Origin of the sequence: Paraburkholderia acidicola (assembly GCF_002362315.1) — a bacterium.
Taxonomy (GTDB): Bacteria; Pseudomonadota; Gammaproteobacteria; order Burkholderiales; family Burkholderiaceae; genus Paraburkholderia; species Paraburkholderia acidicola.
Window position 1 is genome coordinate 2,703,486 of the sequence record NZ_MTZV01000006.1, and the last position, 57,671, is coordinate 2,761,156.

Below are 57,671 nucleotides of genomic sequence, written 5' to 3' on the forward strand. Positions count from 1 at the left end.
CTCGTCACGAGCCTGCTGACCGCCACAGTGACGCGCGCCATCGACAGGCGGCGCGTGTTGCTTGCATTCACGGTGCTGTTGATCGCGTCGAACCTGCTCGTCGGTTTCGCCACCAGCCTGCCGGCTGTCCTGATCGGGCGTGTGCTGCTTGGCGTGGCGCTCGGTGGCTTCTGGACGATGTCGGCGGCGACGGCGATGCGACTCGTTCCCCCAGCGATGGTGCCGCGCGCGCTGTCGATTATCTTCAGTGGCGTGTCGGTCGCGACGATTGCTGCCGCGCCGCTCGGCAGCTACTTCGGCAATCTGATCGGCTGGCGCAGCGTGTTTCTGATCGCGGCCGCGCTGGGCCTGCTCGCGCTGGTCTGGCAGGCCGCCACTTTGCCGAAGATGGCGCCGAACGGAGCGACGCGTCTGCGCACGCTGATCGACGTGCTGATGCGACCGACGGTCGGGCTCGGCATGCTCGCCACGATCCTCGTGTTCACCGGGCATTTCGCGTTCTTCACCTACCTGCGGCCGTTTCTGGAGACCGTGTCGGGTGTCGGTGTGAACGGCCTGTCGGGGATCCTGCTGGGCTACGGCGTGGCGAATTTCGTTGGTACGTCGCTGGCTGGCCGACTGCTCGAACGCAACCTGCGAATGACGTTGATTGCGATGCCGGCGGCGATGATCTTGATCGGTGTGGCGCTCGTGAGCCTGGGGCGCGCACCGGTCGCCGATGCGGTGTTGATCGCGCTATGGGGCGTGGCGTTCGGCGGTGTGCCGGTGGCCTGGTCCACGTGGGTCACGCGGACCGTACCCGACGAGGCAGAAAGTGCGGGTGGTCTGATTGTCGCGGCCGTTCAGCTCGCGATTGCAACGGGCGCGGCAGTGGGCGGCGTCGTGTTCGACGCGAGCGGAGCGAAGGGTGTGTTCATGGGAAGCGCCGCGGTGCTGGTCGTGGCCGTGCTTGCGATACTGTCCGGTGTGCCGGCCAATGCGGCGGCACACCGGGGATAAGCTTCACTGCTAGCGTTGCGGCTAGTCGTCGGCGAGGTCTGGCGACCCTTGCGGGTAAGCACCTTTCGAAGACGTATCCATCGCGCCTGGCATCGCCGATGCAGCCACAAGCGCGCCGCGACAATCGCCGATGATTGTCGCGATGCGGTCGGCGACATCGCCTGGCACTGTGTCATTGCCGCAATCGCAGATGATCGTTGCGAGCTGGTCGGCGACGTCGCCCAGTACCGGATCGCCGCCCTTCGCGTGGGCCGTGTGGGCGTGTTCCCAGATCGACGTCAGTTCGTGTATCAATGCCGGCGAGATGCCGTGACAAGGTGCGCTTCGTCCGGCGCCACGCTGGCTGACCGACGCACGTATCGCGCCCTCGGCCCGCATCAGACTGGTAAAAGGATCCGCCAGCGCGGTGCTGCTGTGCGAGCGCGATGGTGCAGCCCGCAGGCCGCTTACTTTCCTGACCTTGCTCGCCATCGGCCGCGATTCAGCGCGACGGCTCGCAGCGGGCCAGCGTAGTTTCTCAACCATGATGACCTCCATGGGGAAGCCGGGTTTCCGGTACAGCCGGTTGGCAGGCCATAGCCGGAAATCGAGTCGGTGCTGAATCGATGTACCGCTGCGGCAGGCGGCTCGTCTGCTCTCTATGCACCGGCCGCAGACGCGCGACCCAACCCGAGCTGGACGTCACTCCGCGGTTCCGAGCTTGCCGTAGAACACGGGCAGCCATGGTGTAGCTCCTCAAAAATCATCCGTGGTGAGGTCGATGCGGGTGTTCGCAACACCTGCGTCGGTCGTTCTGGTTTCTCTGCTCTCGTGCTGTCTCAAGTCGTCGCGTCAGGTGTTTTCAGGCAGCGAGCCCAACGGACCCGCCGTGCGCTCACCGGTTGCAGGCCCGGTGTAGGGCTGACCCGAAATCCGCATGGCCACCGCGGTCGCAACGGTGCTTGCATACACGTTCAGTGCGGTACGTCCCATGTCGAAGAATGCGTCGATGCCGAGAATCAGCAGCACGGCTTCAGCCGGCAACCCGACCGCCGAGAGAATCGCGGTGATGGCAACGATGGCACCCGACGGAACGTTGGCTGCGCCGTCGATCGTAATGATGGTCAACACGACGATGGTGAACATCACCGGCCAGCTCCACACCAGGTGATAGGCGTCCGCCAGATAACCGACGGCGAGCGCGGTATACAGCACCGCGCCATCGCGATTGAAGATGTACGAAAGCGGCAGGATCGTCGACGCGACGGACTGCGGAACGCCCATTTCCGTCAAGCGCTTCAGATGCACGGGGAAGGTGATTTCCGAGGAGCGCGTGCTGAATGCGAGGATCAGCGGTTCGCTGACCTGCTTGATGACCGCGCGCGGCGACAGGCCGATCACCTTGAGGATCAGCGTGAGCACGATGGCGAGGACCGCCATGCCGAGATACGCGATACCGAGCAGCTTGATCAGCGGCGTGATCGCGGATACGCCTTTCGATGCCAGCAACCAGGCAATGCTGGCAAACACGGCGAACGGCGACAGCGCGATGATCCATTCGATCATCTTGAACAGCGCGGCCAGAAACGATTCGAGCACGGCCACGAGCGGCGCCGCGCGATCTTCGACCACCGAGAGCGCCGATCCCAGCAACACGCCGAAGACAAGCACCGGCAATGCATTACCTTCGACCAGCGCACCGACGATATTCGCCGGCACCATATCCACGAGGAACTTCGTCCAGTCGATACCGGCCGCGAGGTTCGCGGGCATCGCCGCGGTCTCTGCGAGGCTGGCGCCCAGACCGGGACGGAACAGCAGGTTGAGCCCGAGTCCCAGCGAGCTCGCCAGCAGCGTCATGATCACGAAAAAGACGATGCTCCAGAGGGCGGTCTTGCCGAGGTGCCCACGCTGCACGCCGGCCCGAAACGTCCCCAGCGTGACGGATAAGAGAATCAACGGCATGACGACCATCTTGATGCCATGCGCGAAAAGCGTGGAGATAAACGCGAGCTTCGTGCTGATCCCCGGCACAAAGAGTCCAAAGACGATGCCAAGCGCGAGCCCCGCCAGCATTTGCAACGGCATTGATATTCTTTTTTGTTTATTTGGTAGATTCATGTTGCGTCCGGATTAAATTAATTCGTGCATCAGTTGCATCGACGATGTGATTCCACATATGCCGGCGTGCTTCTTCCGCCTCTTTCGCCTTGATTGCTTTATAGATATTCAGATGCTCCAGCGTTCCGCGCCGCACCGTGGCCGCGTCGTGGTGCTGCAGTTCGTTGAGCGCCGGTCCCGTCTGCGCCCGCAGTACCTTGTACGTGGTGAACAGTCGTTCGTTTCGGCAGGCGGCGAACATCTCCTGATGGAATACCCAGCCGTGGCGCTGCTCGGCCATTACGTTGGTCGATTGCTGTTCGAGCAGCCGCAGCAGTTCTTCCACTGCGTGGTTCAGTCCTTCGGTTGGGCCGTTCGCTGCCGCGAGGTAGGCGGCTGTGCTCTCGAGAGCAAGGCGTACCTCGAAAATTTCGCGTAGATCGTTGGTAGTCGGCGCGGTGACGTAGGTTCCTTTTTTGGGGATGGCCTCGACCAGCCCTTCGACGATCAGGCGTTGTATCGCAGACCGGACGGGCGTGTGTCCTAGCATCAGGTTGTCGGCTATGCTGCGTGGCGACACGGGATCTCCCGGCGCCAGCCGCCCATCGAGTATCCGCGAGCGAATCTGGATGTAGGCAGACTGGGTATCGGATTGTGGCACGTCCATCTTCTGAGATCTCAGTGGAGTTTTTCACACGGATGGCAAAAGGATTTGCAGAGATGATTACGCTCTTGGGAACAACGTGCAACTGTTATTTGAGCCCGAAAAAGCCGTTCCAGGAATAACGGGCGTGTGTTGATTTAAAGCGCATAGCGTTGGGGTATCCGCCAGGTTTGTTAGCGATACCAGCACGTGCGTATTGAATACTGCGGGATACTGCGGCATGACGTACGCACGGTCGTCGACGCGAATTCTGTATGTGCGGATCACCTGAATCATCTTGCTGAATTGTTAAAATACGCGTAAAAGCGCGGTTAATTTTGTTTGATGGCAGGGACTCCCGTTATGTCATTTGATCGATCGCTTTTCTCTATCCGTTCCGTTTCCGCCGAACGGGTTTTTCCGCTTCGAAGCACGATCCTGCTGGACGGCAATACCGAGGCTAGCCATTTTCGCGGTGACCGCGAGACGTCGACCCTGCATCTGGCCGTGTATGAGGAGGATGCAATCGTTGCTGTTGCAACCGTATGTCAGGAAGCGTTTCCAGGTTCGCCAGGCGACACTGCCTGGCGATTGCGCGGCGTCGCCGTCGAGCCGAAGTGGCAGGGATACGGTCTCGGCCGGCTGATGATCAAACTGTGCATCGATCACGCACAACATAACGGTGGCCGGCTGGTCTGGTGCACCGCACGAGAAAGCGCGCGGGGATTCTACGATTCGATCGGGTTTGCTTCGTCGTCGCCGCCGTTCACGCTGCCGTCAAGAGCCGGTGTGTTGTTCTATGAAATGCATTACGTGCTTCCGGGCAAACCTGCACCGGACGTCGAGTGAGCTGCGTTTGCGTTGCAACCGCAGGTTAAAAAAATGTAAAAAAATATCGGTAGAAACGCTGTCTTCTGACGATTGAGTGCGGCAAAAGGACCCCAGGGCTTTCCTGCGATAAACAGACCGATCTGCTTACGGCGAAACCCACGCTTTACTTCCGGCTTTCAGCGAGAAAACGGCCGCCCTCATCATCGCTTTCATTCCGCGTATTTTACAATTCGCCACTACCTCGCGCTCCTCAAATTGACAATTGCATGCGTCGATTTACGCATTGCGCATGTCATGCCGCCGACACGGAGGCACTTGCTCTGGCCCGTCTCAGCCCTGCAATACGCGGCGCGCCTGCGATCCGACAGCAACCGCCGACAGTGACAAAAATTGCTGCGCCGCATTGCGCCGTTTACTGAATTGGCTAAATTCGGTAATTCTGAATTGTTTAGTAAATTGAATAAACAAATCACGGTAAAAGAGTCGCCGTTGACACGAACGATTTAATACGTCTAGACTCGCTTACGCCATCTTTCCGGCTGTCAGAACAGATAATGTTTAGGATGTCTACTAAACAATAATTGCAAAATAAGGAGACGATTGTGAAGAGATTCACCGAGGTCATCTTCGTTCTGCTTGCAACAGGCGTTCTGGCCGGATGCGGTGGCGACAGCCATCCCGGCAGCGGGCCGGTCGATGCAGCAGCGGTTGCGCGCCAGAATGCGAATGCGTCGGCGGGTGCCGGCGGCTCGGCGGGCGCGGCAGCGGCAGACAGTGCCGAGAATCTTGCGGCGTCCGGTTCCATGATGCGGGTGACGCAATACGTCAATCCGCTGATCGGCACGCTGGCGAGCAATTCGCCTAACCCCGTGCCCGCCGGTCAGGCGGGGAGCGTAGTGCCTGCGGCAGGTTTGCCGTCCGGCATGGTCCAGTGGGCCCCCGATACGAACACCACACCCGCCCCATCGAACAGTGCGGAGCCGGGCTCTCCGGCGGGCTACTACTACGACATCAACAGCATCCAGGGCTTTAGCCTGACGCACATGAGCGGCGCCGGATGCTCAGGCAACGATGGCGAATTCCCCGTCATGCCGACCACCGATGTCACGAAACTGGTCCCGACGTTCCAGCACAGCAACGAGCACGCGCAGGCCGGCGCCTATTCGGTGGTGCTCGACAGCCAGGTCAAGGTCGAGCTGACGGCGACCTTGCGCAGCGGTTTCGGCCGCTTCACCTATCCGGCCTCGCAACCGTCGATCCTCGTGCTCAACGCCACGCGAACCAACACGCGCTCGCAGGTCTCGGGCAGCATCATCAAGGTCGCGAGCAATGCGATCTCCGGCAGCACGATCGGCGGCGGATTCTGCGGCAATTCCACCAGCGTGCCGGTCTACTTCTACGCACAGTTCAGCAAGCCGTTCAACAGCACGTCGTCGTTCAGCAATGGCATTGCGACGATGAATTTCGATGCGGGCTCGACGGTGCTGATGAAAGTCGGTATCTCCTACGTGAGTGTCGACAATGCAAAGCGCAATCTGCTGAAGGAGAACCCGGGCTGGGACTTCGAAGGCATCAAGGCGCTCGCCGACCGGACCTGGAACGAGCGGTTGAATTCGATTCAGGTGTCAGGCGGCACGCCCGATGCGATGACCAAGTTCTATACAGCGCTGTATCACGCGTCGTGGGCACCGAGCGTTTTTAGCGACGTCAACGGGCAGTACATCGGCTTCGACAACGCCGTTCATACCGTGGCGCACGGACAGGCCGCGCAGTACACGAGCTTTTCGGGCTGGGATGTCTATCGCTCGCTGATTCCCTTGAAGGCCATCCTGAACCCGAATGAGACCAGCGACATGGCTCAGTCGCTCGTGAACGACGCCGATCAGTGCGGTGCGATTCCGCACTGGGTCAACGACAACGTCGAGGACGGTGTGATGCCGGGCGATGCGGGCTCGCTGATGGTTGCCGGCGCGTACGCGTTCGGCGCAAGGAACTTCGATCAGAAGGGCGCGCTCGCCCACATGGTCAAGATGGTGAACATTCCGGGTACCGCGTGTCAGAACCCAGGCATGACCACGTATGGCGGGCTGAACGATTTTCTCGGTGCCGGCCATCTGGTTCCCGGTGACGGCGTGTGGGCTGCGGGGTCGACGAATCTCGAGTACACGAGCAGCAACTTCGCGGTGTCGCAGTTTGCCGGCGCGCTCGGCAACACCACGATCCAGAAGATGGCGCTCAGCCACTCGGCTTACTGGCAGAACGTGCTGAATACGTCGCTGACGCCGCCGCTGCTCGCCGCGCGCAACGGTGACGGCAGCTGGGTTTCCGAAAGCCCCAACAGCACCGACAACTACGTTGAAGGCAATGCCGAGCAATACACGTGGATGGTGCCGTTCAATGCGGCAGGGCTGTTCTCGCAGCTGGGTGGAAACACCGCCGTGGTGTCGCGCCTGAATACGTTCTTCACGGTGCTCAATGCAGGGATGAGCTTGCCCAATTTCTACATGGGTAACGAGCCCACGTTCGAAGTACCGTGGATGTACAACTGGGCGGGCTCGCCGTCCGGCACGCAGAACGTCGTGCAGCAGATCATGAACACGGCGTTCAGCACGAAGCCGGATGGTCTGCCAGGCAACGACGACCTCGGCGCCGTGTCGGGCTGGTATGTCTGGGGCGCACTGGGTCTGTATCCGCAGATTCCGGCGGTGGGCGGTTTTGCGATCGGCAGCCCGCAATTTCCGTCGATCGTCGTGCATCTCGGCAATGGCAAAACGCTGCAGATCGCCGCGCGCGGCGCGCCCGATTCCAACTACGTACAGAGCCTGACGGTGAACGGCACGGCGCAGACCAGCAGCTGGTTGCCGCTCGCCGCGCTGGAGCACGGTGCGAAGATGGACTTCACGATGGGTGCATCGGCGTCCGACTGGGGCACCGCTGCATCCGATGCGCCGCCTTCGTTTGCCGTGCCGGTTGCCCAGAACGTGCTGGACGCGTTCAACAACCACGGTGCCGGTACCGATGGCAGCGCCAACACCGACGGCAACGGTGCGGACTTCGACGGCGGGTTGTACAGCTATTCGTCGAATGCGATGGCGGCGGCCGGATGGAGCGGGAGCCAGCCGTTCGTCTTCGATGGCGCGACTTTCGCGACCTCGGGCATGGGCGGGCTGAACAATGCGGTCGCGCTCGGTCAGACGATCACGTTGAGCAGTGCCCAGCCGGGCGGCAATCTGGTCGTGCTGGGTTCGTCCAACAACGGACCGAGCAGCGGTCAGGCGCGCGTCACGTATTCGGACGGCACATCCACGACCTTTACGCTTGCCTTCGATGACTGGACATTGAACGGCGGCTCGGCCAGCGTCAGTACGGGCGCACAGACCGCGCTGACGATGCCGTACCGCAACCAGGGCAACGGTCAGAAGGACAACACGAAGACGTATCTCTTCGCGATCAAGGTGCCGCTTGCCACAGGCAAGACGGTCGCGAGCGTGACGCTGCCGCGCACGGCCAGCACCGGCAAGCTGCATGTGTTCGGGATCGCAGTGGGGAGCTGAGCAGGGCAACACTTCGGTCCCACTGGACCGATGGTCGATCGAACGAAACAGTGCGCGCCACGTGTCGTTACGCGCGCACTGTTTCCCGTTCGACCAGGTAGGACATCCGCGGTGTGACCTGGGCGTTCGCAACGAACGCCCCCGGTCGTCAAGCCGCAACGAGAGCGGTAATCCGCCGCATCGAAGAGTTCGACCACTTCCGTCTCAGGAAGACCATCTGGACGAACAGCAACGCTGACTGCGTGGCGCGCTGTCGCGCGCTCACGTTGGTCAGTTCGGGGTAGTCGGAGTAGTCAGAGTAGTTAGCGCATCGCTCGATGCGTCCAATAAGAAGGGAGATGATACGCATGAAAAATCTATTAAGACTCGCCGTTGTCATGGCGGGCATGGCCACGCTCGCCGGTTGCGGCGGCGATGTAGGTTCAACGCAGACCGCCGCGCATTCCGGCACGACCACGGACAATCCGGTGACGGGAGGGGCGGGCAGCGGTTCGGCTACGCCCTCCGCCAGCACGCCGACCACACCGGCTACGAACACACCCGCTGCCGTCACACGCACCGACATCGCGGGCCTGACGAAATTCGTCAACGTGTTTATCGGCACGGATACGCCGGATACGGGCCTGTACGGTTATCCCGGCAACCTCAACCCCGCAGCGGAAACCCCGTTCGGGATGGTCAGCTTCGGGCCGGACACGCCAGGCAGCAACTCACCCTACGGGGAAGGCTCCGGCGGCTATTTCTACGGGGATACGAGCATCGACTTCTTTAGCCTCACGCATCTGCAGGGTCCCGGCTGTCGTGGCCAGGGTGCGGTGGCGATGATTCCCGGCGGCGGTTCGCTGACGTTCTCGCATAAGGACGAAAGTGCGTTGCCAGGCTACTACAAGGTGAAAACCGGTAACGGCATCGTCAACGAATTGACGGCGACGACGCGCACCGGCATGGCACGGCTGACGTTTCCTGCTTCGATGAGCCCATCGCTGGTTGTCAACGCGCTGATCAGCAACGGCATGAAGAGCGGCGTATCGCCGAAGCTCGTCAATATCGCGGTCGATGCGCAAACGGGCGTGGTGTCGGGGCAAACCGTGGTCGGCGCGTTTTGCGGCGGCACCTGGTACAAGCCGGTGTACTTCTACATGCTCTTCGACACGGCGATCAATCCGAAGACAACGAAAGTCGCCAACGGTGTCGCCAACATCGGCTTCGCGCAGGGCGCAGCAGGCAGCCCGACGGTCGTTCAGTTGAAGGTCGGTATTTCTTCGGTTAGCGTGGCCAATGCGAAGTTGAACCTGACCACCGAAAACCCGAACTGGTCGTTCGACAGCGTTCAGCAGAACCAGCAGGCCATCTGGAATCATCGGCTCAATACAGTCCAGCTCGATCTCGCCGCACCCGGCGCGATGGACAAGCTGAGCTCATCGCAACTGCAGACGGCGACCAACTACGTGACGCAGTTCTACACCGCGCTGTATCACACGTTAACCGGGCCGACGGTCTATAGCGACGTCAACGGCGATTACCGCAGCATGCAGCAGGCGAATCTGTCGGCACCGGGCAACACGGCACCGGCCAGACCAACCGCAAACGTGTCGCAGTACCCGGTGCCCGGCAATGCGGCCGCCTACAAGACGCATTACTCCGGCTTCTCGCTGTGGGACACGTACCGGTCGGAAACGCAGTTGCAGGCGTTGCTGTTCCCTTCGGAAGTGAGCGACATGATGCAGTCGCTTGTCGCCGATGCCAGCCAGTGTGGCGCGTTTCCGCATTGGGTCGACGGTAGCGACGACACCACGCCGATGGAAGGCGACCACGCGCCGAATGCGATTGCGGGTGCGTATATCTTTGGTGCGCGTTCGTTCGATACGGCAACTGCGCGCAAGTACATGCTGCAATCGGCGTTCGGCAAGACACCGGGTGGTACGTACACGGTTGGCGCGTGTAACGACAAGTCGAGCGTGGTGCCGGCGGCCGGCAGTTTCTATCTGAAGAACGGCTATGTCGCGACCGATATCGTTCCGAACAATCACTCGGGATCGATGACGCTGGAGTTCATGACCACCGACGAGTCCATCGGCAACTTCCTCGCCGCGCTCGGCAACACGCAGGACGCGAGCAATGTCACCGCGCTGCACAAGCGCGCGGGCAACTGGGCGAATATCTTCGACACGAGTATTCCGGCGAGCCAGAACTATTTCGGCGGCGTGACGGCGGCGCTCGTACCGAAGAATTCGAGCGGCCAGTGGGTGTTCAACGATCCGAACAACGGAGGCTTCCACGAATCGACCGAGCCGAACTATCTGTGGACGGTGCGGCACGACTACACGGCGTTGAATGCGAAACTCGGCGGCAATGCGACAGCGATCGCACAACTGAACGCGCTGTTCGGACTGGACGCAACCAACCCGTACGGCGGCGCGCTGCCGAGCGGACCTACGCTGAACAGCGGAGAAGGTGGCAGCACGCTGTACATCGGTAACGAGCCATCGTTGCAGACGCCGTGGGCCTATAACTGGACCGGCACGCCGCAGCTTGCGCAACGCGTGATCCCAATCGTCCTGACGCAGACGTTCAATAACGATCCGGGCGGTCTGCCGGGCAACGACGACCTTGGCGCGACTTCGGGCTTTTATCTGTGGGCGTCGCTCGGGCTCTATCCGGTGATTCCGTCTGCGCCCGGACTGGCGATGTCGACCCCGCAGTTCAAGGGCATGACGGTGTGGCTCGGCGACGGAACGAAGAAGCTGCGTATCGAAGCCGATGATGAAGCGCTGCTGAACAACAAGCCGTATATCAAGTCGGTGCAACTGAACGGCAAGACCTGGACGGGCTCGTGGTTGCCGCTTGCCGAGATCGCGAACGGCGGCACGTTGAGCTACACGCTGTCGGCCACACCGACAGACTGGGCAAGCGGTACCGCACTGCTGCCGCCATCCGGTCCGGCGGCGGACTATACGAAGCCGCTCGCAACGCCGACGCCGTAACGTCGGGAGGACAAAAGCGTACGTGGTGCCGCATGCCACGTACGCCTCCCGACTAACATTCATTTTCCGCATGTTCCTCCCGCGGATTAATCGCTTGTCCCGCCAGCCGGCCGCATAGAACAATTTCGCTCATGCGCCGGTTGCATGTCTCCCATAGCCGCCGGTTATGCGCGTCGCCGCGCTACGCCCACAGGCAGGAACCATGCGACTCGAGCGGAACTTTGTGAATGGCCGGTTCATCGACCCGGCTACCGACGAACTGATCACCGTCTACAACCCGGCCACTGAAGCGGCCATCGGCCAGGTGTCGGGTGCGTCCCGCGCCGAGGCCGTTGCCGCCGTCGACGCCGCGGCGCTCGCCCAGAAAGGCTGGCGCAAGCTGCCGTCCGCGGAGCGCGGCGCCTGGCTGCACAAGCTTGCCGATGCGCTGACCGAATGCGCACCCGCGATCGGCGCAGCGCTTGCCGCGGAGTCCGGCAAGAGTCTCGCCGATGCGACCAATGAGGCGATCTACGCCGGCCAGATCACCCGCTATCACGCCGAATGGGCGCGACGCATTGAAGGCGAAGTGATTCCCAGCGATACCCCCGACGAAAACCTGGTGCTGCATCGCGAGCCGATCGGTGTCGTCGCGGCTTTGATCCCGTTCAACTACCCGGTCTATACGCTGATGCGCAAGATCGCGCCGGCGTTGATTGCAGGCAACACGGTAGTGGTGCGTCCGAGCAACAACACGCCGACGTCCGCATTCGAAATCGCGAAGGCGGTGGCACAGGCAGAACTGCCACCCGGCGTCATCAACATACTCGCGATGAGCCACGCGACTGCGGAAGCGGTCTGCACGCATCCGGCAGTGGGCATGATCACGCTGACGGGCAGTGTCGCCGCGGGTCGCAAGGTGCTCGACTACTGCAAGACGAATATCGCGAAGCCGTCGCTGGAACTTGGCGGCAAGACACCGGCAATCATCGAACCCGATGCAGACCTCGAGCGCGCCGCGCGTGAACTTGTCGCGTCGAAGACGACCCACTGTGGCCAGCTTTGTACGGCGATCGAGCGCGTGTACGTGCACGAGAGCGTGCATGACCGTTTCGTCGCGTTGCTGAAAGCGCATATGCAGAACGTGCGCTTCGGTGATCGCAGTGAAGACCCGACGTTGATGGGACCGCTGGTGAACGACGCGTCGCGTCGCGGGATTCATGCGATGGTCGAACGTGCGGTTGCAGCCGGTGCGAAGCTTGAGACGGGCGGCACGCTGCCCGACGGCAAGGGTTTCTTCTATCCGCCAACATTGCTGTCGAACTGCCGCCAGGACATGGAGATCGTCCAGGAAGAAACCTTCGGACCGATCATGCCGGTGATCCGCTACAGCACGCTCGACGAAGCGCTGGCATTCGCCAACGATCATCAGTTCGGTCTTTCGTCGGTGCTCTATACCGAGCATTACCGTTCGGCGATGAAAGTCGCGAACGACATCGAAGCCGGCGAGCTATATGTGAACCGCACGCCCGCCGATCCCTATCAAGGCTTCCATGCAGGCTGGAAACGCTCGGGCCTCGGCGGCGACGATGGCAAGCACGGCATGCTCGAGTTCACGCAGACCCGCCTTGTGGTCATGAAGTATTGAAATTTTCGCGGCGCGCATCCGGCTGGGTGCGCGTTTTTTCGTATTCGCGGCGTTGAGTTAGCACGCCGTAACCATAACAACGATATCGGGGACGCCGCGTAACGGACGCCAGCTACTGCCGTTCGTGTCTCGGGTCTCTCAGGAGCGCCTCTGTGTCTGTACGACCCGTCGTTAAATCTGCCGCCGCGCTGCCGCTATCCGGCGACGCCGCTTCATCTCGCGAAACGCGCGAAACTCGCGATACAAAAGCGCAACGCTATCTGCAACTCGCGCTGCTCGTTATCGCCGCGGGCGCGATCTATCCGATCCTGTATCTGCGGCAGGTCTATCAGCCGACGATGCTCGAAGTGTTCCACATCACAGATAGCCAACTCGGCTATCTGTACTCGTCGCTGGGCACGATCTTTCTGTTGAGCTATCTGCCGAGCGGCTGGCTCGCCGATCGCATCGCACCGCGTCTGCTGATCTGCTTTTCGCTGCTGGCAACGGGCGCACTCGGACTCTGGTACGCAAGCGCGCCGGGTTTTGCCACGTTGATGGTGATCTTCAGCGGCTGGGGACTGACGACGGGGCTCACGTTCTGGGCAGCGGTGATCAAGCGCGTGACGACGATCGCGGGCCACGACGAGCAGGGCCGCTTCTTCGGTTTTCTCGACGGTGGCCGCGGCCTTGTCGAAGCGTTGCTCGCGACGATCGCGATTACGCTGTTCGCGTGGATGACGCAGACCCGAGGCGAACCGGTTGCGTACGGTTTCAAGCTAGTCGTCTACATGTACGCGTTTTTGTGCATTGGGCTCGGCGTGGTGCTGGCGCTGGTGAAAGACGACTCGGACGCAAACCGCGCATCGCGCGCGCAAACCGAGGAGAAACGCAACAACGTATTCACCGATCTGCTGACGCTCGCACGCATTCCCGAGTTGTGGCTCGTCGCGGCGATCGTGTTCTGCGGTTACCAGGTGTTCTGGGCGACCTACAGTTTCTCCGCGTATCTGCACGAAGGCGACATCGGTCTTTCTGTAGTGATGGCAGGCACGATCACGACACTCAAGCTCTGGATGCGGCCGATCGGCGGCATCGGCGGTGGCGTTCTCGGCGACCGCTATTCGAAGATCACGGTGCTCGTCATCGCGCTGTTTCTGGCCGGACTGTCGCTCTGCGGACTGATCGTCGCGCCGCACATTCAGAGTCACGTGATGCTCGTGTTCCTCGTGCTGTTCATCGGCGTGCTGACGTATGCGATTCGCGGTCTCTACTGGTCGCTACTCGACCGCTGCAACGTACCGGTGCAAACGATGGGCCTCGCCATCGGCCTGATCTCGGTGATCGGTTATTCGCCCGACGTGTTCCTGCCGCTTATCAACGGCTATCTGACTCAAACGTTTCCCGGCGTGACCGGCTACCAGATGTACTTCGGCTACGTCGCCGCAGTCGCGATGCTCGGTGGCTGCGCGGGGCTCGTACTACGCAATATGCTCAACAGGAAGGAAGTTCGCTCATGAAAGTGATCTCGCTCGAAACTCATGTCGTCGCGGTCCCGCCGCCGCATCTGGGCGGCATGTACTGGATCTTCGTGAAGCTCAGGACCGATTGCGGAATCGAAGGCGTCGGCGAAATCTATTCGGCTACGTTTCACCCGAGCGCGATGACGCACATCATCGACGACGTGTTCGCGCGCTATCTGCTCGATCGCGATCCGCACCACGTCGAACGGTTGTGGCGCGAAGCGTACTCGAGCGGCTTCACGCAGCGCCCCGATCTGACGATGATGGGTGTCGTCAGCGGCCTCGAGATGGCGTGCTGGGACATCATTGGCAAGGCGGCGAATAAGCCCGTATATGAACTGCTCGGCGGCATGGTCAACGAACGGTTGCGCTCGTACACCTATCTGTATCCGAAGAACAGTCGCGGCGAATACGACTACGACGATCCCGATCTCGCCGCGGAGTGCGCAGCGGAAAACGTCCGTCGCGGTTTCACTGCGGTGAAGTTTGATCCGGCGGGTCCGTACACCGCGTATTCGGGGCATCAGTTGTCGCTCGAAGTACTCGATCGTTGCGAACTGTTTTGCGGCAAGATCCGCGAGGCGGTGGGCAGCAAGGCCGATCTGCTGTTCGGCACGCATGGGCAGATGGCGCCTTCGTCGGCGATCCGACTCGCGAAGCGGCTCGAAAAATACGATCCGCTGTGGTTTGAAGAACCGGTACCGCCGGGCCAGGAAGCCGCAATGGCGCAGGTCGCGCAGCACACGAGCATTCCCATCTCGGCCGGTGAACGACTGACGACCAAGTACGAATTCCACAAGCTGCTCGAAGCCGGCGCGGCTTCGATCATTCAACTGAACGTGGCGCGTGTGGGTGGTTTGCTCGAAGCGAAGAAGGTCGCGGCGCTCGCCGAGGTGTACTACGCACAGGTCGCACCGCATCTATACAACGGTCCGGTCGGCGCAGCGGCGAGTATCCAGCTCGCAACCTGCACGCCGAATTTCCTGATTCAGGAAAGCATCGGTACGTGGGGTGGTTTTCACTCGGACATTCTGAAGACGCCGATTCGCTGGGAAGACGGCTACATCATTCCGTCGAGCGAGCCGGGGCTCGGTGTCGAGCTGAACATGGATGTGGTGCGACAGCACACGCCTTATACGGGCGAGCGTCTGCATCTGCAGATGGCCGCAAAGCCCGCCGATGTGAAGGATCTCGCGCCCGCCAAAGGCTAAGGACACACGATGGACTACGACTACATCATCGTCGGCGCGGGGTCGGCGGGCTGCATTCTGGCCGAACGTCTGTCGGCATCAGGCGAGCATTCGGTGCTGCTGCTCGAAGCGGGCGGCAAGGACAGTTCGTTCTGGTTCCGCGTGCCGGTGGGCTTCACGAAGACCTACTACAACGCGACCTACAACTGGATGTACTACAGCGAGCCCGAACCGGCGCTCGACAACCGTCCGATCTACTGCCCACGCGGTAAGGTGCAGGGCGGCTCCGGCTCGATCAACGCGATGATCTTCGTGCGCGGCCAGCCGCACGACTTCGACGACTGGTCGGCGGCGGGCAACCCGGGATGGTCGTTTGCCGACGTGCTGCCGTATTTTCGCAAGCTCGAATCGCATCCGCTCGGCAATTCCGTGCATCACGGTGCAGATGGTCCGATTCGCATCTCGCCGATGAAGGACGGTGTGCATCCGATCTGTCACGTGTTCCTGAAGGGTTGTGAGCAGGCAGGCTACGCACGTACCGACGACTTCAACGGTGCGCGCTTTGAAGGCGCCGGTATTTACGATGTGAACACGCGCAACGGGCAGCGTTCGTCGAGCAGTTTCGAGTATCTGCATCCGGCGCTCAACCGCCCGAATCTCACCGTCGAGCGCGAGGTGCTGGCAAGCCAGGTGCTGTTCGACGATGCACGTCGCGCGACGGGTGTCGTTGTGCAACAGAACGGCAACACGCGCCGCTTTAACGCGCGCCGTGAGGTGATTCTCGCGGCCGGTGCGGTCGATACGCCGAAGCTGCTGCAACTGTCCGGCATCGGAGATCGTGCGTTGCTCGCGCGTTACGGTGTTCCGCTCGTGCACGAGTTGCCAGCGGTTGGGCAGAATCTGCAGGATCATCTGTGCGTGAGCTTCTACTACCGCGCGAACGTGAAGACGCTGAACGACGAGATGCGGCCGTTGCTCGGCAAGCTGAAACTCGGTCTGCAATATCTGTTCACGCGCAAAGGGCCGCTGGCGATGAGCGTGAACCAGTCGGGTGGGTTCTTCCGCGGTAGCGAGCACGACGCGCAACCGAACCTGCAGCTGTACTTTAATCCGCTGTCGTACCGGATTCCGAAGAGCAGCACGGCCAGTCTTGAACCCGAGCCGTATTCGGGGTTTCTGCTGGCGTTCAATCCATGCCGGCCGACCAGCCGTGGTTCGATCGAGATTGCGTCGAATCGTGTGGAGGATGCAGCGAAGATCCGCATCAATGCGCTCTCGACGCAAAAGGATATCGATGAAGTGATTCAAGGCTGCCGTCTGGTGCGGCGAATTATGGCGACGCCTGCACTGCAGGGCATCACGGTCGAGGAGATTTCACCGGGGCCGCAGGTCGACGACGATGCCGCGTTGCTGCAGTATTTCCGCGAGCAGTCGGGGTCGATCTATCACCTGTGCGGGTCGTGTGCGATGGGTTCCGATCCACGTACATCGGTTGTCGACTCGCGGCTGCGTGTATATGGTGTGACGGGGCTGCGCGTGGTCGATGCGTCGGTGTTTCCGAACATCACGTCCGGCAACATCAATGCGCCGACGATGATGGTGGCGGAGAAGGGCGCGGCGATGATACTCGAGGATGCCGTGGCCGAGTCGAAGCAAGCACCACGCGCACGGGAACTGGCCGCTGCGCATTGACGTATGAAACGCTGATTGAAAGGCCGCGCGGAGTGAGTTCAATCCGCACGGTTTTGTTGCCACGTTGTCGTAGTGTGCTGCAATCACGCCAGATTAGATGTTGGTGCAGCATGCCGAAAATGCCGAAATGCATTACCTCATCCGCGTCATAAGCACAGAAAAAACAAGTCTTTTACGGAGGCGGTGAACGCTGATTAGATCATTCGATCGACAGCTACGCCACTTTCCTTCTCCTCGCACGGCGTCGTGCTGTCTGTCCAACCCACACTGGAGAGCCACCATGACGACGTTAAGCCTTGCTGCATCCAACACACTCGACATCCAGCCGGTCACCGGCCGCATCGGCGCCGAAATTCGCGGCGTGCGGCTATCGGGCACGCTCGAACCCGCGGTGCTCGACGCGGTACGCGCGGCGCTTCTGCGCCACAAGGTGATCTTCTTTCGCGATCAGACCCACTTGACGGACACAGAGCAGGAAGCCTTCGCCAAACGGCTCGGCGACCCGGTGTCGCATCCGACCGTGCCTGTGATCGACGGTACCGACTATCTACTCGAACTAGATTCGCACCGTGGTGGCCGTGCGAACTCGTGGCATACCGACGTGACCTTTGTCGATGCCTATCCGCAGGCGTCGATCTTGCGCGGTGTGACGATTCCTGAGGTGGGCGGCGACACCGTGTGGGCCAACACGGCAACCGCTTATCTAGACTTGCCGCCGCCGTTGCAAGCGCTAGCCGACCAGTTGTGGGCCGTGCACAGCAACGAATACGACTACGCGAACCATACGAGCGTCGGTAGCCGCGGGCGCGATGTCGAAGCGGCGAAGCGTTATCGCGAGCAGTTTGTGTCGACGCGCTACGAAACCGAGCATCCGGCAGTGCGTGTACATCCGGAGACCGGCGAGAAGACGTTGATTCTCGGTCACTTCATCAAGCACTTTGTCGGCGTGACGCCGAGTGCGTCGGCGCATCTGTTCGACCTGCTGCAAGGCTATGTGACGCGTCCAGAGAACGTCGTGCGCTGGCGCTGGCGGACCGGCGACGTCGCGATCTGGGACAACCGCGCGACCCAGCACTATGCGGTCAACGATTATGGCGATGCGCATCGCGTGGTGCGCCGCGTGACGATTGCCGGTGATGTGCCGGTTAGCGTCGATGGGCGGCGTAGCGTGACGCTAAGACGCGAACCGAATCCTGCTGTCACCGATACGAAGGCTGCATAGGACGTATGTTCAATCCGGAAACACCGCGCGGCCCTGGGTAAGGTCGCGCAGTGTGTCGCGGGCACGGTCCAGCGCGGTGGCAGGTAGCTGGACCGTGAGGCACACGTTCATCGCGTGTGTACTTTGCAGCAGCACATGTTGGTCCTGTTCGATCCAGCGGCGCACCCGCGCCTCGTCGGCGTAACCAACCTCCACCTGCAACTGAACCTGAGCGATACGCTCGATCAGCACTGCGTCATGCAGCGCGCTCGCGATCGCATCGGTGTACGCGCGTACGAGCCCGCCTGCACCGAGCTTGACGCCGCCGTAGTAGCGGATCACCGCGCCGAGTACACCGTCGAGATCGTGATGTCGCAACACCTCCAGAATCGGACGACCGGCCGTGCCGGATGGTTCGCCGTCGTCGGACATACCGGACTGGCCGCCCGCAAGCAATGCCCAGCATACGTGCGTCGCGGCCGGATGCTCGTCGCGCAGACGACGCAGCTCGACCATCGCGGCGTCGCGATCGGCGACGGGAATCGCGTGAGCGATAAAGCGGCTCTTGCGGATTTCGATTTCCCGTGTGCAGGGTGCGGCGATTGAGTGAGTCATGAGGCGGTGAGATAAAAATACATCGACACGATTTCGGGAAAGGTTCAGAGAAAGTCGCTAGCCATCGTACTCCGCTTTCGCTCGCAATCCGGGTATCGCGAGAACGATGCATTTCGGCGAACATCATGGCCGACAATCTCGCACCATAGCAAACCCACAACATTTTCTTTACCCTTCTGCAAATAATCGTCGATTGTCCTTACTGCCCAAAGGACCGATATTCTCAGGCAGCCGAATCCCGTCGGCCGACCCGCAGAGAGTGAAGGAATCACGCCAATGAAGTTCAGAGCCACCCATCTCGTCACAACCGTTACCCTGGCGTTGTGCACGATCACCTCCATCAGCCTCGCCGCCGACAACCGTCAAGACCAGATCAGACATACCGTCGACGAAGCAGTACAGCCAGTCATGGCGAAGAACAACATCGCAGGTATGGCGATCGGCATCATCGATGGACAACAGCACTACGTATACAACTATGGCGTGGCTTCGTTGGAAACCAGGAAGCCGGTCACGCAGAACACCTTGTTCGAACTCGGATCGATCAGCAAGACCTTCACGGCGACGCTCGCATCGCTTGCACAAGTCGACGGCGATCTCACCCTGACGGATAGAGTCGGTAAGTATCTGCCGTTGCTGGGCGGCAGCCGGTTCGCCGATGTACGTGTGTTCGATCTGGGCACGCATACGCCGGGCGGCCTGCCGATACAGGTGCCGGATAACGTCAACAACAACGATCAGCTGACGCAGTATCTGAAAGCCTGGCAACCCGCTTATGCGCCCGGCACGCGACGGACCTACTCCAATATCAGCATCGGCATGCTTGGCGTACTCACGGCGACGAGCATGAAGCAGGATTTCGCCACGCTAGTCGAGCAGCGTTTGTTTGCCGCGCTCGGTATGACGAACAGTTACTTCGACGTTCCGCAAGCCCATTTGGCCGACTATGCGCAAGGTTATAAAAAAGACGGCGCGCCGATCCGCGTGTCGCCCGGCGTGCTGTCTACCGAAGCGTATGGCATCAAGAGTTCGGCTGCCGACATGACGCGCTTCCTGCAAGCCAACATGAACCAGTTGAAGCTGGACGAGAAGCTCCAGCGCGCGATCACGCAGACACACACCGGCTACTTCAAGGCCGGCGTGATGACGCAAGACCTGATATGGGAACAGTATGCATACCCGGTCGAGTTGAAGACCTTGCAGGAAGGCAACTCACCGGAGATGATTGCCAACGCCACACCCGTTACCGGATTCAAACCACCGCAAGCGCCACGTGAAGACGTGTGGATCAACAAGACGGGCTCGACCAATGGCTTCGGTGCGTATCTGGCATTCATCCCGGCGAAGCAACTGGGGATCGTGATTCTTGCAAACAAGAATTTTCCTATCGATGAACGGGTGAGCACCGCATATCGGATTCTCACGGCCATCGCTGGCAGCGAACATTGAATCCAGAGGGAATGACGATGAGACGCCTCGGTTATTTCTCTCTGGTCGCGATGGCTTTAATCACCACGCAGTCCGCTTTTGCAGCCGGCACTGCGCCCGCTGCAAAGGACACCATCGTTCTGCAACGCGTCCCGGTTGCAGGAACGGATCGCGAGATGGGCATGGGCATAGCCGAGTTTCCTCCGAATGCGGTCAAGCCGTGGCACAAGGCAACGGGGCCTGAGGTTGCCTATGTGCTCGAGGGCGAGGTCACGGTGCGAGTGGACGGTCAACCGCCCAGTGTTGTTCACGCGGGCGAGAGCTACCGGATGCCGGCGAATGTCGCGCACGAGACGGCAGCAGGCCCTGCGGGCGCGAAGGTCGTCGCGACGTGGGCCTGGGTACCGGGTAAGCCGTTCAATATTCCGGTACCGCATTGATTGCGTCGAGCGATTCGATTGCCACGGATTCCGCAATGGTTTCTTGTCTGCCTGAGCGATGACGAAGCGCCGTGCAACCCGGATAATCCATCGCGTGACGAATCTAGCTCCTGGCTGGGGGCGAAGGCGGACTCCTCATCTGCCACCGATCTCGTCATGGCCCCGTGAATCGCAAGATTCACGGGGTTTTTCTTGGCTGGCTGGATGACGCCAGGCGCAGTCAATTTTTCGGTGGAGCAATACCCGCGATCGTGGGATCAACCCAATCCGTTAGAATGCGCGCGCCTTGAGCACGGGCTTTGGACTCTGCTTCCTCACGGGCGTGTAGATACTTCGGAATGGCACTCTGATATTTGGCGCGTGCGGTGTCATCGGTCGCGCCGTAGGTATCGAGCCATGCCGCTTCCGTTTGAATCTGTGCGTCGAGTTGATCGCCTAGCGTAACCGGCAAATCGGGTGAGCGTTCGTCCCGGCTGTACTTCAGGTCGATGAATCTACCATCCGTATACCAGCGCCAGACGATGTTGGCCCCGCGTGGCAAATGTTTCCATTCATCGAAGGACAGTTTGTAGTTCGGATCTGCATAGAAGAGTTTCGGAAACGAAACGTACGTCGGAGCGCCGTAGCCCGGTGGCTCGAAGGCGTAGGTACCTCGACCCTCCAGGCGCGGCGATGATAACGCAATATAACGTTTCCATCCCGCACCGTTGATGAGCGAAATCACCCCCGTCACGTAACGGTACATCGCTTCGTCGTAGGCTTCGAACGCCGCTGTGTCATGCACATCCTTTGGCGAAACCGGGACCTTGAACGTCAATTGAATGTTTCTTATCTTCCGGCCTTCCTCCGTGTCCGACATGAATTCGACGTCGGTGGCTTGAGGAAAGACGATTCCATGTTTGGGGTCCTTGAACTGGAATACCGGTTCCACACCGGTCGCGATCCGGCTTGCGTCGTACATCAACGCCGTCGAGATATGCGATCGCTTGATCGGCACTTTGGCCGGGCGCACTACCGCGTCGCTGTCATCACCCAAATCGAAGGCCAGGTCAGGTTGCATGGTTGCTTTTTCCTCTTGCGCCGTTGCGTTACTGATCGCTTGCCAACCGAAGCCGCTTGCAGCAAAAGCAGCAATCAGACTAGCGATAACGATGACACCGCGGTTACGCATTCTTCCAACCCGAGATCGTTGAGATTTGCGTGATCATGTAAGGCCGATACTTGGCGTTGGTCATCAGGTAATGGTATTTCTTCAGAATTTTTTTGACGTAGATCATGCGATCGTCGGTTTTATAGAGTTTTCCATCACCCATCTCTACCTTGATGTCGTCCTCTGTCAGATCGTAGTGGTCGAGTTGTTGCTGGGCAATGTCCGGGGTGATTTCGGCGGATGCATTGAAGAACACGGCCGGGTCCTTGGCGCCCGAGAACGCCCGAATTACCGGCTTCCGGCCAAAATCGTTCATGTCGATGGCACTCTGAAACTCGGGATGGTTGTACACCATCACCTGAAGATGCAGCGTTTGCTCATGCAGCAGGAACTGCCATGCCGCTTCATAGGCGAGGTTTTGCTTCGCCGCGTCGTCTGTGGATGTCTCGTACAGTTCCAGCAGGTAAAATCCATTGGAAAGAAAAGTGGTCACCTTGCAGTTCTTCATCTCGGACAATGCGGCACCATCCCGGATGAGGTCGGGCCCGATCACGATCATCGGATTCGCCCTTTTGCGTAACGCGTCGATCAGCGCATTGTTTTGACCAAGCGCCCAGGGCAAGCCTTTGACAATCGGCTTTACCACGTCGTCATAGGTGTCGACGTCGCGTCGGCTTTTGCAATGTTCGAACAATTCCTTGCCATATTTCTTGTAGAACAGGTGCCATGTCGTGACCTCGAGAAACACCCAGAGATTGCCCTTCGCCAGATAGTAGAACGTCACCATTGCCGACCCCCGCGCCATGGCAAGAGCCGATTGCACCTTGTCCCACGATAGAAACTGCACCGCCAGTTCCATTCCGGCAACAACCTCTTTCGCCGCGAATGCAGCCAGTCCAGGCCAATAGAATCGCCCCGCCTTATCCGTCCCTTCGTCATCGAGGAAGAGCTGCGCGTAGTTTCCAGCAGTACGCTTCGCACGCCGCACGGGGTCCTTCAGGAACACGCCGTCGTCGGCCTCCATGGCGATATTGTCCATCTGCGAGCTCGACCACTGGTGCTCGCACGTGACCGTGCAATCCTTGCAGGAATCCGGTGTCTGGTTCAGCTCGCTTTCGCCCAGCAGCCCGCCCTTGAGATAAACCGTACCCTCGTCGCTGTTTACCGCCGAATCATCCGCCACATCTATCTCCCATATTTATTCGAATTCATCGGAACCGGCCTTGATGTTCGGCACATATAAGTGCGCTTTGATCGGATCAGGCGTGTTGCTAAACACACGCGAAATCGCCCCCTGCTCGTTGGTGGCGGTGTGCAAGAGGTCGCTTCGTACCGCAAGCAGGTGCTTCATGTCCGGGATGGTTTTTCCTAGCTCGTCCTTGAAGACCAGCGCTTCGTCATACATTCCCGTTGTCTGCTTGAAGGCACCGAGATTCGTATAGAGCTGGGTCGGTCCAGAGAACGCGTGCGTACTGCCCTTCACATCGATTTTGCCGGGTGCGTGAATCTGGATGTCGCCACCCTTAATGAGGATATACGCGCCCTGTGAGACCAGCAGGATGCCTTGATCTGCGGCGATTTCGATCTTCTCGGTCGCGGACTGCAGCGTCATGGTCTTTTGCGCGGTCAGTTCGATATTGTCCGATTGCGCCTGGATCTGAATCTTTCCCTTCGCTGCGAACAGCTTCATGCCTGCGTTCTGCACGAACAGGCTCAGCTTCTGGCCGATGCTTGCAACCAGCGATTTGCCGGTCGCGACATGCGTGCTCTGTCCGCTCACCAGATTAAGCTGCTCGTCGGCTGCGATGTGTGCCGACTTTTGCGTCGACAGCGCGATACCGGCCGGTGTGGCGAACAGCATGACCGGTTGCGCAAACGTTTTTGCGTTGCCCGTTCCGCCGCCTGCGGTGACGCCGCCTCCGCCCGACGTTCCGGCCGTACTGTGCTGCGTCGCGTCGGTGAAACTCTTCAGCGCATCGTGTCCTGCGCTCAGGCTCTCGGCACTCGCCGTCTCGCTGGCCTGCGACAGGCCTTCGATCAGGCTTTCCGAGCCGATGAGCTGATTGCTGGCCTGCCGTGCATCGAGTGGCTGGCTTGCCACGGGGTGCGTCGATACATAGAGCCCCTGGCCCGCGCGCAGCGCACCGTGGGCCTCCGAACTCAGGTCAAAGCCGCTGCCGAGAAAGTTGCCCCTGGTGTTATCCGTGTGGTTGATGAGGTATCCAAGATGCAACTGCGAATTCGCGCTGCTGCTGTAAAGCTGCACGCGGTTCTGGCCCGTCGCGTCGTCCATCACCATCTGGTTGAAACCACTGCCCGAGAATTCCTTTGAGCGAAAGCCCGAGAGCAGGGCGTTCGAATGCCACTGCGGTGTCGCCGCGCCGTTATACACGCGATGCAGCGCAATCGGCCGGTCGATATCATTCCCAACGTACCCGATCAGCAGTTCTTCGCCCGCGCGCGGCATATGCACGCCGCCGTAACCATCGCCGGTATCGGACTGCGCGACGCGCACCCAGCACGACGCCCGTTCGTCTCCCTGATTGTGCCGGTCCCAGACGAACAACACCTTGATCCGGTTTAGTTCGTCGGTGTAGGCCTCCTGGCCCTTCGGCCCGGCCACGATCGCTGACTCCAGCCTGGTTTCAGGCTTGTGATGCTCGAACGGGCTGCGGTAGGGCACTGTCGTGCGCTGCGCTTCGAGGGAGACGTGATAGAAACCCGTCGAACCATCCGCGTGGCTCACGCTGAATGTCTTGCCGGAGCCATCGGCACGGGCTCGCGCAAGCTGACCGGTCAGACTATGCGGATAGTTCGCCTCGTGGCCGGAGAGCGGGAGATTGTTTTCGATGAGCCACTCAACCTCGATGCTCGCGAATTCGCGCTGGTCCGCCGTGTCCTGGTCGTGTTCGGGGTGGTCATCCAGCGTGAACCGCCGTCCCGCATCCATTGCGCGCAAGCTGCCGACGCCATGAAAGCGCTTCGCCTGCGCTTCCCATTCCTCCATGCGGATCTTCGACAGGCGATCACCTTGCTCCTGCTTCGGATAGGTATAGCCCCCCGTGTATTCGTAGACCTCGGTCTGATGGGGCAGATCGCCCTGGTTCGCCATCGTCGGAACCGACGTTGCCTTGGGATTGAACGGGGTCGAGGGACTCTTGTAGTCGAAGGTGCGCGTCGACAGCAGGCTGGATTGCAGCGTGCGGGTGCCCGACCACTGCACGAGCGCATCTACCTCGCTGGTGGTGCCGGCCCGGTAGAAGCTGACCGTCTCCGGCGAGAGCGGATCGAGCGTTTGAAGGCGGTCGGTCACGACCAGCGTGTGCGATTTGCCGTCGGCAGCTTGCTGCCAGAAGCCGTACAGCCCTTCGGACTCGAGCAGCCGGTTCACGAAATTCCAGTCGGTCTCATCCTGACGACAGTACGAACGCGAGGGCAGCGGTGTCGACAGGGCGAAGCGATACATGCCCTGCGCCTGCGGATGCTGGTTGAACACGTCCGCGATGATTTCGTCCGCCGGCTTGTCCTGCCAGTGTTGCTGGTCGCGGCGGAATCTCAGGAAATGCATCCATGACGAAAAGGCGATCTGGTATGTCGTCAGGTTACCGTCCGCGCCCAGCCGCCGCGCCATATGCACGTAGCCGTGATGCGGCAGGTAAGCCCCGTCGGTTTGCTGGATCCAGAGGGTGACGGCCTGGGCAATCAGCGTCTTGAGCTGGACATCGTCCGAGGTCGACACGCAGTCGAGCTGGAAGAGGAAATCGCGGCCGATCCGGGCGTGTCCGCTGACACGGTGGGGCAGCAGGACGTTATTACCCGCGGGTGTATCCAGTTTCAACAGACGGCCTTGCTGCACCAGTCCGCCTCTGATTGCCCCGATTATGTCCTGTGCGCCCATACTGCCTCGCTTTCCGATTATGCGGAGACCTCGCGCGATTTTACGTATGGCGATCGCGCGAATGCAATCAAACAATGATCATAAAGTGTAAGGACGGCGGACTATCGCCGTTTTTTTAGATTTATCCGGTAAAAGTAATGCGTCATTCGCAATGCGCGGGTGAGATTTATGCCGCGCCGCATTCGCTGCTGCACCGCTGGGCCTGGTTTTCGCGAACGATTCGTGATGAAGCGCTAGTGTTCAGGCGGTACCATGCACCGATTAACCGGATGCACCGCCGCGCGAAAGCATCGAGCAACGGCGTCCGGTTGTCTACGACATGGAGGAGGCGTTTCAATGACTACCGATGTATCAGCAGGTCAACCGGCTACGATCGATTTCTGGTTCGACTTCGCCAGTAACTACAGCTATCTGAGCATCATGCGTATCGAGGCGGCTGCGGCGCAGCGTGGCGTGACGGTCCGCTGGCAGCCGTTCCTGCTGGGACCGATTTTCCAGGCGCTCGGCTACACCACATCGCCGTTCGTGGCGCAGAAGGAGAAGGGCGCGTACGTGTGGCAGGACATGGTGCGCGAGTGCCGCAAGTACGGTTTGCCGTGGCTTCGTCCGAGCGCGTTCCCGCGACATTCGCTACTCGCGCTGCGGGTCGCGCTGGTCGGTGTGCAGCAACCGTGGATCGGCGAGTATTGCCGGCAGATCATGCTGCGCAATTTCGCGCAGGACCGCGACATTGCATCGGCGGACGATGTTGGCGAGGTGCTCACGCAACTTGGCTTACCCGCTGCGCAAATTCTCGCCGAGGCACAGGGCGACGCAAACAAGCTCGGTTTGCGCAGGCAGACCGAGCTTGCACAGGCCAGGGGCATTTTCGGTGCGCCGATGTTCTTTGTCGGTGACGAGATGTTCTGGGGCAACGATCGTCTCGACGATGCGCTGGCGTTCTGCGCGACGATGAACGCGTAGTGCATGACCGGCCCACCGGCGAAATACGGCAAAGCAACCCGAACGACGAGCCAGCACAAGACAGAATCGTTTTTTCGTCATTTTTACCAGGCTAAGATCACCGGTCATTCACGTTATTGCCGGAGAAGCGTTATGCAGCGAAGTGCAAGCATCGATTTCGCCAAAATCGCGCTGGCCGCGATGGTGGTCGCACTGCACGCCGAAATTTTCAAGGAAACCTCCGACTATCTGAGCTTTATTTTCGTCAACGGATTCCTGCGGATCGCCGTGCCGCTGTTTTTTATCATCAACGGTTTTTACTTCTACAACATCGTCGCGAAGGGCAAACCGCTATTGCCGTGGGTCAAGCGGATGGCGACGTTGTATGCGGTCTGGATGGTGCTGTATCTGCCGTTCTACTATCCGCATCATCCGCAGTCGGTGAAGGAGGATGTTGAGTTCCTGCTGAAACTCGTGATCGGCTATCACCACCTGTGGTATCTGGCCGGGTCGCTGGGCGCGGGGCTGGTGCTGTACTGGGTACGCGGCTGGTCCGACGCGAAGCTGCTGACGGCCGCAGTTGTGCTGTTCCTGGTTGGCGCCACTGCGCAGTACGTATTCAACTACGTCGACAGCAGCCACCTGTATCTGAACAAGCTGTTCAACAACTACTGGCTGTTCCGCAATTTCCTGCTGCTCGGCTTTCCGATGTATGCGATTGGCTTTCTGATCGCGAAGGGGCGGGCGAATGCGCTGTCCGATTCGACGGTGCTCGCGCTGACTGTGCTCGGCGTCGTCGCGCTGTTTGTCGAAAGCTCGCTCATCTATTTCTTCCATCCGGTGCGCGATCACTTCGACAACTGTTTCTCGCTGATTCTCGCCTGTCCGGCGATCTTCCTGTTCGTGCAGCGTCGTACGGGCACGCTGACCACCGATCTCTACGCGAAGGTCTCCACCGTCATCTATTTCATTCACCCGTATTTCATCTTCGCGATGATGGGGCTCGTGGGGATGCATACGGGGACCGTGCTGTTCCTGATCGCGATCGGGCTGAGCCTGCTGGTCAGCCCGCTGGTCATCGCGCTCGATCGTCGGTTGAAGTTGCTGTTGTAGGCGTATGCGCCGTACTCAGCCGCGTTTCGCACGAAACGCGGCGAGCCCCTTGCGGGCCTGCTGACGGATCGCGTTCTGCACGAACGGTGTCCAGCCCAGCAGCGCACCTTTCGCACCGAGCGCCTGGCGCGACCAGCGCCACAGGTCGAAGCTGTCGCGATGTTCGACGATAAGACCGTTCGAAAAGACAAAGCGCGCCTGAATGTCGTTGACCACGTGATTGCCGCTCTGCGTGAAGACGTAGTGCGCGATCCAGTGCGCGCTTCCGGTTTGTCCGTCAGCCACGACATGATCGAACGTCAGTGAGAAATCCTGGGCGCGCTGCGTGAGCATGCGCCACATGTCGCCGATCTCCGCACCGCGTAACTCGCCGAATGCCGGGTCGCTGAAGACAGCGTCGCTTGCATAGCAGGCGGCCATCGTTTCCGCATCCAGTCGCTGGAATGCTTCGTAGAAGCGGGTGATTAATGCGGCGTGGGCTTCACTCATGGGGCATGGTCTCCATTCTGATGGTGTCTGCGTTCTCGTGAAAATCGCGTAAGCGGGCGCAAACCGGTGAGGCGCCGCTTATTTCAACGAGAGGAAAATACCATCTTCCGGACCATCTGCATCAACGCAATGCGTTAATCGGGAAGCTGAAAGCGGAACAGAAGAGATTTCGCGGTAACTGCGACGCGGCGGCAAATGACGCCATCTGTCGTGGGTTACCGGTTTGTTCGGGAGGGTGGCGGTGACACGCTAGCGCAAAGGCTATATCGCCGGGGAATGTTTTCTTCGAGGGCGGCCCGGTTGCGGGGCGAGCCGCCCGGCATTTACGCCTGCTCAGTCTGCTGACAAAAACGCCGTCCCGGTACGTGGGAAATAACCAGTTCGGCAATTTCGGTCGCGGTGTATTCGGCGGGCACCGCGCGGCGCCGGCTTTCGGGATCGTGCTTCAGCGTCCATTCGACGAGGCGGTATGAGCGTCCCCACGGGAGCTGCTGGGGTGCCGACACCGTGCACGAATGAATCTGCTGTGCGTGGAGGTTGGCGGACATGGCCTGCAGATGCGTAAACACCGCGTTTTCGGTCATGGTTTGACTCCTTATGCAGGAATGCGTGTGATGTGTCCGGTACGCCGACGACATCTCGAGTTAAAAAAAGTGCCGCCTGTACTCCGGCGGCTCAACAGGGGATGTCGAGTGCATGGTTGCAGGGAAGAATTAAGCCAGACTTAAAACGCGGCACCGATATGTATCGATGTGTACAGATATGTGCCGATGTGTACGGCGACGGATGCGAAGAAAAACTGCCTAAGGTGCCGCAGATCGCGATGTTTCCAGCGAATTCACGCACACCGAATCGTTCGTAGTGAGTGCCGTCGCGTCTGCGTCAAAGTGGCGCAGCCGTGATTGCTATCGTTGTCGCGTTCCGCAGAGGTTATGCAAGCCGGTTACGCATCCGGTGGCACACCCAGCAACTGCAGTGCACCGCCCGTCACGGATGCAAACACCGGACCCGCTACGGTGCCGCCGTAGTATGCCTTGCCAGCTGGATCGTCGATCATCACCGCGACGACGAGACGCGGATCGCTCATCGGCGCCATGCCGACGAACAGCGAGCGATAGCGGTTCTTCGCATAGGTCGCACCGATCTGCTTGCGCGCGGTGCCGGTCTTGCCGCCGATCCGATAACCGGCCACTTCTGCCGTGCGCCCGGTACCGCCGGCGCTGGTTGCCATTTCGAGCATCGTGCGGATGGCCGCGGCCGTGGCGGGGGTCGTCACGCGGCGGCTGTCGTCTGCCAGGAGCGGTACGTCGTCTTTATCGCCCGCATCGTCGAGCAGCAGGCGGGCGGGGTGCAGCGTGCCGTCGCCGGCATAGGCGGTGTACACCTGCGCCATCTGCAGCAACGAGGTCGACAGACCGTAGCCGTAGGCCATCGTCGCCTGCTCGATCGGTCGCCAGCGTTGGTGTGGACGCACGCGGCCCGCGGCGACGCCGGGAAAGGTCAGCTCCGGCGCACGGCCGAGTCCGTAGTCCTGGTACTTCGTCCAGATTGTTTCGGCGGGCAGGTTCAATGCGAGCTTGGCGAGCGCGATATTGCTCGACTTCTGGATCGCCTCGGCAACGGTCATCTTGCCGTGATTCGACGTGTCGTGGATCACATTCGGCCCGATCTTGTACCACCCAGGCGCCGTATCGATGATAGTTTGCGGCCGCACTTTACCGAGGTCCATCGACAGCGCCGCAACGATCGGTTTGATGGTCGAACCCGGTTCGAACGTATCGATCACAGCGCGATTGCGCAATTGACGTCCGGTGAGGCGTGCGCGGTCGTTCGGGTCGAAACTCGGATAGTTGGCGAGCGCGAGAATTTCGCCGTTGCGTGCATCGAGCACGACGACGCTGCCGGCCTGCGCGTCGTGCTTCGCGATCGCCAGCTTTAGCTGCGCGTACGCGAGTTGCTGGATGCGTCGATCGATTGTCAGATGAATTGTCGCGCCGTTGCGTGCGGGGACGAGCGGTCCGGTTTCGGAGACCACGCGGCCGAGCCGGTCGCGGATCACTTCGCGTTGTCCGGGTACGCCGTTCAGCGGCTCGTTGGCGGCGAGTTCAACGCCTTCCTGGCCGTGGTCTTCGATATCCGTGAAGCCGACGACGTGCGCGGCCGCTTCGCCTTCCGGATAGAAACGCTTCGTATCGGCGATCTGCGTGATGCCCGCCAGCCCGAGCTTGCCGATGTGATCCGCAGTCTCCGCATCGACCTGGCGCTTGAGCAGCACGAAGCTCCGGTCGCCCGTCAGCCGCCGCCGTAGTTCGGCAAGCGGCAGGTCGAGCAGCTTCGAAAGTGGCGCATAGGTGCTGTTGTCGAGCAGTTTCGGAGTAGCCCAGATTTCGTAGGTGGCGAGACTGACGGCGAGCAATGCGCCGTGCCGGTCGACGATGCGCCCGCGCGTCGCGTCGAGTTCGATGGTGCGCTGATAGCGCTTTTGCCCCTGTTCGACGTAGAAATCCTGGTTCACCACCTGAATCCAGAATGCCCGCCCGAGCAGCGCCGCAAATGCCGCGAAGACGACCAGTACGACGAATTTCGAACGCCACATCGGCAACCGCGACGCCAGTACCGCGTTGCGCGCCACCGGTGCGTACGAATCGTGAGACTGCGGTTTTTTTGTGTGCGTCATAAGTGCGGTGCGGGGCAGGAACGGGGCGGCGACAGGATTGGGCGGTGGCGCGGCACGAAGTGTAATAGAAACGTAATATTAATATTGCATTCGCGCAAGGGGCACGCGATCTGCACGCCGTGAATTGCGATTAGTCGATCGTGACTGACGTGTCGGTGTGCGAGAGCACATGCAATGTGGACGTGCGCATGCGCCGAAACTGACGTGTCACATTGCGATGGTTTGATTGTAAAAACCGCGCACGAGATTCGTTCGATAAGAGCGTCGTCTCCGACGCGGCGTGTTTCAAGGCGCTCACCGTGAGCGCCTTCTTTTTTATTCGCGTAACGCGTAGTCGATGTTTTTCCCGGCTCGCACGATAAACCTTCGATATAAAAACACGCGACACGATCCGCTCGTCCCGGACTCAAAAAAAAACCTCAGGCGAAATAAAAAGCGGAATGAAAGCGAAGTGATGCGCGCGATGCGAGTCGCCGCAGAGCCGCGCGGAGCATGCGTTTGCGGCCAGAAACACCACATTTTTCCTAGCATTTCCACCAATTGCCATAAACATGTCACGTTGCCAACGGCGGCGTTTCATTTCCGCTATAGTCGCGATTTTTGGCCGTCTCCAGACAGGTCGGACAATGCGGAGAACGGCGCTGCTGCTGTACACAGCGGCCAGCACATCATTCCGCCGCCAGCCAGGCGGCTACCCGGAGTAGACAACGAGATGAACGCACGCGACCCCTCCATTCTTACCACCTCCCGCAGCAGCCGCCTGCGCCAGATGCTCACCAGCAACCAGCTCGAATTCATGATGGAAGCGCACAACGGCTTGTCCGCGCGCATCGTTAAAGAAGCCGGGTTCCGCGCGATCTGGGGTTCTGGCCTGGCGATTTCCGCGCAGTATGGCGTGCGCGATAACAACGAGGCGAGCTGGACCCAGGTGGTCGACACACTCGAATTCATGGCGGACGCCAGCGATCTGCCGATTTTGCTCGACGGCGACACCGGCTACGGTAACTTCAACAACGTACGACGCCTCGTGCGCAAGCTCGAACAGCGCGGCATCGCGGGCGTGTGTATCGAAGACAAGCAGTTTCCGAAGACCAACAGCTTTATCAACGGCGAGCGTCAGCCGCTCGCTGAAATGGACGAGTTCTGCGGCAAGATCAAGGCCGGTAAGGACTCGCAGTCTGACGACGATTTCTCGATCGTCGCACGCGTCGAAGCGCTGATCGCGGGCTGGGGCATGGACGAAGCGCTGCGTCGCGCCGAGGCGTATCGCCAGGCCGGTGCCGATGCGATCCTGATTCACAGCAAGCTGTCGCGTCCCGACGAAATCCTCACGTTTGCTCGCGAATGGGCCGGCCGCGGTCCGCTCGTGATCGTGCCGACCAAGTACTACTCGACGCCGACTGAAGTATTCCGCAAGGCCGGTATCAGCGTCGTGATCTGGGCGAACCATCTGATCCGTTCGGCAGCGTCGGCGATGCAGGCCGTCGCGAAGGAAATCCACGACAACGAAACGCTCGTCGACGTCGAAGATCGCATCGCCGCAGTCAACGAAATTTTCCGTCTGCAGGATGCCGACGAATACTCGGAAGCCGAGCGCCGCTATCTGTCTGCTTCGCGTGCGACCGGTGCCGCGATCGTGCTCGCGGCGAGCCGCGGCGCGGGACTCGAAGCGCTGACCGAAGAGCGTCCGAAAGTCATGCTGCCGGTAGCGGGCAAGCCGCTGCTGCGCTGGCTCGTCGATGGCTTCAAGAAGCAGGGTGTCAACGACATCACGGTGGTGGGCGGTTATCGCGCCGATGCAATCGATACGGCCGGCATCAAGCTCGTCGTCAACGAACGCCATGCGCAAACCGGCGAACTCGCCTCGCTCGCCTGTGCCGCCGATACGCTGCAGACCGATACGGTCATCTCGTACGGCGATCTGCTGTTCCGCAGCTACATCGTGCGTGACCTGGTCGAGAGCGAAGCGGAGTTCAGCGTCGTGGTCGATTCGTCGCCGACGCAGACGGAAAACAGCAGCGTGCGCGACTTCGCATGGTGCTCCGCCGCGGACGACCGCGGCCTGTTCGGCAACAAGGTGCTGCTACAACGCATCTCGAGCGAACTGCAGGGCGATGCCGCAAGTGGCACGGCACCGCAGGGTCGCTGGATCGGCCTTCTGAATGTGCGTGGCGCGGGCATCGAGCGTCTGAAGACAGTGCTTGCGCAACTGCGCGAGCGGCCCGATTTCGATTCGCTCGATATTCCGGCGCTCCTCAATGCGCTGATCGATTCCGGCGAGCAGGTCGAAGTGCAATACGTGCACGGCCACTGGCGCGGTGTGAACGATCTGGAAGACTTCCGTCGTGCCGGCGATTTCGCGCACGCGCAGACGCCGCTCGCATCGGGCGATGCGCAACGCGGGGCTGCGCAATGATCGAAGCGGCACAGTTCGTCGAGGCGGCGCGCGAGCGCGGCTTCGACTGGTATGCGGGCGTGCCGTGTTCGTACCTGACGCCGTTTATCAACTACGTGTTGCAGGATCCGTCGTTGCACTATGTGTCGGCGGCGAACGAGGGTGATGCGGTTGCGTTGATTGCGGGTGTTGCGCTGGGGGGCGATGTAAAAGGTGGCGTAGCGGGCCGTACGAGACGCGGCGTCACGATGATGCAGAACTCCGGGCTCGGCAATGCAGTAAGCCCGCTTACTTCGCTGACGTGGACATTCCGTTTGCCGCAATTGCTGATCGTCACGTGGCGCGGCCAGCCCGGTGTACCGGACGAACCGCAACACGCGTTGATGGGTCCGATAACGCCGGCGATGCTCGAGACGATGGAGATTCCGTGGGAGACGTTCCCCACTGAAGCCGATGCGATCGGTCCCGCGCTCGATCGCGCGATTGCCTACATGGATGAAACCGGCCGGCCGTACGCGCTCGTGATGCAAAAGGGTAGCGTGGCGCCTTACGAGCTGAAGCAGGCGCCGGCAGTTGCGCGCGAAGCCGCTCCTGCGGCGCGCACCGTCACACGCGGTGTGGCCGCCGATGCGTTGCCGACGCGGCAGCAGGCATTGCAACGCGTAATCGCACATACACCGGTCGACTCGACGGTCGTGCTGGCGTCGACTGGTTTTTGCGGCCGCGAACTCTACGCACTCGACGACCGGCCGAACCAGCTCTATATGGTCGGTTCGATGGGCTGCCTCACGCCGTTTGCGCTTGGGCTTGCACTTGCCCGACCCGACCTGCAGGTGGTCGCGCTCGACGGCGACGGCGCCGCGCTGATGCGCATGGGCGCATTCGCGACGCTGGGTGCGTATGGTCCAGCGAATCTGACGCATGTGTTGCTCGATAACGGCGCACACGATTCGACCGGCGGCCAGGCAACGGTTTCGCCGCAGGTATCGTTTGCGGGTGTGGCGGCGGCATGCGGCTATGCGTCGGCGGTTGAGGGCGATGATCTCGCGGTGCTCGACGACACGCTCGCAACACTTGCTGCGCCGGAATCGGCATCGACAGCGACGCGCGGTTCGCGCTTCGTCCGTCTCGCGATCAAACGCGGCACCCCCGATGGCCTGCCGCGTCCCACCATTACCCCGCCCGATGTGAAGACGCGCCTGATGCGCCACATCGGCGCTGCGCAAGGAGAGCGTTGATGCTGCTGTTGAACCCCGGTCCGGTCACGCTGACTGAACGCGTGCGCCGCAGCCTGTTGCAAACCGATCTGTGTCATCGCGAGAGCGAGTTTTTCGATCTGCAGGACGAGGCGCGCGAGCGTCTCGTGAACGTCTACGGGCTTGACCCTGCGCAATGGTCCGCCGTGCTGATGACGGGTTCCGGCACCGCGGCAGTCGAAAGCATGGTGGCGGCGCTGGTGCCCGAGCACGGCAAGCTGCTGATCGTCGAGAACGGTGTATACGGCGAGCGGATTGCTCACATCGCCGCGCAATACCGGATCGCGCACGAAGTCGTGAAGCACGAATGGATGGAAGCGCCCGATCTCGCGCGCATCGTGGCACGTCTCGACGCCGATCGCGGCTTCACGCATGTCGCGGTGATCCATCACGAAACCACCACAGGCCGGTTGAACGATCTGCGTACGCTCGGTGCGGTATGCCGCGAGCGCGGTGTGCAGTTGCTGGTGGATGGTGTCAGCAGCTTCGGTGCCGAAGCGATCGATTTCAACGACGGCAGCATCGCCGCCGTGGCGGCGACCGCGAACAAATGTCTGCACGGCGTGCCCGGCGCGGCGTTCGTGATTGTTCGACGTGACGCATTGGCTCAGGCGGCAAGCCGCACGTTCTATCTCGACCTGAGCCGCCTTGCGCGACTGCAGGATCAGCGCAATACGCCGTTCACGCCGTCGGTGCATGCGTACTACGCGCTCGTCGAAGCGCTGCGCGAACTTGCCGACGAAGGCGGCTGGACAGCGCGCCATGCACGCTATGCAGCGCTTGCCGAGCAGGCGCGCGCGGGGCTGGCGGCGCGCGGGATCGGTAGTGCGCTGGCGCCGGAACAGTCGTCGGTGGTGTTGCGGGCGTACCGGTTGCCGGACGGCGTGTCGTACCCGCAACTGCACGATGCGTTGAAGGCGCGCGGCTTTGTGATCTATGCGGGACAGGGCGGTTTGTCGGCGGAACTGTTCCGCATCTCGACGATGGGCGACATCCATGCCGCCGACGTCGACCGGCTGTTGCAGGGCTTCAGCGAACTTTCTCGCTGAACGCGTTGAACAGGCTGGATAGATTGAGCGCCCGGTGTCGAACACGGCATCGAGGCGCCAGGCGTTGACGACGGGACCTTCGCGGCCTCGTCGTCAATGCGGCTGTTGCGTCTGCAATCGACGCACGACGCTATCTCAGCGTTTGTTTAACACCCCGCCGCACTTCTTCCCACGCAATACGGCGATCCGTTCCAGGCCGCGTTTGCCGAATCGCAGCGACTGGCATCACGGCGAAGCCGCTCGCGTTTGATGCCATTCGCTTATTGGTGCGCTGCGCCATTATCTTTTTACGCGATTCACGCGGCATGGACGTGCGTTTGAAACGAACCGACCAGCCAGCATGGAGGCTGGAACACGCCCGCGCGGGAGTTTGGATGCACGCCTCTATGTACATTCTTTCTTAACCGGTTTAAGTTTTGCGACGAGTTGCATGTAAAGATCGGGCCAAGGGAGACAATAATGCGAGGCAATGTCCTGCGTACATTCATAGCGCCGCATTCCACGGCTTTAAATTAGAAAAGCATGATCCCGGCGGCCGCCTGTTCCTCGACATTTCGGGTTTTATTCGAGCGAATATCGTGGCCGGATACGACGGGAACAGCTAGATCATTCAAACGATAAATCCGGAGGAGACAAAAGATGACGCGCATCGTGCGTGACGGTTTTCCCGTCAAAACCCTGGCTGGCATTGCGACGGCAGCCTTGCTGCTGGTTGCATGTAATGGCGATAACCCGGGGAACCCCGGGCCAGTGAACGTGGCGCAATGTTCGGGGGCCGCGTGCGGACCGTCGGGTGGGCCGACTTCGCCGCCATTGAATGTGAAGCTTTGCCCGGACTCACTCGATTATTCGACGACCTACACCGGCGGCACGGGTAGCGGCGAATACGTCAAGGTGAAATTCAATTCGACGGCGAGCCCGAAGACGTATCAGATGACGTTCGTGGAGTCGGAAGTGCCGACATCCGCGGGTCAGGTCAACAATACGCGCGCCGGTTTGACCATCAACGGTACGTACACCACGCCGGACCTTTATACGCCGACTGGTTCGACCGGCACGCCGCTCTCGCTGCCGAGCGCCGAGCAGAACCGCTGCGCGATCGTGCTGCTGGACGGCAAGACCGCTGACGGTACCTACGCGATCACAATCAACCCGCAAGATCCACCGATCCTGTTTGTCGGGATGGGGATCATGGGCGGCTCGAGCCCGGGTGCGACGATCTCGTACCCTGGTGTGAATCTCGGTTTGACAAAACTCGGCGTAGTACCGTCGCGGACGTTCGATTCATACCCGTTCATCGCTTTCAGCCAGACGGTGACCGATTTCTCGAAGGTGGCGGGAACGTACAACGAACTCGGTTTCCGCGTGACGCCAGAAGGTTCGATTGCCCAGACCGCTCCCAGCACGACTCCGGGGGGGCCGCCTCAAGCCGGTCCTCTGGGCTGGCAGCCGGACGCGATCCAGGCCTCTGAAACTTTCCAGGCTGATGGTAGCTGCGTCCCCGATACGTCGCAGTATTCGTGCAAGTCCACTGGTGCGCCCTGGAAACTCAGGACCAACGCAGACGGCTCGCCCGACAACGTGTTTACGAGCGGTATTCCCGCAGGTTCAACGGTCTATCCCGTCATCGGTACTGCTGTCCAGCCACTGTCGATCCTGGGGACGAACACGGCACACGGTGTGATGATCGTGGGTAACGTAGGTGGGACGCTGGTGCCGGTCATCATTCGGGTCGGCCTGGGGTTTGTCAGCCCCACCTTGATCGGCTCGGTCCTCGACGACCAGATCGGCATCTCGCTGCTCGCACCGGCCACGAAACTCGCCCAGAGCGATCTGAGTGGTGGGTACGTTGGCGCCAACAGCGTGTCTGCCTGCGGCGTCGTCACATACGGCGGCCAGTCTACGCAAGCCCTGACTTCACCTAGCGGCAACGGGAGCTTCTATCCGTCCGAGGGCGCCTGTCTCGACGGCAGCGCATCGACGAACGCTGGCGTGAACTCGACGGCAGCGTTGTTCCAGTCGCCCACTGGCGGCCTGCTGAACCCGTTCTCTGCAACGACTTCGTCGAACTTCACGATGGACTTCACGCAGACGCAGCCCGGCCTCGTCAAGGTCACGGCGACATCGCCGCTCATGTCCGGCAACACGGCGATTTACAAGGCTGGCGACACGGGCGCAATCATCAAGGTTGGCCAGGTGTATGCGCTGTTGATGAACGGTGTGAACCAGCAGTTCACGACGCAGAGCCCGTCCAACGTTAGTGCAGTGAATCCGTTCCTGACAGTCGGTGCGTTCGTGCAGTAGCACCGTACAGTGGTCCGGGAGACCGCGTGCCGGAAGGCGCAGCGGTCTCCGTTAGCAAGCGCCGGGGCTCCCGGCGCTTTTTTTTCGTGCGTGGCTCTGCGCGGGCGGGGCGCTTCGTAAATACGACGCACCTAAGCCACGGCTATTTCTTCACGCGCCGTGTCGCTGAGCGCGAGACCGTGAGCTGCCAGTAGTGTTCGGTGTTAAATACATCGTCGCAGCCATGCGGACCGAATCCGCGCAACTGACTCTCGTATGCCGCGACCGCTTCGTGTTTTACCGTCGCCTGGCGTACGGGATCGATCGTATGCGTAGCAGCGGGCTGCGCCGGCGTCGCGACAATGCCGCGTCTCGCGAGATCGTCGAGCTGCGCCTGCACGACACCCGGATTGCAGCGATGGATCGCATCCTCATAGGCGAACCACGACAGATGCGCGAGCCGTGGCAGGATTTCACAGCATGCGTGGTAGACGAGCAGGTGATCGGGATGAAACAGACCGAGCGGCATCAGCAGCGTGTTCGCGGTCGAGCCGTAGATGATCTCCTCGAGCGCTGCCGCCAGCTTGCTGATCGATGGTGAATCGAGATACTGGTTGTCGCGGAACGGCATGCGCACCGGAATCGCATCGAGCAGCGACAGCGCGCGGTTGTCTTCGATGGTGCGGGCGTGTATCGCTTCGTGCGCCCCGGAAAACCCGGACTTGTGGTCCCACTCGGTGTGCATGTCGTGTTCAGGCGGCGCGGCAAAGACCGTGCAGACAGCCGCATCCGGATGCGTGGCGAGCAACGCGCCACAACTGAACACGGCATCGTCGAAATGGGGCGGCAGGACAAAGAGGCGCGGGCTGGTTTCGCTCATGAGCTTGGGGAAAGAGGGTGGCGTTGGTGTGCCGCTACGCGTGAGCGCTATCGAGATCCCGCAGATCGCCAGGCGTATCGATGTCGCGCAGAATACCCGGATCGTCGACATCGACGCGCGTCACCGGATGCGCCGCAAAAAGCGCGCGCGCACCCGCATCGCCGTCGAGCGCGAGCAATGCCGCCCGATGCACGATGCCGAAGCCGGCCGGATGCCCACGCTGGTTGCGATAGAACGGCGCAACCAGCGATGCGCCACCGCCCAGCGCACTCGCCACCGCTTCGATTGTCGTGGCCGCAATGCGCGGCATGTCGGCAAGCGCGACGATCCAGCTCTCGGCGTCGTCGCAGGCTTCGACGCCCGCCGCGAGACTCGCGCCCATTCCGCGTCCGGCCGCGGCCGAGAACACCACATCGCAGCCCGCATCGTTGAGTTCGCGCGCGAGCACGTCGCTGCCCGGCCGCACCACGGCAACGACCCGCGGCACGATGAGCTTCAGACGATGCGCCGCCTCGTGCGCAACCGATTTACCTTCGGGCAGACGCGCCAGCAGCTTGTTGTGGATGCCGTCGGGATCGAAACGCGACCCGTAGCCGGCGGCGAGCAGCACGCCGGTGGCGAGCGAAACGTAGGTCATGGGGTGCGCCGAAGAGGGGGAGTGAGGCCGATTGTGCGGCGCAAGCGCCGACGAGGCAAGCACAGCCGCCTGCCTCGTCGCGCGATCTTAGCGAAGATGCCAATGCAAACCTCAGCGCTTCACGACGTCAATACCTTGTCGAGCGTGACCGGTAAATCGCGCACCCGCACACCGGTCGCATGAAACACGGCATTGGCAATCGCCGCCGAAACACCCGTAATGCCAATCTCGCCGATGCCCTTCGCGCCGAGCGAATTGATATGCGGATCGACTTCGTCGATGAAACTGATGTCGAGCGCCCCGATGTCGGCATTCACCGGCACGTGGTACTCGGCAAGGTTCGCATTGACGAAGCGCCCATAGCGCAGGTCCAGCGAAGTCTGTTCTTCGAGCGCTGCACCGATGCCCCAGACGAGGCCACCCATCAACTGGCTGTGCGCGGTTTTCTGGTTGAGCAGTCGCCCGACGCCATACACGCCGACGATGCGCGGCACGCGGATCGTCCCCAGCGTCGCATCGACATGCACCTCTGTGAATACCGCGCCGAACGAGTGGAACGCGTACTGCGTTTTTTCGACACCCGGTGTGACAGTGGCCAGTGCTTCGAGCGGCCGGCCGCCCGCCCGCGCGATGATTGCCGCAGCTGGATCGCGCCGTGCCGGGTCGGATCGGCGCGTCACCCAGCCGTTCTCGACGGTCACATCGTCGGGCGTGGCGCCGTGTACCGGCGAAGCAGGATCGGCGAGCGCGAGTGCGATCAGCTGGTTGCGCACCTGAGTGGCCGCTTCGCGCACCGCTGGCGATACGCTCGCAACCGACTGCGAGCCGCCCGACCCCGGCGCAGGTGGCAGCGACGAATCGCCGAGCGCGAAACGCACGTTCGCCGGTGCAAAGCCGAGCGCATCGGCGGCAACCTGGGTCATCACCGTGTAGGTCCCGGTGCCGAGGTCCTGGGTGCCCGATGCGACCATCGCGCTGCCGTCCGGCAGGATGCGCGCAAGTGCCGACGCCTGGTTGCGGTTCGCCGGATATGTCGCGGTCGCCATGCCGAGGCCGATCAGCGTGTCGCCAGCGCGCATCGAACGCGGCGTGGGTGTGCGACGCGACCAGCCGAACTTCTCCGCGCCGATCCGGTAGCACTCGCGTAGCGATTTGCTCGACCACGGCTTGTGTTCCTGCGGGTCTTCCTCTGCGTAGTTCTTCAGGCGCAGCGCGAGTGGGTCCATCTTCAGCGCGTACGCGAGTTCGTCCATGGCCGACTCGAGTGCGAACGAGCCGGTTGTCTCGCCAGGCGCACGCATGAAGGTCGGTGTACCGACGTTCAGTTGCACGAGACGATGCGTCGTCACCTGGTTCGGTACCGCGTACGACATCCGCGTCACCATGCAGCAGGTCTCGGTCCAGTCTTCGATCATCGAGGTGTTCGAGAAGCTGTCATGCCGCATCGCCGTGAGCGTGCCGTCGGCGCGCGCCGCGAGCGTCATCCGCTGCTCGGTGAACGGGCGCCCGCCTACCGGGCCGAACATCTGCGGACGCTCGAGTGCAAGCCGCACCGCGCGGCCGGTCTGCTGCGCCGCCATCGCGCACAGCGTGACATGCGACCACGATGATCCCTTGCAACCAAAACCACCGCCGACGAACGGCGAGATCACGTGCACGTTATCGCTGGGAATGCCGAGTGTGGCAGCGACCGCCCGCTTTGCGCCGCTTACGCCCTGGGTCGAGTCGTACAGCGTGAGGTGCGGGCCGTCCCAGATCGCCATCGTCGCGTGCGGCTCCATCGGGTTGTGGTGTTCCATCGGCGTGGTGTACACCGCATCGATGCGCACGGCGGCGTCGCGCAGACCGGCCTCCAGATCGCCGCGCTGCGTATCGGTCTGTCGGCCCTGCGGTCGGTCGGGGGCGTAGGCGTTTGCTTTCGCCTGCGCGAAGTCGAGCGTGGCCGGCGTGCCGGCGTAGACGATGTGCAACTGGCGCGCTGCATCGACTGCATGTTCGAGCGTGTCGGCGACCACGACCGCGACCGGTTCGTTGCTGTAGTGAATCTCGTTGTCCTGCAGCAGCGACAGGCGTCGTCCGGCGGGCGGGACGAGCGCGGAGCGACCGCCGTTCGGCAGGCGCGGCGCGTTGCGGCTGGTCATCACGAGCAGCACGCCGGGTAGCGACTGCGCGCGTTCCGCATCGATCGATGTGATCGTGCCGCGGGCAATCGTGCTCGTTACTAGCACCGCGTGGGCGAGCCGCGCTTCGGGAAATTCAGCCGCATAGCGGGCTTCGCCGGTGACCTTGAGCACGCCGTCGGTACGATCGAGCGGTTGCCCGATCAGCGAGGGAGTCGGGTTCATGCAGCACCTCCTTGCCGCCCTGCGGCCTGATTCACTGCGCGGATGATTGCGCGTTGCGCGAGCGCGATCTTGAAACCGTTCTCGCGCTGGGCCCGGGCGTCCTGCAAGGCGGCGGCCGCTGCATCGTGGAGCAGCGCGTCGCTAAGCGGCTGACCGATGAGGTGCTGTTCCGCGGCGGTTGCACGCCACGGTTTGTGCGCGACGCCGCCAAGCGCAATGCGCGCACTGCTGACGGTCGTACCGTCGAGCTGCAAGGCCGCCGCCACCGACACCAATGCAAACGCATAGCTCGCGCGGTCGCGCACCTTCAGATAGTGCACATGTTCGCTGTAAAGCGGCGGTGGCAGATCGACGGCGGTAATCAACTCGCCGGGTTGCAGCGTTGTATCGAACTCGGGATGCTCGCCGGCCAGCCGATGAAACTCGCCGAAGGGCACAACACGTTCGCCGCGCGGACCGCTTACGCGCACGGTCGCATCGAGTGCGGCAAGCGCGACGCTCATATCGGAGGGATTGACCGCGATGCACTGCGCGCTCGCGCCGAGAATCGCGTGCATGCGGTTGTGGCCGTCGAGCGCCGCACAGCCGCTGCCGGGTTGCCGCTTGTTGCACTCGGTGAACGCGGTGTCGTAGAAGTACGGGCAGCGCGTGCGTTGCATCAGATTGCCGCCCACCGTGGCCATGTTGCGCAACTGCGCCGATGCGCCCGCAAGCAACGCCTGCGACAGCAGCGGATAACGCTCGCGTACCCACACATGATTCGCGGCATCGCTGTTGCGCACCAGTGCGCCGATACGCAGACCGCCGTCGGGCAACGACGTGATCGTGTCGAGCCCCGGAATATGCGTGATGTCGATGAGTTTCGCCGGCCGTGCAACACCGCCCTTCATCAGATCGAGTAGATTCGTGCCACCGCCGATAAACACCGTACCGGGCTGCTGCGCGGCACGCAGTGCGCCAGCGATATCGCCGGCACGTTCGTAGGAGATCGCATCCATGTCGGGTCTCCTTACGCGTCGCCGGTCGTGCCGGCATGGACTGCGCGCACTGCGGCCACGATGTTCGGATAGGCGCCGCAGCGACACAGGTTGCCGCTCATGCGCTCGCGAATCTCATCGTCGGTCAGTTGCGGTGGGCGTTGGCGTACATCGACGGTAACGGTGCTCGCGGTGCCCGCAGCGAATTCGCCGAGCAGCGCGGTCGCCGAACACAACTGACCGGGCGTACAGTAGCCGCACTGAAAGGCGTCGTGCGCGATGAATGCGCGCTGCAACGGACTCAGGACGTCGCCCTGCGCGAGTCCTTCCACCGTGGTGATCGCTTCGCCTTCGTGCATCACTGCCAGTGAGAGGCATGCGTTGATACGCCGGCCGTCGGCGATCACCGTGCATGCGCCGCATTGTCCGCGATCGCAGCCTTTCTTCGTGCCCATCAGTCCCGCGTATTCGCGCAACGCATCGAGCAGCGTGACACGCGGTTCGAGTTGCAGCGTGTAATCGCGGCCGTTGATCTTGAGCGTTACTGCGCGCGCAGGCACGGGGGGATGCGTAACCGGTGGCACGGGCGGCACAGTCGATTCGGCAGCGGGCTGTGTCTGCGCGTGCGCGTATGGCACCGTGCCCACCGTAGCAGCAGCCGCCGCCGATTGCAGGAAGCGTCGCCGCGAAGGTCGTGCGGGCGTCGCGGAAGTTTCATCGGAAGATGTGCCGGGTGCATCGCCCGGATTCTGACTATCGGAATGACTGGACATGACGTTCTGCTCGCTCCATGAAAGATCGATGCAGGCTACGGCGGCATCGATCTTTCAATGTGCCGCAGCACAACGATTCGAATCAGCAATTTCGGTGCCGCGCACGGTGGTGCGGGCGTACGCAAACCGCACAACAGTGTGGGGATGTGAAGCAGTGGGGCACGCGTCAGACGGGAACGTTGCGCTTAACGAAGTGGAAAGTAAAGCGCCTGGGGCCCCTGCGCGCGATGGATTACAGGCCCGCCATTTTCCTGCCATCCAGCTGCCATCCGTGGGCGATTTGCGCGAGCGTGTCGCGCAACCAGACGAGCAAAGGATCCGCGTGATTGCGCGGATGCCATGCGGCGAACAGCGAGAAACCGCGCTCGAACCGCAATCGATGCAACGGGTAACATGCAGGGCCTGCAATGCACGGTGGCCGTGGCGGGATCGCTGCACGTGTGACGCTGCGTCGGGTACCATCGCCGCTGGCTGCCGATGCGCAAAGCACGACATATCAGCAGCTTGAGTCGATACGAAAACACAGACTGGAGACAGCAGCGGTGAAGACACGGCAAACAGGATTCCGCGCATGGGCGCTCGGCGCAATCTGCTGCGCAGGGTTCGGCACGATCGGCGCGGTGCACGCCGATGAGGTCAAGGTGATGATCTCCGGCGGTTTTGCAGCGGCCTATCGCGAACTAGGCCCGCAGTTCGAGCACGCGAGCGGCGATACGCTGGCAACAGCATGGGGCCCGTCGATGGGTACGACCGAGAACGCGATTCCTGTGCGCCTCGCGCGCGGCGAACCGGTCGACGTGCTGATCATGGTGGGTTACGCGCTCGATGATCTGGTCAAGGCCGGCAAGGTCGTACCGGGCAGCAAGGTCGACTTCGCGCGTTCGCCGATCGGCATCGCCGTGCGCGCAGGCGCGCCGCAACCCGACATTCACTCCGACGATGCGTTACGGCAGACGCTGCTCGCGGCGAAATCGATTGCGTATTCGGACAGCGCGAGCGGCGCCTATGTGGCCAGCGAGCTGTTCAAAAAGCTCGGCATCGAAGCGCAGGTGAAGGGCAAGAGCCGGATGATTCCCGCCGAACCGGTCGGCAATGTCGTCGCACGCGGCGAAGCGGAGATCGGCTTTCAGCAGGTGAGCGAGTTGTTGCCCGTGAAAGGCGTGACGGTCGTCGGCAAACTGCCCGACGACGTGCAGCAATACACGACGTTCTCGGCCGGCATCGCGGCGGGCAGCAAGGACCCGGCCGGTGCGCAGGCGTTGATCCATTTCCTCGCCTCACCGGCTGCGGCGCCCGTGATCAGCCGCAGCGGGCTCGAACCGCTCGCACAGTAACGCGGCGCGTCGGCGGCGCGTCAGTCGATACCGTGAAACACGGCATCGTCAGGACCGAGGTATGCGGGCGCGCGCCACGCGGCGTCGCGCATCGAATGCTGGACCAGTTTCTCGACACCCAGCAGCACAGCGAAGATCGCCATCCGCACCGGAATACCGTTGTCGGTCTGACGGAAGATCGCGAGGCGCGAATCGTGATTCAGGTCGGTGCTCAGATCGTTTGCACCAGCGCGGCTGTCGCGCGGCAGCGGATGCATGATCAGCGTTTCCGGGCCACACACGCTATCCACGAGCGCCTGATTGATCTGGAAATCGGGCGTGTAGCCTTCAAACGATTCATCGGTGAAGCGCTCTTTCTGGATGCGCGTCGCGTACACGACATCAGCGCCGCGCAAGCCCGCGGTGAGATCGTGCGTCTGCTCGATCACGTGATCGTTGCGTGAAATGTGCTCGACGATGTATGCGGGCATTTCGAGCATCGGCGGCGAGATCAGCGTGAACTTGATGCCGCGATGCAGGGACAGCAGCTTGACCAGCGAATGCACGGTGCGCCCGTACTTCAGGTCGCCGACCAGCGCGATGTGCGAGCCGTCGACAATCTTGCCGAGTCGCGAAAACTCGCGCTGGATCGTGTACAGATCGAGTAGCGCCTGGCTCGGGTGTTCGCCGGGGCCATCGCCGCCGTTGATCACGGGCACGTTGGTCGCGCGCGCGAACTCGGCTACCGATCCCTGTTCCGGATGGCGGATCACGAGCGCGTCGACGTAGCCGCTCATCACGCGGCTCGTGTCGTAGATCGACTCGCCCTTGGCCATCGACGAAAACGTGAAGCCGGTCGTATCGCACACCGAGCCGCCGAGCCGGCAGAACGCCGCGCCGAAGCTCACACGCGTCCGGGTACTCGCTTCGAAGAACAGATTGCCGAGCACCGCGCCTTCCAGAACGCGGGAGATTTTCCGGCGCCGCGCGATCGGCTGCATGATGTCGGCGACGCGAAACAGCGCCTCGACCGAGTCGCGCGAGAACTGATCGACCGACAGCAACTGCGGCTTGCCCTCGAACAACATCTGGCTCGCCAGCGACTGCGAATCTACGCTCTGCGTATATTTATCGCCAGGTTCGCCGTGAACCACGATTTCCGACACGAAACGCTCGACGATCTCCGGCATGGCCCGCGATTCCTGCGAGTCGTCGGGCAGCAACCACGTGTCGAGCGCCCGTCGTGTCACGCCGATGCGGGTCGCGAAGCCGTCGCGGGTCATGTTCAGGCGGCGCATCGCGTCGCGAAGGAAGGCTTGTTGCGGGACGCTCATGCGAGCACCTCTCGGTCGTGGTTATGTACGCGATGCGTATATTAATTCCGTGCGACGAGAAGTCAAGCCCGTTTTGCGTGTGAGCGCGAAATCCTGGTACACTGCCCGACATGCAAAACGCTCCCCACCTCTCGCGCAACCCGCTTTCTGCCGCCACGGCAGGCCGTGCGCGCGCGTGCGGAGCCATCGGTGCCGTGGGCGCCAAAGCAAAAAAACAGCTGCTCATCTGACCGGAGCCAGCTGTTCCGTCGTCAGATGTGCGACGGAACAGCCAGTCAAGGCCCGCGTTTTCTCCCCCTCGACACCGCTTCCCCCGCACCGCTGAACGGAACCGATACGGTCGCGTTTGAGGTTAAGTCATGTCTATTTTTTCGGGTATCTGGATTCCCATCGTTACGCCGTTTGCCGACGGCGCGGTGGACCACGATGCGTTGCGCCGGCTGGTACGTTTGTATGCCGACGCAGGCGTGTCGGGTCTGGTCGCGCTCGGCACCACCGGCGAGCCTGCCGCGCTCGATGCGCGTGAGCAGGACGCAGTACTCACTACAGTGCTGGCGGCCGCTGGCCCGCTATCGTTGCCGGTGCTGGTCGGTGTATCGGGCAACCACGAGGCGAGCGTGCGCGAACGCATCGCGCAACTGAACGATCTGCCGATAGCGGGCGTACTGGTGTCCGCGCCGTACTACATCCGGCCCGCGCAACGCGGTCTGATCGATTACTTCACGGGGCTCGCGGATCTGAGCACGAAGCCGCTGGTGCTGTACGACATTCCGTATCGCACCGGCGTGCGGCTTGAAATCGACACGTTGTTGACGCTCGCTGCGCATCCGCGGATCGAAGCGATCAAGGATTGCGCGGGCTCGGCCGATACGACGTTGACGTTGATTCTCGACGGACGGCTGAAGGTGCTCGCCGGCGATGATCTCGATATTTTTCACACGCTGTGTATTGGCGGTAGTGGTGCGATTGCGGCGTCGGCGCATCTGCGGCCGGAACGCTTCGTCGAGATGTATCGCGTGCTTGCGGCTGGACGGCTCGACGAAGGGCGCGCGATTTTTCACACGCTCGCGCCGTTGATCCGCGCGCTGACCACTGAGCCCAACCCCGGCCCCGTGAAGGCTGCACTGGCCGCGCAGGGATGGCTGCGCAACGAGTTACGTGCGCCGATGACCTGCGCGACCGATGAGTTGCAGCGTCGGCTCGAGAAGCTGGTGGCGGGGTGAGCGCAGGAGCGCTCGCCTTTGACGCATTGCGATGTACCGCAACGCGACGCAACACGTTCAATCGCCAGCCGCACGCGCGAGTTCCAATCCCTCGTCGAGCCAGCCCGTCACGCCGCCGGGCATGACCTTCACCGGTCGCCCGAGCTGCGCAAGACGAATCGCGCCGCGTGTCGCGCCGTTGCAGTGCGGGCCTGCGCAATACGTGACGAACAGCGTGTCGGACGGATAGTCGAGCAGCTTCGAGACGACGATCTTGCCGTGCGGCAGATTCACCGCGCCCGGTACGTGGCCTTGCGCGTAGAGCGCGGGACTGCGCACGTCGAGCAGAACAAAGCCTGGAGACCCCGACGACAGCGCGGCGGCGACGTCGGAGCAGTCGGTTTCGAATTGCAACGATGCCTGGAAATGGGCGAGGGCGGCCGTGCTTTCCGCGGCGGGGATTGCAGTGACGGCGTTGGCTGAAAGAGTCGACATGATGTGGGTTCCGATGAGCGATATCGAGCGATCATTTTGCGTCGTCGAGACAGCACACGGCAGTGGCGTAATCGACAATCTCCGGTAACATCGCGCCATGGACCGTCACCTCGTCGTTGCCCTTGTCTACGATCGGCTTTGCACATTCGAATTCGGATGCGTGACCGAACTGTTCGCGCTGGAGCGCCCGGAACTCGATGTCGAGTGGTACCGGTTCGCGGTCTGCGCGAGCGAACCCGGTCCGATTCGCGCGGCCGGCGGTATCACCGTAGCGGCGCCCTATACGCTGCGCATGCTCGAGCGTGCCGCGACGATCGTCGTACCGGGCTGGCGAGATCCCGACGAAACGCCACCCGAGCCGCTGCTGCGCAAGATCCGCGCGGCGTATCGGCGCGGCGCACGGCTCTGCTCGATCTGCTCCGGCGTGTTCGTGCTTGCAGCCGCGGGTGTGCTCGACGGCAAGACGGTCACGACGCACTGGCGCTACGCGGATAAGTTGCAAAAACGCTACCCGCAACTGAACGTGAAACCCGATGCGCTGTACGTCGACGAAGGGCAGGTGATTACATCGGCGGGATCGGCGGCGGGGATCGACATGCTGTTGCATCTCGTGCGCAGCGACTATGGCAGCGCAATCGCGAATCGCGTCGCCCAGCGTCTGGTCGTGCCGCCGCATCGCGAGGGCGGGCAGGCGCAGTTCCTGCCGCGGCCGTTACCCGCCGACGACAGCGGGCGCCTCGCCAAACTGATGGACTGGGTTCGCGTGAATCCGGCGTTGCCGCATACGCTGCGTTCGCTGGCGGAGCGCGCGGCGATGAGTCCGCGCACGTTGCAACGCCAGTTTCGCGACGCTACCGGCATGGCGCCGTATGAATGGCTGCTGCGCGAGCGGGTGGCGATTGCGCGCGAGTTGCTCGAAGCGCAGACACGTCTGCCGATGGCGCGGATTGCCGAGCGGGCGGGCTTCGGTTCGGAGGAGTCGTTGCGGCGGCATTTCCGTCGCATCGCGTTGACGAGTCCTGGCGCCTATCGTCGCAAGTTCGGTGACGGTGCAGCGTAAGCGCTGGTGCGCGGAAAGCGGCGAGGTCGTTCATAAAACAGAACACCCCTTCGAAAAGGGGTGTTCGAGACGGCAGTGCATCAGCGGCACCCGGCTGTTCAAGCCTTACGGAGCGAACAGCGAACAGCAGGCGCCGTGTTGCGGCTTACTGGCTATACGACGCGCTCAGCTTGCCGAAATCCAGGCTGCCGAAGCCGGTGGTGTCATCCCAACCGGCCTTGGCGGTATAGCCTTTGCCACCGTAGCCGTTGTTGCCCGAGGTCACGTCGTGGATCGACGTCTTGGTGGTCGGGAACGTCTGATAGAAACCAGACGTCGGCAGGCTCAGGCTGTTGTTGTGTGCCGATTCCACCCGCGCCCAGCCACCGACGAAAATCGGTGACGCGAGGCTCGTACCGCCCACCTGCTGTCCCGCCTGGCCATCGATGACGATCAGCGCGCCCGTCGCGGAAGCCGCATCGAAAGCAACGTCCGGCAAGACCCGTTTGGTCACCGACGAACCCAGTGCCGTGGTCTGCCAGCTCGGCGCCGTTTCGTACTGGCTTACGCCGCCGCCCGTGGCCCAGATGCGCACGGAATCGTCGACCGGATTGCCGCTGGAGTCGACGTCGGCATACGCGGTGCCTTCGTTCCACACCGTTTCTCCGGCCCACGTTGTCGTGTTGGTCGTCGACAGGGTGGTGCCGCCCACGGCCACGACATAAGGCGAGCTGGCCGGCGACGAGACGCTGTACTGCGACAGGTTGATCGTCGTCTGGACGCCGCTGCCGTCGTTCGTGCCGATATAGCCGGGCGCGCCTTGCGGCGAAGTGGACCACTGATACACGCCCGCGTCTCCCGAGGACACCGAGAAGATCTGGCCTTGTGCCACGGCCTGCTGGAAGACCGAGTCGTCGGCCTGCAGCGAGCCGTCCGAATTCGCCGATGCTTCGTCGAGTCCGAGCGACACGTTGATGACCTTCGCTACGTCGTCCGTCACGGCCTTGTTATAGGCCGCCGTCAACGTCGCGTCGGTCAGGCCGCTATCCTGGCTGTCGCCGTTGACTGCTGCGTAGAAGATCAGTTGCTGCACGCCACCGGACGTCCCAATGATGTCCTGGCTATCCAGATCCCATTCGGCCGGGTCGCCATCGTCGGCGAGCGTGCCCTGACCGCCCGCAACCGTCGAGGTATTGACGGTCGGCAGTCCGGCGTTCTGCGTGAAGGTGTTCAGATCCGAGATGGTCTGGGTCATGTCACCCCAGGTGATGATGCCCACCGTCGTGTTGCTCGCGGCCGGCAAGCTGGCTGCGTCGTAGATCGTCGCGAAGTCGGTCGGCTGGTGAGCGACCTTCGATACGGCTGCGGCGTTCGGTTTTACGGCGTTCGCGGCGAGCGCAGCGCTGCCAGGCAGCACGCGGTGGATCGTCTTGTGCGGAACGACGGCGTTCTGCAAGCCAAGCACGGCGTCGACGGTCGAGCCCAGCGACGCCGGAATCAGCGCTGCCGAGTCGTTGGCGTAGACCTGTTTGCCGCGATAGTTAAAGCGCTTCAGGCTCGCGTGAAAACCGCTCTGCGCGTTATTGGCATTACCTTCGGCAGAAACCAGCTTGTTGTTCGCCGATACCTGGATGTTGCTAAAACCGTTTGCCCGCAGATGCTCGACCACGGCTTGAACCTGGGCATCGGTGGGCGCGAAGCGGGCTTTGAACTGGGCCGGCTTCAGATATTGACGGTAATTCGGGCTACCCGGCTGCGCGAGTTCACGCAGGAAAGCGTCGAGTTGATCCTGATTGCGGTTCTTCAGGACCACGGTGACATGCAGGGGCTGGCTCAATTCGAGAGGCGTAACAAGGGTATTGACGACTCCGGTGGCAGCGCTGGCGCCGAGCGTAAAGGCGCCCGTTTTCGTCGCGGTGCTCTGGGCTTCGGACTGCGTAGCCGTATTGGCGGATGGCGCCGCGGCCTGCAGGAAAGCGCCGGTCCGGGTTGCGACCCAGTTATTTGAAGTATTCACGGCCTGCGCGCTCAGGGGTATTAGCGTCGCAGCGATAGCCAACGGTAGGAGTGCTTTGGTAAAGCCCTTTGAAAACGTACTGTTGACGTGCGTAACCTTCTTCATTGGTAAGCTCCAGAATAGTGACGACGAACCGATGCGGTTATATACGGATATTATGAATCGACCCGGATAACTGTCATTGGAAGCATTGAATTTCCACGCGTAACTCATGAAGACACTGGGTGTATTTAGGGTGACATTGATCGTCTCCGTAGTAGGAAATATGAAATTCAGATAATCTCGTCAGCGCGATGTGAAGACATAATGACGTGCTGATCCATCCGCGAGTCGAAGCGGATTATTTGAATCTTTACGATGCGTGTCATGCTGGCGGGATATTTCTCATCAGCAGATCAACTTCGAGATTGGGATCAACTCATGTCTGGTGTCGTCTCCGAACGGACTACAAGCTGGGCAACGGCCCATCGATCGTGATCTCCTGCATATCGGGAAATCACATTTACATAGCCGGAAATAATATTAAAGATATTGATGAAGCGGCTTTATATCGTCAAACTTCAGGTAAATATCAAGCGCCAGCGAGTTATCGCGACCCTCGCCGGGATGAAGGTATTCGGTGAATATAAAAGCTTTGCCAGGTAATGCTGGTCCGACAGCAATGCGCATTGCATTATCTGCGGGAAAACCCCATCGGAAAATACGGCGACTGATCAAGAGAGATGATCGGTGGGAAATTGGGTGATCAAAAGATATAAGGCAGATAACCTAGTGTCAAACTTTTTTTGATGGAATTTGAAGTTTTTTGAAAAATCGAAAGATTCGATTATGTAATAATAAGAAAGCGCAAAGTAAATTATGCTGGATCGTTATAACTACTGGTGAAATGGAAATCGTGGAAAATGGATTGCGCCTATCTCCTGATCTACTGAAGAGTGGATCAGGATTGCTCAGATAGTCCTGTCAGCTGCCCATGCGACGTCAAGTAAAGCGTTTGTAAGGGATGGCACGACAGAATGAGCCTAGTACTTCCGGAGGAGCCAGCGAGTCTTGCAAGTAGTTCATCGTTTGCTATAATGTATATACATCGATGTATATCAAGGATGGGCTCGATGGACCTGCAAATCGCAAAATGGGGCAACAGCCTCGCGTTGCGCATTCCTGCCGACTACGTGCGCCGGCTTGGAATCAAGGAAGGCGACCACGTGCAGGCAGACCTGACCGCTGATGGCGGTATCAGCATTCGTGCCGCGAAGTGGGACCGCGCCGCGTTCGCCCAGGAACTGAAAAAGACGCGCGACGCCATGCCGATGACGGAGTCCGTCATCGAAGAACTGCGACGCGGAGCGCGCTATTGATGGTGTATGTCGACACGAGTGTGCTGGTGACGCTGTGCGTGAACGAGCCGATGAGCGCCGCGGTTGAGCGGTGGTACCGGACGTGTACCGAAGAACTGACCTCGGCGGCCTGGTGCGTGACCGAATTCGCCAGTGCCCTTGGCATCAAGCAACGGACAGCGCAAATATCTGCTGTGCAAGGCGCCTCGGCATGGCAGGCGTTCGAACGTCTTTGCGCCGGGGATTTGCGGCTGTTGCCGGTAGAACCGTCCACTTTTCATCGCGCGGCGGCGCTGACTCTCGACGTATCAACGGGACTTCGCGCGGGCGATGCGCTGCACCTTGCCTCTGCGCTGGATGCAAGGGTCGGGGCTATCGCGACGCTTGATGACGTCCTGGCCCGCAACGCGAAACAAGTGAAGATCAAGCCGCTCGAGTTTTGAACACAGCTCGACGGGGGCCGATATGAATTCGCGGAATGCCCACTACGCCACCGAACCCACCGCACGAAACCGCGTCTCCGGCATCCCCAGATACACCACCAGCGATATACCCGCCCACACCGTCACATACCAGTAGAACCACGCTTCGTGGCCGTCCGCCTTGAAGCGCAGCGCGACGAACTCTGTCGTGCCGCCCAGTATCGCAGTCGTCAGTGCATACGGCAGCCCGACCGCCAGCGCGCGGATGCGAACTGGAAACAGTTCGGTTTTCGCGAGCATATGGACGGAAGTGAAGCCGCTCAGCATCACGAGGCCCGCGAACGACAGCAGGAACGCAGTCGTCGCGCTATGCGTATGGCTCATCGCATTGAAGAGCGGCACCGAAAACAGCGTGCAGCAGACACCGAAGCAGATCAGCACCGGCCGCCGGCCGACGACGTCCGATGCAAGACCGAACAGCGGTTGCAGCGGCATATAGAGCAGCAGCGCTCCCGCCGATACGAACGTGGCCGTCTCCTTGCCGAGCCCCACGGTATTCACGAGAAACTTCTGCATGTACACCGTGTAGGTATAGAACGCGACGGTTCCGCCGACCGTGATGCCCAACGCGAGCAGGATCTGCCGCCAGTGCATCAGCATTTCGCGCGCAACCGATGGACCGGCTTGCTGCGCGCTGTGCGTGAACGCTTCGGTTTCAGCCACGTTGCGGCGCATATAGAGCGCAAACAGCGCGAGCGCGCCACCGACGACGAACGGAATACGCCACCCCCAGCGCTCGATCTGCGCAGCAGTGAGCAGCACATGCTGCATCAGCAGCATCAAGCCGAGCGCGAGCAACTGGCCCGCTACGACGCTGACCTGCAGAAAGCCGAGGTAGAAGCCGCGCCGGTTCGCCGGCGCGATCTCGCTCAGATAGGTCGCGCTGGTGCCGTATTCGCCGCCCATGCTGAGCCCCTGCAACAGGCGCGCGGCGATCAGCATCAGTGGCGCGAACACGCCGATGGTTGCGTAGCCGGGCGTGATCGCGATCATCAGCGAGCCGATGCACATCGCCATCACCGAGCCTGTCAGCGCCGATTTGCGGCCGCGCCGGTCGGCGTACAGCCCGATCAGCCAGCTACCCAGCGGCCGCGCGATGTAGCCGACCGCGGCGATGGCGGCGGTGTTCATCAGTTGCACGGTGGGTTTGTCGCTGGGGAAAAACGCGGGGGCGAAATAGATCGAGAAGATGCTGTACGCGAGAAAGTCGTACCACTCGATCAGATTGCCGGCAAGCCCACCGACGATCGAGCGGATTCGAACCGGCGTAGCGGTCGATCCGATGGTTGATCCGACAGTCGGCGCGATTGCCTCAGCGAGCGCTTTAGCCATGAGCGTGTCTCCTTGATTTGTTATGTCGCACAGTCAGCCTTTGCGTTGCTGCGCATCGTTCCTCTACTGCTGGACCGCTAGTCGAAACGAAACAGCTGGCGCGCCGAATCGATAAGGATCGTTTCGCGTGCTTCGCGCTCGGGTACCCACTGCGCGAGCGCGGCCCAGGTGGCGTCGTAATCGACGAGATGCTGGTGCTGCGTATGCGGCCAGTCGCTGCCCCAGACAAGCCGTGCCGGCGTGAAATGTTCGAGCAGCAGCGCCGCGATCCGCTGTCCGTGCTGTGTACCATCGGTGCCGACGGCACTGCGATAGGCTGCGGACAGTTTGACCCACACGCGCCCGCTGGACGCAGTGCCGAGCAGGAAGCGCAAGCCCGGATCATCGACGGCAACGAGCGGATCGGGGCGGCCGAAATGATCGACGACCACGGTGCAGTCCGCGTCGAGCAATGCATCGACAATCTGCGGCAGGTCCGCCGCTTCGCGATGCACCTCGACATGCCAGCCAAGCGCGTTGATCCGTTCGAACAGCAAGCGCCAGTGCGGTTCGCGCAGATCGGGCAGCGGCAGGCCGAGCAGATTCAGCCGCATACCGACTACACCGGCACGCGCGAGCGTCGCGAGTTGCTCAGGATCGATCGCGGGATCGACCACAACGACACCGCGAAAGCGCCGCGGATAGCGTCGCAGCACGTCGAGCAGAAAGCGGTTGTCGGTGCCGAGAAAACTCGGCTGCACGAGCACGGCGTGCGAGATGCGGTTCGCGCATAGATGGGCGACGTAGTCATCGAGCGTTGCATCGTAGTCGGGCGCGTGTCGGCGTTGCGGTGCGAGCGGCAGGCCGCGCACGAATACGTGGGCGTGCGTATCGACTGCAGTGATGCAGGCCGGGTCCGCGCGATACCAGTGAGCCACAGCGGCAGCGACTGCGTCGGCGGTATCGACTGCCATGTCGTCAGCGTGGGCAACGTCAAACGCGGGAAGAAGAGGGCTCTGGGTCATTGCGTGGAAGAGAGATCGAAGATCACACGCGCCGCACAACCGGCGCAGCGGATGCATTCGATGCCGTAGAAGCAGCGGAACCCGCAGATTCCACCGCGGCGAGCTTGCGCCCCTTCGTTTCGGGCAGCATCAGCGCCGCGACTACGACGAGCCCGTAGGCGATACCTGCATCGATACCGAGCGCCGAACCGAGTGGCATCGAGTTACCCATGTGTCCGACCAGCACCGGAAATCCCGCCGACACGATGCGTCCGAAGTTGTAGCAGAAGCCGACACCGGTACCGCGGATTCCCTGCGGATAGAGTTCGTTGAAGAGCGCACCGAGTGTCGCCGGAATGCCTGCTGCGAAGAGACCGAGAGGGAAGCTCAGGATCAGCATCGCGGTGTTGCCCATCGGCAGGAAGGTGTACAGGTTCACCGTGGCCGCGCAGCACACGGCGAACAGGATCACGTTCCTGCGTCGACCGATGCGGTCCTGTAGCCACGCACTGACAAAGCATCCCGCGATGAACGCCGTGATCATGACCGCCAGATACGCGCCGGTGCCGAGTACCGACAGATGCCGTTCGGTCTTCAGATACGTCGGCAGCCAGGTCGTGATCGCGTGATAGCCGCCGTGCGCACCGACACCGATCAACGCGCCGACGATCGTCGTGCGGATCACCGAGCGGTCGAAGATGTGCGTCGCGGTCGCACGGGCTTGCTCCGGATTGTGCGTTAAGGGTGCGCGTGGCGGCTCCTTGATCGAGCGGCGCACATACAGCACCAGCAGTGCAGGCACAGCACCGATCGCGAACAACACGCGCCACGCCCACTCCGGCGATATCCACGTGAACGTGACCGTGTACAGCAACACGGCGCCCGCCCAGCCGAAGCCCCAGGCGCTCTGCACGATACCCATCGCCTTGCCGCGATGCTGGGCGCGGATCGTCTCGCTAAGCAGCACCGCGCCGGCTGTCCACTCGCCGCCAAAACCGAGCCCCTGCAGCGCCTTGAGCACCAGTAGCTGTTCGAAGTTCTGCGCGAAAGCACTGAGAAACGTGAACAGCGAAAACCAGATGACGGTGATCTGCAACGCGCGCACGCGTCCATAGCGGTCGGAAAGCCAGCCCGCAAGCAATCCACCGAGCGCGCCAGCCACCAGCGTCGCCCCGCCGATCAACCCCGCCTGACCCTTGCCGATCCCCCAGGTGACGAGCAGCGTCGGAATCACGAGGCTAAACAGCTGGGTGTCGACACCATCGAGTGCCCAGCCCGCAAAGCAGCCCCACAACGTGCGCTTCTCCGCCGTCGAAATATCCCGATACCAGTTCATCCTGTCTCCGTGCCTTCCTGGTTATCGGTTCGCGCTGTGAGCGAACCGCGGCGACTCCGCCTTGTCTCCGCATTCTAGGGACGCACGGGATAGCGTTGTATTATGGGAAAGATCATTTTTCATATGTCTTTCGTATATCGAGAACATGGAAACGCGCAACCTCAAATACTTCCTCGCGATCGCCGATGCAGGCAGCGTGACGCGCGCCGCCGATACGCTCGGCGTCGCCCAGCCGGCGTTGAGCCAGGCGCTGACCCGCATGGAGCGGGACCTCGGCGTCAAGCTGTTCACGCGCACGCGGCGGGGCGCCGCGTTGACACCGGCGGGTCTTGCGATCGTCGATGACGTGCGGCTCAGCGTCGCGCGTATCGATGCCGCTTCGCACCGCGCCCGCGAAATCGGTGCGCAGCGCGGCGGACGGTTGACGGTGGGCTTTGCATCGGCGGCGCTGTTCGATGTGCTGCCGCGCGCGCTGGCCGCATTGCGCGCCGCGGTGCCCGACGTTGCGCTCGCGCTGCGCGAAATGAGCAACGCGGAGCAGGTGAGTGCGCTCGAGCGCGGTGAGATCGATATTGGGCTGTTACATACGCCGGTCGCGGTGGGCGGCCGGATGCGCGAAAAGTTGATTGCCCGCGAACGCCTCGTGGCCGTGCTGCCCACTGCGTTTCCGGTCGGGCCGGATGGTCGCGTAACGTTGCGGGAGCTATCGGAGCACGGGCTGGTGTGGTTTCCGCACGAGCAGTTGCCGGTGATCCGCGCGGGCATCCTGAGCGCGTTTCGTCAGGCGGGGCACGAGGCGGAGATCGTGCAGGACGCGAACCGCTCGCTGACCGTGCTCGCGTGCGTGGCCGCAGGCTGCGGCGTGTCGCTCTTGCCGTATTCGGTGCGTACGCTGCAGTTCAACGGCGTGCGGCTGTGCGAGGTTAGCGACGGTGCCACGCTGCCGCGCTTCGAATTGAGCGCGATCTGGCCGCATCGTTCGCGGCCGGCGCTGGCCGACCGGTTCGCGGGACTGATCGAGCCGCGTGGGCTCGATTAAGAAGGGTTCGTCGTTTTGCGCCGCACCCGCTCAGAACACGCTACGAATCCCGACCCGGCCGACGGCCTGCTTCTGGCTCGACGACGGATTGAACCCGGCGATCTGCGCCACGG

General features: G+C 61.6%; 45 protein-coding genes (2 of these 45 cut by a window edge). 23 read left to right on the top strand and 22 right to left on the bottom strand.

Going from position 1 to position 57,671, the window contains the following annotated elements:
* A protein-coding gene (locus BWP39_RS30565; protein WP_133116982.1) for an MFS transporter crosses the window boundary here: on the top strand, positions 1–999 show its 3' portion. It extends 210 nt beyond the left edge of the window; only the last 999 of its 1,209 coding nucleotides appear in the window; its start codon lies off the left edge, out of view; its stop codon occupies positions 997–999.
* A gap of 21 nt (positions 1,000–1,020) precedes the next feature.
* Here BWP39_RS30565 and BWP39_RS30570 read toward each other — a convergent pair whose 3' ends face one another.
* From BWP39_RS30570 to BWP39_RS30580, 3 genes are all read right to left on the bottom strand, one after another.
* Positions 1,021–1,524 carry a hypothetical protein gene (locus BWP39_RS30570; protein WP_133116983.1) on the bottom strand — a complete coding sequence of 168 codons (504 nt, stop codon included), beginning with the start codon at positions 1,522–1,524 and terminating at the stop codon, positions 1,021–1,023.
* 306 nt (positions 1,525–1,830) lie between these two features.
* Positions 1,831–3,099: a dicarboxylate/amino acid:cation symporter gene (locus tag BWP39_RS30575; RefSeq protein ID WP_096725905.1), complete on the bottom strand. Its 1,269-nt coding sequence runs from the start codon at positions 3,097–3,099 to the stop codon at positions 1,831–1,833.
* Positions 3,083–3,745 carry a GntR family transcriptional regulator gene (locus BWP39_RS30580; protein ID WP_096725906.1) on the bottom strand — a complete coding sequence of 221 codons (663 nt, stop codon included), beginning with the start codon at positions 3,743–3,745 and terminating at the stop codon, positions 3,083–3,085. Before BWP39_RS30580 ends, BWP39_RS30575 begins: the two co-directional genes overlap by 17 nt.
* Before the next feature lie 339 nt (positions 3,746–4,084).
* Between BWP39_RS30580 and BWP39_RS30585 the strand changes: the two genes are divergently transcribed.
* The 8 genes from BWP39_RS30585 (at position 4,085) to BWP39_RS30625 (ending at position 18,323) form a co-directional block, all read left to right on the top strand.
* Entirely contained in the window at positions 4,085–4,570 is a 486-nt protein-coding gene (locus BWP39_RS30585; protein WP_096725907.1) for a GNAT family N-acetyltransferase, read from the top strand.
* A 584-nt stretch (positions 4,571–5,154) separates the two neighbouring features.
* Positions 5,155–8,106: a GH92 family glycosyl hydrolase gene (locus BWP39_RS30590; RefSeq protein WP_207557199.1), complete on the top strand. Its 2,952-nt coding sequence runs from the start codon at positions 5,155–5,157 to the stop codon at positions 8,104–8,106.
* Between the two features lie 347 nt (positions 8,107–8,453).
* The gene (locus BWP39_RS30600; RefSeq protein WP_096725909.1) at positions 8,454–11,090 is read left to right on the top strand and encodes a GH92 family glycosyl hydrolase; all 2,637 of its coding nucleotides are present in this window, start codon (positions 8,454–8,456) and stop codon (positions 11,088–11,090) included.
* A 202-nt stretch (positions 11,091–11,292) separates the two neighbouring features.
* Positions 11,293–12,717: an aldehyde dehydrogenase gene (gene aldA / locus BWP39_RS30605; protein ID WP_096726274.1), complete on the top strand. Its 1,425-nt coding sequence runs from the start codon at positions 11,293–11,295 to the stop codon at positions 12,715–12,717.
* 188 nt (positions 12,718–12,905) lie between these two features.
* Positions 12,906–14,216 (top strand): MFS transporter, encoded by a 1,311-nt coding sequence (locus BWP39_RS30610; RefSeq protein WP_096726275.1) that lies wholly within the window; start codon positions 12,906–12,908, stop codon positions 14,214–14,216.
* A complete protein-coding gene (locus BWP39_RS30615) occupies positions 14,213–15,430 on the top strand; it encodes a mandelate racemase/muconate lactonizing enzyme family protein (RefSeq protein ID WP_096725910.1) in 1,218 nt (405 codons plus the stop codon). Before BWP39_RS30610 ends, BWP39_RS30615 begins: the two co-directional genes overlap by 4 nt.
* A gap of 9 nt (positions 15,431–15,439) precedes the next feature.
* Complete coding sequence (locus BWP39_RS30620; protein ID WP_096725911.1) at positions 15,440–17,101, top strand: GMC family oxidoreductase; 1,662 nt, start codon at positions 15,440–15,442, stop codon at positions 17,099–17,101.
* A 280-nt stretch (positions 17,102–17,381) separates the two neighbouring features.
* The gene (locus tag BWP39_RS30625) at positions 17,382–18,323 is read left to right on the top strand and encodes a TauD/TfdA dioxygenase family protein (protein WP_096725912.1); all 942 of its coding nucleotides are present in this window, start codon (positions 17,382–17,384) and stop codon (positions 18,321–18,323) included.
* A 9-nt stretch (positions 18,324–18,332) separates the two neighbouring features.
* Here BWP39_RS30625 and BWP39_RS30630 read toward each other — a convergent pair whose 3' ends face one another.
* Positions 18,333–18,917: an IMPACT family protein gene (locus BWP39_RS30630; RefSeq protein WP_096725913.1), complete on the bottom strand. Its 585-nt coding sequence runs from the start codon at positions 18,915–18,917 to the stop codon at positions 18,333–18,335.
* Positions 18,918–19,193: 276 nt separating this feature from the next.
* Here BWP39_RS30630 and ampC point away from each other — a divergent pair, with 276 nt between their 5' ends.
* A complete protein-coding gene (ampC, locus tag BWP39_RS30635; RefSeq protein WP_096725914.1) occupies positions 19,194–20,366 on the top strand; it encodes a class C beta-lactamase in 1,173 nt (390 codons plus the stop codon).
* A gap of 11 nt (positions 20,367–20,377) precedes the next feature.
* Positions 20,378–20,785, top strand: a complete 408-nt coding sequence (locus BWP39_RS30640) for a cupin domain-containing protein (RefSeq protein ID WP_207557200.1) — start codon at positions 20,378–20,380, stop codon at positions 20,783–20,785.
* Positions 20,786–21,005: 220 nt separating this feature from the next.
* On the opposite strand, the gene BWP39_RS30645 is transcribed toward BWP39_RS30640, so the two are convergent.
* From BWP39_RS30645 to BWP39_RS30655, 3 genes are read right to left on the bottom strand one after another with little or no spacing between them, the layout of a single operon-like run.
* Positions 21,006–21,956 carry a hypothetical protein gene (locus BWP39_RS30645; RefSeq protein WP_096725915.1) on the bottom strand — a complete coding sequence of 317 codons (951 nt, stop codon included), beginning with the start codon at positions 21,954–21,956 and terminating at the stop codon, positions 21,006–21,008.
* Positions 21,949–23,118, bottom strand: coding sequence for a DUF2515 family protein (locus BWP39_RS30650; protein WP_096725916.1), 1,170 nt, complete (start codon positions 23,116–23,118; stop codon positions 21,949–21,951). The genes BWP39_RS30645 and BWP39_RS30650 overlap by 8 nt, the downstream gene beginning before the upstream one ends.
* A gap of 15 nt (positions 23,119–23,133) precedes the next feature.
* Positions 23,134–25,833 carry a type VI secretion system Vgr family protein gene (locus BWP39_RS30655; RefSeq protein ID WP_096725917.1) on the bottom strand — a complete coding sequence of 900 codons (2,700 nt, stop codon included), beginning with the start codon at positions 25,831–25,833 and terminating at the stop codon, positions 23,134–23,136.
* A gap of 336 nt (positions 25,834–26,169) precedes the next feature.
* Here BWP39_RS30655 and BWP39_RS30660 point away from each other — a divergent pair, with 336 nt between their 5' ends.
* Both BWP39_RS30660 and BWP39_RS30665 read left to right on the top strand, forming a co-directional pair.
* Entirely contained in the window at positions 26,170–26,796 is a 627-nt protein-coding gene (locus tag BWP39_RS30660; protein ID WP_096725918.1) for a 2-hydroxychromene-2-carboxylate isomerase, read from the top strand.
* Positions 26,797–26,928: 132 nt separating this feature from the next.
* Positions 26,929–27,888, top strand: coding sequence for an acyltransferase family protein (locus BWP39_RS30665; RefSeq protein ID WP_157915208.1), 960 nt, complete (start codon positions 26,929–26,931; stop codon positions 27,886–27,888).
* Between the two features lie 15 nt (positions 27,889–27,903).
* On the opposite strand, the gene BWP39_RS30670 is transcribed toward BWP39_RS30665, so the two are convergent.
* The 3 genes from BWP39_RS30670 to BWP39_RS30680 all read right to left on the bottom strand — a co-directional run bounded on the left by BWP39_RS30670 (position 27,904) and on the right by BWP39_RS30680 (position 31,054).
* Positions 27,904–28,377, bottom strand: a complete 474-nt coding sequence (locus BWP39_RS30670; RefSeq protein WP_096725920.1) for a nuclear transport factor 2 family protein — start codon at positions 28,375–28,377, stop codon at positions 27,904–27,906.
* A gap of 323 nt (positions 28,378–28,700) precedes the next feature.
* Complete coding sequence (locus BWP39_RS30675) at positions 28,701–28,961, bottom strand: DUF2866 domain-containing protein (RefSeq protein WP_096725921.1); 261 nt, start codon at positions 28,959–28,961, stop codon at positions 28,701–28,703.
* A 359-nt stretch (positions 28,962–29,320) separates the two neighbouring features.
* Positions 29,321–31,054 carry a peptidoglycan D,D-transpeptidase FtsI family protein gene (locus BWP39_RS30680; RefSeq protein WP_096725922.1) on the bottom strand — a complete coding sequence of 578 codons (1,734 nt, stop codon included), beginning with the start codon at positions 31,052–31,054 and terminating at the stop codon, positions 29,321–29,323.
* A 712-nt stretch (positions 31,055–31,766) separates the two neighbouring features.
* On the opposite strand from BWP39_RS30680, the gene aepX reads away from it, so the two are divergent.
* The 4 genes from aepX (at position 31,767) to BWP39_RS30700 (ending at position 38,058) form a co-directional block, all read left to right on the top strand.
* Positions 31,767–33,470: a phosphoenolpyruvate mutase gene (gene aepX, locus BWP39_RS30685; RefSeq protein ID WP_096725923.1), complete on the top strand. Its 1,704-nt coding sequence runs from the start codon at positions 31,767–31,769 to the stop codon at positions 33,468–33,470.
* Positions 33,467–34,687 carry a phosphonopyruvate decarboxylase gene (gene aepY, locus BWP39_RS30690; RefSeq protein WP_096725924.1) on the top strand — a complete coding sequence of 407 codons (1,221 nt, stop codon included), beginning with the start codon at positions 33,467–33,469 and terminating at the stop codon, positions 34,685–34,687. The genes aepX and aepY overlap by 4 nt, the downstream gene beginning before the upstream one ends.
* Complete coding sequence (locus tag BWP39_RS30695) at positions 34,687–35,754, top strand: 2-aminoethylphosphonate aminotransferase (RefSeq protein ID WP_096725925.1); 1,068 nt, start codon at positions 34,687–34,689, stop codon at positions 35,752–35,754. Before aepY ends, BWP39_RS30695 begins: the two co-directional genes overlap by 1 nt.
* Before the next feature lie 639 nt (positions 35,755–36,393).
* Positions 36,394–38,058, top strand: coding sequence for a DUF2957 domain-containing protein (locus BWP39_RS30700; RefSeq protein WP_096725926.1), 1,665 nt, complete (start codon positions 36,394–36,396; stop codon positions 38,056–38,058).
* Between the two features lie 142 nt (positions 38,059–38,200).
* On the opposite strand, the gene BWP39_RS30705 is transcribed toward BWP39_RS30700, so the two are convergent.
* From BWP39_RS30705 to BWP39_RS30725, 5 genes are all read right to left on the bottom strand, one after another.
* A complete protein-coding gene (locus BWP39_RS30705) occupies positions 38,201–38,917 on the bottom strand; it encodes a PIG-L family deacetylase (RefSeq protein WP_096725927.1) in 717 nt (238 codons plus the stop codon).
* A 34-nt stretch (positions 38,918–38,951) separates the two neighbouring features.
* A complete protein-coding gene (locus tag BWP39_RS30710; protein ID WP_096725928.1) occupies positions 38,952–39,554 on the bottom strand; it encodes a nucleotidyltransferase family protein in 603 nt (200 codons plus the stop codon).
* A 119-nt stretch (positions 39,555–39,673) separates the two neighbouring features.
* On the bottom strand, positions 39,674–41,899 hold the full coding sequence (locus BWP39_RS30715; RefSeq protein ID WP_096725929.1) for a xanthine dehydrogenase family protein molybdopterin-binding subunit: 2,226 nt from the start codon (positions 41,897–41,899) through the stop codon (positions 39,674–39,676).
* Positions 41,896–42,897, bottom strand: a complete 1,002-nt coding sequence (locus BWP39_RS30720; protein ID WP_096725930.1) for an FAD binding domain-containing protein — start codon at positions 42,895–42,897, stop codon at positions 41,896–41,898. Before BWP39_RS30720 ends, BWP39_RS30715 begins: the two co-directional genes overlap by 4 nt.
* An 11-nt stretch (positions 42,898–42,908) precedes the next feature.
* On the bottom strand, positions 42,909–43,649 hold the full coding sequence (locus tag BWP39_RS30725) for a 2Fe-2S iron-sulfur cluster-binding protein (protein WP_096725931.1): 741 nt from the start codon (positions 43,647–43,649) through the stop codon (positions 42,909–42,911).
* Positions 43,650–44,236: 587 nt separating this feature from the next.
* Between BWP39_RS30725 and BWP39_RS30730 the strand changes: the two genes are divergently transcribed.
* Entirely contained in the window at positions 44,237–44,983 is a 747-nt protein-coding gene (locus BWP39_RS30730; protein WP_235851529.1) for a substrate-binding domain-containing protein, read from the top strand.
* Positions 44,984–45,003: 20 nt separating this feature from the next.
* Here BWP39_RS30730 and BWP39_RS30735 read toward each other — a convergent pair whose 3' ends face one another.
* A complete protein-coding gene (locus BWP39_RS30735; RefSeq protein ID WP_096725933.1) occupies positions 45,004–46,296 on the bottom strand; it encodes an aspartate carbamoyltransferase in 1,293 nt (430 codons plus the stop codon).
* 359 nt (positions 46,297–46,655) lie between these two features.
* Between BWP39_RS30735 and dapA the strand changes: the two genes are divergently transcribed.
* Positions 46,656–47,519, top strand: a complete 864-nt coding sequence (gene dapA, locus BWP39_RS30740; RefSeq protein WP_096725934.1) for a 4-hydroxy-tetrahydrodipicolinate synthase — start codon at positions 46,656–46,658, stop codon at positions 47,517–47,519.
* Between the two features lie 57 nt (positions 47,520–47,576).
* On the opposite strand, the gene BWP39_RS30745 is transcribed toward dapA, so the two are convergent.
* Positions 47,577–47,993, bottom strand: coding sequence for a rhodanese-like domain-containing protein (locus BWP39_RS30745; protein ID WP_096725935.1), 417 nt, complete (start codon positions 47,991–47,993; stop codon positions 47,577–47,579).
* Between the two features lie 97 nt (positions 47,994–48,090).
* Here BWP39_RS30745 and ftrA point away from each other — a divergent pair, with 97 nt between their 5' ends.
* A complete protein-coding gene (gene ftrA / locus BWP39_RS30750) occupies positions 48,091–49,053 on the top strand; it encodes a transcriptional regulator FtrA (protein ID WP_096725936.1) in 963 nt (320 codons plus the stop codon).
* Positions 49,054–49,198: 145 nt separating this feature from the next.
* Here ftrA and BWP39_RS30755 read toward each other — a convergent pair whose 3' ends face one another.
* A complete protein-coding gene (locus tag BWP39_RS30755) occupies positions 49,199–51,154 on the bottom strand; it encodes a S53 family peptidase (RefSeq protein WP_096725937.1) in 1,956 nt (651 codons plus the stop codon).
* A 1,007-nt stretch (positions 51,155–52,161) separates the two neighbouring features.
* Here BWP39_RS30755 and BWP39_RS30760 point away from each other — a divergent pair.
* Both BWP39_RS30760 and BWP39_RS30765 read left to right on the top strand, forming a co-directional pair.
* The gene (locus tag BWP39_RS30760; protein ID WP_207557203.1) at positions 52,162–52,407 is read left to right on the top strand and encodes an AbrB/MazE/SpoVT family DNA-binding domain-containing protein; all 246 of its coding nucleotides are present in this window, start codon (positions 52,162–52,164) and stop codon (positions 52,405–52,407) included.
* Positions 52,407–52,829 carry a type II toxin-antitoxin system VapC family toxin gene (locus BWP39_RS30765; protein WP_096725938.1) on the top strand — a complete coding sequence of 141 codons (423 nt, stop codon included), beginning with the start codon at positions 52,407–52,409 and terminating at the stop codon, positions 52,827–52,829. The genes BWP39_RS30760 and BWP39_RS30765 overlap by 1 nt, the downstream gene beginning before the upstream one ends.
* Before the next feature lie 42 nt (positions 52,830–52,871).
* On the opposite strand, the gene BWP39_RS30770 is transcribed toward BWP39_RS30765, so the two are convergent.
* The 3 genes from BWP39_RS30770 to BWP39_RS30780 form a co-directional block, all read right to left on the bottom strand.
* On the bottom strand, positions 52,872–54,200 hold the full coding sequence (locus tag BWP39_RS30770; RefSeq protein WP_096725939.1) for an MFS transporter: 1,329 nt from the start codon (positions 54,198–54,200) through the stop codon (positions 52,872–52,874).
* A gap of 77 nt (positions 54,201–54,277) precedes the next feature.
* Positions 54,278–55,153: an amidohydrolase family protein gene (locus BWP39_RS30775; protein WP_096725940.1), complete on the bottom strand. Its 876-nt coding sequence runs from the start codon at positions 55,151–55,153 to the stop codon at positions 54,278–54,280.
* A gap of 73 nt (positions 55,154–55,226) precedes the next feature.
* Positions 55,227–56,519: an MFS transporter gene (locus tag BWP39_RS30780; protein ID WP_096725941.1), complete on the bottom strand. Its 1,293-nt coding sequence runs from the start codon at positions 56,517–56,519 to the stop codon at positions 55,227–55,229.
* 145 nt (positions 56,520–56,664) lie between these two features.
* Between BWP39_RS30780 and BWP39_RS30785 the strand changes: the two genes are divergently transcribed.
* A complete protein-coding gene (locus BWP39_RS30785) occupies positions 56,665–57,558 on the top strand; it encodes a LysR family transcriptional regulator (protein WP_096725942.1) in 894 nt (297 codons plus the stop codon).
* A 30-nt stretch (positions 57,559–57,588) separates the two neighbouring features.
* Here the strand turns inward: BWP39_RS30785 and BWP39_RS30790 are convergent, their stop codons facing one another.
* Positions 57,589–57,671, bottom strand: the 3' portion of a protein-coding gene (locus BWP39_RS30790; RefSeq protein ID WP_096725943.1) for a porin. It continues 1,024 nt past the right edge of the window; the window shows 83 of its 1,107 coding nt (coding positions 1,025–1,107); its start codon lies off the right edge, out of view; it ends in the stop codon at positions 57,589–57,591.

Coding starts and splice junctions, on each gene's coding strand:
- BWP39_RS30570 (WP_133116983.1), bottom strand. CDS start 1,524: ATGGTTGAGAAACTACGCTGGCCCGCTGCGAGCCGTCGCGCTGAATCG.
- BWP39_RS30575 (WP_096725905.1), bottom strand. CDS start 3,099: ATGAATCTACCAAATAAACAAAAAAGAATATCAATGCCGTTGCAAATG.
- BWP39_RS30580 (WP_096725906.1), bottom strand. CDS start 3,745: ATGGACGTGCCACAATCCGATACCCAGTCTGCCTACATCCAGATTCGC.
- BWP39_RS30585 (WP_096725907.1), top strand. CDS start 4,085: ATGTCATTTGATCGATCGCTTTTCTCTATCCGTTCCGTTTCCGCCGAA.
- BWP39_RS30600 (WP_096725909.1), top strand. CDS start 8,454: ATGAAAAATCTATTAAGACTCGCCGTTGTCATGGCGGGCATGGCCACG.
- aldA (WP_096726274.1), top strand. CDS start 11,293: ATGCGACTCGAGCGGAACTTTGTGAATGGCCGGTTCATCGACCCGGCT.
- BWP39_RS30615 (WP_096725910.1), top strand. CDS start 14,213: ATGAAAGTGATCTCGCTCGAAACTCATGTCGTCGCGGTCCCGCCGCCG.
- BWP39_RS30620 (WP_096725911.1), top strand. CDS start 15,440: ATGGACTACGACTACATCATCGTCGGCGCGGGGTCGGCGGGCTGCATT.
- BWP39_RS30625 (WP_096725912.1), top strand. CDS start 17,382: ATGACGACGTTAAGCCTTGCTGCATCCAACACACTCGACATCCAGCCG.
- BWP39_RS30630 (WP_096725913.1), bottom strand. CDS start 18,917: ATGACTCACTCAATCGCCGCACCCTGCACACGGGAAATCGAAATCCGC.
- ampC (WP_096725914.1), top strand. CDS start 19,194: ATGAAGTTCAGAGCCACCCATCTCGTCACAACCGTTACCCTGGCGTTG.
- BWP39_RS30640 (WP_207557200.1), top strand. CDS start 20,378: ATGACGATGAGACGCCTCGGTTATTTCTCTCTGGTCGCGATGGCTTTA.
- BWP39_RS30645 (WP_096725915.1), bottom strand. CDS start 21,956: ATGCGTAACCGCGGTGTCATCGTTATCGCTAGTCTGATTGCTGCTTTT.
- BWP39_RS30655 (WP_096725917.1), bottom strand. CDS start 25,833: ATGGGCGCACAGGACATAATCGGGGCAATCAGAGGCGGACTGGTGCAG.
- BWP39_RS30660 (WP_096725918.1), top strand. CDS start 26,170: ATGACTACCGATGTATCAGCAGGTCAACCGGCTACGATCGATTTCTGG.
- BWP39_RS30665 (WP_157915208.1), top strand. CDS start 26,929: ATGCAGCGAAGTGCAAGCATCGATTTCGCCAAAATCGCGCTGGCCGCG.
- BWP39_RS30670 (WP_096725920.1), bottom strand. CDS start 28,377: ATGAGTGAAGCCCACGCCGCATTAATCACCCGCTTCTACGAAGCATTC.
- BWP39_RS30675 (WP_096725921.1), bottom strand. CDS start 28,961: ATGACCGAAAACGCGGTGTTTACGCATCTGCAGGCCATGTCCGCCAAC.
- BWP39_RS30680 (WP_096725922.1), bottom strand. CDS start 31,054: ATGACGCACACAAAAAAACCGCAGTCTCACGATTCGTACGCACCGGTG.
- aepX (WP_096725923.1), top strand. CDS start 31,767: ATGAACGCACGCGACCCCTCCATTCTTACCACCTCCCGCAGCAGCCGC.
- aepY (WP_096725924.1), top strand. CDS start 33,467: ATGATCGAAGCGGCACAGTTCGTCGAGGCGGCGCGCGAGCGCGGCTTC.
- BWP39_RS30695 (WP_096725925.1), top strand. CDS start 34,687: ATGCTGCTGTTGAACCCCGGTCCGGTCACGCTGACTGAACGCGTGCGC.
- BWP39_RS30700 (WP_096725926.1), top strand. CDS start 36,394: ATGACGCGCATCGTGCGTGACGGTTTTCCCGTCAAAACCCTGGCTGGC.
- BWP39_RS30705 (WP_096725927.1), bottom strand. CDS start 38,917: ATGAGCGAAACCAGCCCGCGCCTCTTTGTCCTGCCGCCCCATTTCGAC.
- BWP39_RS30710 (WP_096725928.1), bottom strand. CDS start 39,554: ATGACCTACGTTTCGCTCGCCACCGGCGTGCTGCTCGCCGCCGGCTAC.
- BWP39_RS30715 (WP_096725929.1), bottom strand. CDS start 41,899: ATGAACCCGACTCCCTCGCTGATCGGGCAACCGCTCGATCGTACCGAC.
- BWP39_RS30720 (WP_096725930.1), bottom strand. CDS start 42,897: ATGGATGCGATCTCCTACGAACGTGCCGGCGATATCGCTGGCGCACTG.
- BWP39_RS30725 (WP_096725931.1), bottom strand. CDS start 43,649: ATGTCCAGTCATTCCGATAGTCAGAATCCGGGCGATGCACCCGGCACA.
- BWP39_RS30735 (WP_096725933.1), bottom strand. CDS start 46,296: ATGAGCGTCCCGCAACAAGCCTTCCTTCGCGACGCGATGCGCCGCCTG.
- dapA (WP_096725934.1), top strand. CDS start 46,656: ATGTCTATTTTTTCGGGTATCTGGATTCCCATCGTTACGCCGTTTGCC.
- BWP39_RS30745 (WP_096725935.1), bottom strand. CDS start 47,993: ATGTCGACTCTTTCAGCCAACGCCGTCACTGCAATCCCCGCCGCGGAA.
- ftrA (WP_096725936.1), top strand. CDS start 48,091: ATGGACCGTCACCTCGTCGTTGCCCTTGTCTACGATCGGCTTTGCACA.
- BWP39_RS30755 (WP_096725937.1), bottom strand. CDS start 51,154: ATGAAGAAGGTTACGCACGTCAACAGTACGTTTTCAAAGGGCTTTACC.
- BWP39_RS30760 (WP_207557203.1), top strand. CDS start 52,162: ATGGACCTGCAAATCGCAAAATGGGGCAACAGCCTCGCGTTGCGCATT.
- BWP39_RS30765 (WP_096725938.1), top strand. CDS start 52,407: ATGGTGTATGTCGACACGAGTGTGCTGGTGACGCTGTGCGTGAACGAG.
- BWP39_RS30770 (WP_096725939.1), bottom strand. CDS start 54,200: ATGGCTAAAGCGCTCGCTGAGGCAATCGCGCCGACTGTCGGATCAACC.
- BWP39_RS30775 (WP_096725940.1), bottom strand. CDS start 55,153: ATGGCAGTCGATACCGCCGACGCAGTCGCTGCCGCTGTGGCTCACTGG.
- BWP39_RS30780 (WP_096725941.1), bottom strand. CDS start 56,519: ATGAACTGGTATCGGGATATTTCGACGGCGGAGAAGCGCACGTTGTGG.
- BWP39_RS30785 (WP_096725942.1), top strand. CDS start 56,665: ATGGAAACGCGCAACCTCAAATACTTCCTCGCGATCGCCGATGCAGGC.